This is a genomic window from Cryobacterium sp. TMT2-17-1 (genome assembly GCF_004402765.1).
Lineage (GTDB): Bacteria > Actinomycetota > Actinomycetes > Actinomycetales > Microbacteriaceae > Cryobacterium > Cryobacterium sandaracinum.
Genome location: NZ_SOGC01000029.1, coordinates 1 through 51,412, shown reverse-complemented (window position 1 = coordinate 51,412; position 51,412 = coordinate 1). Strand labels below are relative to the sequence as shown.

General features: G+C 68.3%; 42 protein-coding genes and 2 tRNA genes. 16 read left to right on the top strand and 28 right to left on the bottom strand.

The window, feature by feature from the left end:
- Nucleotides 1–209 precede the first annotated feature (209 nt).
- From E3O47_RS08190 to hpaD, 6 genes are all read left to right on the top strand, one after another.
- Nucleotides 210–1,565 carry an MFS transporter gene (locus E3O47_RS08190; protein WP_104099416.1) on the top strand — a complete coding sequence of 452 codons (1,356 nt, stop codon included), beginning with the start codon at nucleotides 210–212 and terminating at the stop codon, nucleotides 1,563–1,565.
- A 13-nt stretch (nucleotides 1,566–1,578) separates the two neighbouring features.
- The gene (locus E3O47_RS08185) at nucleotides 1,579–3,174 is read left to right on the top strand and encodes a fumarylacetoacetate hydrolase family protein (RefSeq protein ID WP_134420167.1); all 1,596 of its coding nucleotides are present in this window, start codon (nucleotides 1,579–1,581) and stop codon (nucleotides 3,172–3,174) included.
- Nucleotides 3,171–3,941, top strand: coding sequence for a GntR family transcriptional regulator (locus E3O47_RS08180; RefSeq protein ID WP_134420165.1), 771 nt, complete (start codon nucleotides 3,171–3,173; stop codon nucleotides 3,939–3,941). Before E3O47_RS08185 ends, E3O47_RS08180 begins: the two co-directional genes overlap by 4 nt.
- A gap of 113 nt (nucleotides 3,942–4,054) precedes the next feature.
- On the top strand, nucleotides 4,055–5,014 hold the full coding sequence (gene dapA / locus E3O47_RS08175; protein WP_134420163.1) for a 4-hydroxy-tetrahydrodipicolinate synthase: 960 nt from the start codon (nucleotides 4,055–4,057) through the stop codon (nucleotides 5,012–5,014).
- Nucleotides 5,015–5,032: 18 nt separating this feature from the next.
- Nucleotides 5,033–6,568 carry a 5-carboxymethyl-2-hydroxymuconate semialdehyde dehydrogenase gene (gene hpaE / locus E3O47_RS08170; protein WP_134420177.1) on the top strand — a complete coding sequence of 512 codons (1,536 nt, stop codon included), beginning with the start codon at nucleotides 5,033–5,035 and terminating at the stop codon, nucleotides 6,566–6,568.
- Nucleotides 6,569–6,650: 82 nt separating this feature from the next.
- The gene (gene hpaD, locus E3O47_RS08165) at nucleotides 6,651–7,727 is read left to right on the top strand and encodes a 3,4-dihydroxyphenylacetate 2,3-dioxygenase (protein WP_104194199.1); all 1,077 of its coding nucleotides are present in this window, start codon (nucleotides 6,651–6,653) and stop codon (nucleotides 7,725–7,727) included.
- Nucleotides 7,728–7,746: 19 nt separating this feature from the next.
- Here hpaD and E3O47_RS08160 read toward each other — a convergent pair whose 3' ends face one another.
- From E3O47_RS08160 to topA, 16 genes are all read right to left on the bottom strand, one after another.
- Nucleotides 7,747–8,571, bottom strand: a complete 825-nt coding sequence (locus E3O47_RS08160) for an anti-sigma factor (protein ID WP_134420161.1) — start codon at nucleotides 8,569–8,571, stop codon at nucleotides 7,747–7,749.
- Nucleotides 8,558–9,214 (bottom strand): sigma-70 family RNA polymerase sigma factor, encoded by a 657-nt coding sequence (locus E3O47_RS08155; RefSeq protein ID WP_241977361.1) that lies wholly within the window; start codon nucleotides 9,212–9,214, stop codon nucleotides 8,558–8,560. Before E3O47_RS08155 ends, E3O47_RS08160 begins: the two co-directional genes overlap by 14 nt.
- 29 nt (nucleotides 9,215–9,243) lie before the next feature.
- Nucleotides 9,244–9,903 carry a class F sortase gene (locus E3O47_RS08150; protein ID WP_134401247.1) on the bottom strand — a complete coding sequence of 220 codons (660 nt, stop codon included), beginning with the start codon at nucleotides 9,901–9,903 and terminating at the stop codon, nucleotides 9,244–9,246.
- Between the two features lie 27 nt (nucleotides 9,904–9,930).
- A complete protein-coding gene (locus E3O47_RS08145; RefSeq protein WP_104170797.1) occupies nucleotides 9,931–10,770 on the bottom strand; it encodes a DUF4397 domain-containing protein in 840 nt (279 codons plus the stop codon).
- Between the two features lie 155 nt (nucleotides 10,771–10,925).
- A complete protein-coding gene (locus tag E3O47_RS08140; protein ID WP_198418022.1) occupies nucleotides 10,926–12,212 on the bottom strand; it encodes an MFS transporter in 1,287 nt (428 codons plus the stop codon).
- A 549-nt stretch (nucleotides 12,213–12,761) separates the two neighbouring features.
- Nucleotides 12,762–13,508, bottom strand: coding sequence for an alpha/beta fold hydrolase (locus E3O47_RS08135; RefSeq protein WP_233191135.1), 747 nt, complete (start codon nucleotides 13,506–13,508; stop codon nucleotides 12,762–12,764).
- 80 nt (nucleotides 13,509–13,588) lie between these two features.
- On the bottom strand, nucleotides 13,589–14,179 hold the full coding sequence (locus E3O47_RS08130; protein WP_134420159.1) for an isochorismatase family protein: 591 nt from the start codon (nucleotides 14,177–14,179) through the stop codon (nucleotides 13,589–13,591).
- 28 nt (nucleotides 14,180–14,207) lie between these two features.
- Nucleotides 14,208–15,626 carry a D-alanyl-D-alanine carboxypeptidase gene (locus tag E3O47_RS08125; protein ID WP_241986129.1) on the bottom strand — a complete coding sequence of 473 codons (1,419 nt, stop codon included), beginning with the start codon at nucleotides 15,624–15,626 and terminating at the stop codon, nucleotides 14,208–14,210.
- A 29-nt stretch (nucleotides 15,627–15,655) separates the two neighbouring features.
- The gene (locus E3O47_RS08120; protein WP_134420157.1) at nucleotides 15,656–17,986 is read right to left on the bottom strand and encodes an EAL domain-containing protein; all 2,331 of its coding nucleotides are present in this window, start codon (nucleotides 17,984–17,986) and stop codon (nucleotides 15,656–15,658) included.
- Between the two features lie 293 nt (nucleotides 17,987–18,279).
- Nucleotides 18,280–19,278: a Gfo/Idh/MocA family oxidoreductase gene (locus tag E3O47_RS08115; protein ID WP_134420155.1), complete on the bottom strand. Its 999-nt coding sequence runs from the start codon at nucleotides 19,276–19,278 to the stop codon at nucleotides 18,280–18,282.
- 472 nt (nucleotides 19,279–19,750) lie between these two features.
- Nucleotides 19,751–19,826: transfer RNA gene (locus E3O47_RS08110), tRNA-Thr, on the bottom strand.
- Between the two features lie 45 nt (nucleotides 19,827–19,871).
- A complete protein-coding gene (locus tag E3O47_RS08105) occupies nucleotides 19,872–20,510 on the bottom strand; it encodes a TetR family transcriptional regulator (protein WP_134420153.1) in 639 nt (212 codons plus the stop codon).
- Nucleotides 20,511–20,555: 45 nt separating this feature from the next.
- Nucleotides 20,556–22,109, bottom strand: coding sequence for an alpha/beta hydrolase (locus tag E3O47_RS08100; RefSeq protein ID WP_241986128.1), 1,554 nt, complete (start codon nucleotides 22,107–22,109; stop codon nucleotides 20,556–20,558).
- Nucleotides 22,110–22,140: 31 nt separating this feature from the next.
- Nucleotides 22,141–23,304, bottom strand: a complete 1,164-nt coding sequence (locus E3O47_RS08095; RefSeq protein WP_104099403.1) for a DNA polymerase III subunit delta' — start codon at nucleotides 23,302–23,304, stop codon at nucleotides 22,141–22,143.
- Nucleotides 23,305–23,623: 319 nt separating this feature from the next.
- Nucleotides 23,624–24,280: a dTMP kinase gene (gene tmk, locus E3O47_RS08090; protein ID WP_241986127.1), complete on the bottom strand. Its 657-nt coding sequence runs from the start codon at nucleotides 24,278–24,280 to the stop codon at nucleotides 23,624–23,626.
- Nucleotides 24,277–27,300 carry a type I DNA topoisomerase gene (gene topA, locus E3O47_RS08085; RefSeq protein ID WP_104099402.1) on the bottom strand — a complete coding sequence of 1,008 codons (3,024 nt, stop codon included), beginning with the start codon at nucleotides 27,298–27,300 and terminating at the stop codon, nucleotides 24,277–24,279. The genes tmk and topA overlap by 4 nt, the downstream gene beginning before the upstream one ends.
- 138 nt (nucleotides 27,301–27,438) lie before the next feature.
- Here topA and E3O47_RS08080 point away from each other — a divergent pair, with 138 nt between their 5' ends.
- Nucleotides 27,439–27,678 (top strand): hypothetical protein, encoded by a 240-nt coding sequence (locus E3O47_RS08080; protein WP_104099401.1) that lies wholly within the window; start codon nucleotides 27,439–27,441, stop codon nucleotides 27,676–27,678.
- Nucleotides 27,679–27,712: 34 nt separating this feature from the next.
- On the opposite strand, the gene E3O47_RS08075 is transcribed toward E3O47_RS08080, so the two are convergent.
- From E3O47_RS08075 to E3O47_RS08055, 5 genes are all read right to left on the bottom strand, one after another.
- Nucleotides 27,713–28,099, bottom strand: coding sequence for an Rv3654c family TadE-like protein (locus E3O47_RS08075; RefSeq protein WP_241986126.1), 387 nt, complete (start codon nucleotides 28,097–28,099; stop codon nucleotides 27,713–27,715).
- A gap of 56 nt (nucleotides 28,100–28,155) precedes the next feature.
- Entirely contained in the window at nucleotides 28,156–28,614 is a 459-nt protein-coding gene (locus E3O47_RS08070; protein ID WP_134420151.1) for a TadE family protein, read from the bottom strand.
- Nucleotides 28,595–28,759 (bottom strand): DUF4244 domain-containing protein, encoded by a 165-nt coding sequence (locus E3O47_RS08065; protein WP_233191137.1) that lies wholly within the window; start codon nucleotides 28,757–28,759, stop codon nucleotides 28,595–28,597. Before E3O47_RS08065 ends, E3O47_RS08070 begins: the two co-directional genes overlap by 20 nt.
- 367 nt (nucleotides 28,760–29,126) lie before the next feature.
- The gene (locus E3O47_RS08060; RefSeq protein ID WP_241976783.1) at nucleotides 29,127–30,056 is read right to left on the bottom strand and encodes a hypothetical protein; all 930 of its coding nucleotides are present in this window, start codon (nucleotides 30,054–30,056) and stop codon (nucleotides 29,127–29,129) included.
- 95 nt (nucleotides 30,057–30,151) lie between these two features.
- Nucleotides 30,152–31,375: a TadA family conjugal transfer-associated ATPase gene (locus E3O47_RS08055; RefSeq protein ID WP_134420147.1), complete on the bottom strand. Its 1,224-nt coding sequence runs from the start codon at nucleotides 31,373–31,375 to the stop codon at nucleotides 30,152–30,154.
- 435 nt (nucleotides 31,376–31,810) lie between these two features.
- Between E3O47_RS08055 and acs the strand changes: the two genes are divergently transcribed.
- Nucleotides 31,811–33,766, top strand: coding sequence for an acetate--CoA ligase (gene acs / locus E3O47_RS08050; protein WP_104170784.1), 1,956 nt, complete (start codon nucleotides 31,811–31,813; stop codon nucleotides 33,764–33,766).
- A gap of 87 nt (nucleotides 33,767–33,853) precedes the next feature.
- On the opposite strand, the gene E3O47_RS08045 is transcribed toward acs, so the two are convergent.
- Both E3O47_RS08045 and E3O47_RS08040 read right to left on the bottom strand, forming a co-directional pair.
- Entirely contained in the window at nucleotides 33,854–34,324 is a 471-nt protein-coding gene (locus E3O47_RS08045) for a RidA family protein (protein WP_104170783.1), read from the bottom strand.
- Between the two features lie 3 nt (nucleotides 34,325–34,327).
- A complete protein-coding gene (locus E3O47_RS08040) occupies nucleotides 34,328–34,492 on the bottom strand; it encodes a DUF4177 domain-containing protein (RefSeq protein WP_134342594.1) in 165 nt (54 codons plus the stop codon).
- A gap of 50 nt (nucleotides 34,493–34,542) precedes the next feature.
- Here E3O47_RS08040 and E3O47_RS08035 point away from each other — a divergent pair, with 50 nt between their 5' ends.
- The 6 genes from E3O47_RS08035 (at nucleotide 34,543) to E3O47_RS08010 (ending at nucleotide 41,987) form a co-directional block, all read left to right on the top strand.
- Entirely contained in the window at nucleotides 34,543–37,125 is a 2,583-nt protein-coding gene (locus E3O47_RS08035; RefSeq protein WP_134401254.1) for a transglycosylase domain-containing protein, read from the top strand.
- Nucleotides 37,122–38,105 carry a metallophosphoesterase gene (locus tag E3O47_RS08030; RefSeq protein WP_104099394.1) on the top strand — a complete coding sequence of 328 codons (984 nt, stop codon included), beginning with the start codon at nucleotides 37,122–37,124 and terminating at the stop codon, nucleotides 38,103–38,105. The genes E3O47_RS08035 and E3O47_RS08030 overlap by 4 nt, the downstream gene beginning before the upstream one ends.
- An 80-nt stretch (nucleotides 38,106–38,185) precedes the next feature.
- Nucleotides 38,186–38,259, top strand: a tRNA-Pro gene (locus E3O47_RS08025).
- Nucleotides 38,260–38,378: 119 nt separating this feature from the next.
- The gene (locus E3O47_RS08020) at nucleotides 38,379–39,848 is read left to right on the top strand and encodes an MFS transporter (RefSeq protein WP_134420145.1); all 1,470 of its coding nucleotides are present in this window, start codon (nucleotides 38,379–38,381) and stop codon (nucleotides 39,846–39,848) included.
- 222 nt (nucleotides 39,849–40,070) lie between these two features.
- The gene (locus tag E3O47_RS08015; protein WP_104099392.1) at nucleotides 40,071–40,556 is read left to right on the top strand and encodes a VanZ family protein; all 486 of its coding nucleotides are present in this window, start codon (nucleotides 40,071–40,073) and stop codon (nucleotides 40,554–40,556) included.
- A gap of 537 nt (nucleotides 40,557–41,093) precedes the next feature.
- Nucleotides 41,094–41,987 carry a UTP--glucose-1-phosphate uridylyltransferase gene (locus E3O47_RS08010; RefSeq protein ID WP_134342598.1) on the top strand — a complete coding sequence of 298 codons (894 nt, stop codon included), beginning with the start codon at nucleotides 41,094–41,096 and terminating at the stop codon, nucleotides 41,985–41,987.
- A 10-nt stretch (nucleotides 41,988–41,997) separates the two neighbouring features.
- Here the strand turns inward: E3O47_RS08010 and E3O47_RS08005 are convergent, their stop codons facing one another.
- Nucleotides 41,998–42,810 carry an HAD-IIB family hydrolase gene (locus E3O47_RS08005; RefSeq protein ID WP_134420143.1) on the bottom strand — a complete coding sequence of 271 codons (813 nt, stop codon included), beginning with the start codon at nucleotides 42,808–42,810 and terminating at the stop codon, nucleotides 41,998–42,000.
- Nucleotides 42,811–43,347: 537 nt separating this feature from the next.
- Nucleotides 43,348–45,630: an ATP-binding domain-containing protein gene (locus tag E3O47_RS08000; protein ID WP_241986125.1), complete on the bottom strand. Its 2,283-nt coding sequence runs from the start codon at nucleotides 45,628–45,630 to the stop codon at nucleotides 43,348–43,350.
- 177 nt (nucleotides 45,631–45,807) lie between these two features.
- On the opposite strand from E3O47_RS08000, the gene E3O47_RS07995 reads away from it, so the two are divergent.
- Nucleotides 45,808–46,569 (top strand): hypothetical protein, encoded by a 762-nt coding sequence (locus tag E3O47_RS07995; protein WP_134420139.1) that lies wholly within the window; start codon nucleotides 45,808–45,810, stop codon nucleotides 46,567–46,569.
- 147 nt (nucleotides 46,570–46,716) lie between these two features.
- Here the strand turns inward: E3O47_RS07995 and E3O47_RS07990 are convergent, their stop codons facing one another.
- The gene (locus E3O47_RS07990) at nucleotides 46,717–47,736 is read right to left on the bottom strand and encodes an LCP family protein (RefSeq protein WP_166785353.1); all 1,020 of its coding nucleotides are present in this window, start codon (nucleotides 47,734–47,736) and stop codon (nucleotides 46,717–46,719) included.
- A 23-nt stretch (nucleotides 47,737–47,759) separates the two neighbouring features.
- The gene (locus tag E3O47_RS07985; RefSeq protein ID WP_134420135.1) at nucleotides 47,760–49,073 is read right to left on the bottom strand and encodes a UDP-glucose/GDP-mannose dehydrogenase family protein; all 1,314 of its coding nucleotides are present in this window, start codon (nucleotides 49,071–49,073) and stop codon (nucleotides 47,760–47,762) included.
- Between the two features lie 116 nt (nucleotides 49,074–49,189).
- Here E3O47_RS07985 and E3O47_RS15965 point away from each other — a divergent pair, with 116 nt between their 5' ends.
- Nucleotides 49,190–49,336 carry a hypothetical protein gene (locus E3O47_RS15965; protein WP_158251972.1) on the top strand — a complete coding sequence of 49 codons (147 nt, stop codon included), beginning with the start codon at nucleotides 49,190–49,192 and terminating at the stop codon, nucleotides 49,334–49,336.
- 11 nt (nucleotides 49,337–49,347) lie between these two features.
- Here E3O47_RS15965 and E3O47_RS07980 read toward each other — a convergent pair whose 3' ends face one another.
- Nucleotides 49,348–51,153 carry a DUF4012 domain-containing protein gene (locus E3O47_RS07980; RefSeq protein WP_134420133.1) on the bottom strand — a complete coding sequence of 602 codons (1,806 nt, stop codon included), beginning with the start codon at nucleotides 51,151–51,153 and terminating at the stop codon, nucleotides 49,348–49,350.
- Nucleotides 51,154–51,412: the final 259 nt, after the last annotated feature.

The window sequence follows — 51,412 nt, the reverse complement described above, 5'->3', positions numbered from 1 at the left end:
CGGGCGCCAGCAGCCGGGCGGGCGGGCGCCGACCGGCCGGGCGCCGGCAGCCGGCCCGGCGCACGGCGGCATCCGGACCACGAGACGGCGGCACCATCCAGGCCCCCGGACGACCCCGTTCCTAGCCCTGTAGATAATATACGATCTGTGATACCGTTTCGAGATCGCACGATTCCAGCACCACACAGGGAAATACAAAGGGGTATTCCATGGCATTGACGACCGACCGAGCGAGCGCCGCGAAAGCGACCGCCGCGAAACGACACGAGGAACGCCGGGTCCTCGCCGGCACCATGGTGGGCACCACCATCGAGTGGTACGACTTCTTCATCTACGCGCAGGCCGCCGGCCTTGTGCTGGCCGGGCTGTACTTCGCCCCGCTCGCCAACGACAACGCCGGTCTGGCGCAGCTCGTGGCCTGGGCCTCCCTCGGCATCAGCTTCCTCTTCCGCCCGCTGGGCGCGGTCGTGGCCGGCCACCTCGGTGACCGCCTCGGCCGCAAGGCCATGCTCGTGCTGACGCTCGTCATCATGGGCGCGGCCACGGCACTGATCGGCCTCCTGCCGACCTTCGAGCAGATCGGCGTCTGGGCGCCGATCCTGCTGATCGTGCTGCGCATCCTGCAGGGCTTCTCGGCCGGCGGGGAATGGGGCGGTGCCGCCCTGATGTCGGTTGAGCACGCCCCGGTCAATAAGCGCGGATTCTTCGGCGCGTACCCGCAGATCGGCGTGCCGACCGGGCTCATCCTCGCCACCGGCGTCATGCTCCTGGTGACCAGCACGATGAGCGAGGAGGCCTTCCTCGCCTGGGGCTGGCGCATCCCGTTCCTCGTCTCGGTGCTGCTTATCGTGGTCGGCTTCATCATTCGCCGCTCGGTCGACGAGAGCCCCGTCTTCAAGGAGATGCAGGATCGCAAGAAGGAATCGGCCGCCCCCCTCCGCCAGCTCTTCCGCGGCCACTGGCGCCAGGTCATCCTGACCGCCCTGATCTTCATCGCCAACAACGCCGCCGGCTACCTGTTGATCGCGTTCTTCTCCTCCTACGCCACCAAGCCGGTCGAGGCCGGCGGCCTGGGCATGGAACGCTCCCCCGTGCTGCTGGCCAGCACCATCGCCGCCGCGTTCTGGCTCGCGTCGACGATGATCGGCGGCATCCTCTCCGACAAGATCGGGCGCATCCGCACGTTCCAGTTCGGCTACGCCTGGCTGTTCCTCTGGGCCATCCCGATGTTCCTGCTGATCGACACCGGCGAGATCCTCTGGTTCACGGTGGCGCTCGTCGTGCTGGCCAGCGGGCTCGGCTTCTCGTACGGTCCACAGGCGGCGCTTTACGCGGAGATGTTCCCGGCTCAGGTACGCTACTCGGGCGTGTCCATCGGCTACGCCATGGGTGCCATCCTCGGTGGGGCGTTCGCTCCCCTGATCGCGCAGCTGCTGCTGGACGAGACCGCCTGGTCACCGTCGATCGGCATCTACATCATGGTGCTGGCCACGATCTCCTTCGTCGCGGTCTCCGTGGTGAAGGAAACCCGTGGAGTCCCGCTCGGCATTTCCCAGCACGACTAGAAAGCCGCAAAACATGCCGAACTCGACCTCCGTGGGCGCCGCCGACGTCAGCGCAAGCAACAGCGCAAGCACCAGCGCGACCGGCAGCGCAAGCAACAGCGCGGGTATCAGCGTCACCGCCACCACCGATCTCGCCACACCGGGCAAGATCATTGCGGTGCACCTCAACTACCCGAGCCGGGCCGCCCAGCGCGGCCGCACGCCGGAGCAGCCGTCGTACTTCCTCAAGCCGGCGTCGTCGCGGAGTTCCAGCGGCACGCCGGTGGAACGGCCCGACGGATGCGAGCTGCTGGTGTTCGAGGGCGAGATCGCGCTGGTGATCGGGCGCCGCACCCGCGGCGTCTCGCCCGAGGAGGGCTGGGCGGCGGTCTCGCACGTGACCTGTGCCAACGACTTCGGCGTGTACGACCTGCGCTACGCCGACAAGGGCTCGAACCTGCGCTCGAAGGGCGCCGACGGCTTCACCCCCGTCGGGCCGACACTGCTGCCGGCGGCCGGCCTCGACCCGGCAGCGCTGCGCATCCGCACCTGGGTCAACGGCACGCTCGTACAGGAGGACACGACCGCCGACCTGCTCTTCGGGTTCGGCCGGCTCGTCGCCGACCTCTCGCAGCTGCTCACGCTCGAGCCCGGCGACCTGATCCTCACCGGCACGCCGGCCGGATCGTCGGTCGTCGTGCCCGGCGACATCGTCGAGGTCGAAGTGGATGCCCCAGGAGCCCCGGGCGCACCCCGCACCGGCCGCCTCGTCAGCCCGATTCGGCAGGGCACGGTGCCGTTCGGCGCGTTCGGGGCCGGCCCGCGGGTCGACGATCTGCAGCGCACCGAGGCGTGGGGTTCGGCGGAGGCGGCCGGGCTCGCACCGGCATCCGTCACCGCACCCACAGCGGAGCAGACGCCCCCGCCGTTCGCCCTCACCCCCGAGCTGAAGGCCCGGATCAACAGTGTGGGCACCGCCACCCTCAGCGCCCAGTTGCGCAAGCGCGGGCTCAACTCGGTGTCGATCGACGGCCTCGGCTCGACCCGGCCGGGCGCCCGTCTCGTCGGCCGGGCCCGCACACTCCGGTACATTCCGGCGCGGGAGGACCTGTTCGAGTCGCACGGCGGCGGCTACAACGCCCAGAAGCGCGCCTTCGACTCGCTCGGACAGGGCGACGTGCTCGTGATCGAGGCCCGCGGCGAGCGCGGCACGGGCACGGTCGGCGACATCCTCGCCCTGCGCGCCCAGATGCGCGGCGCGGCCGGCATCGTGACGGATGGCGGTGTGCGCGATCTCGCGGCCGTCACCGCCCTGGAGATCCCGACCTACCACGCCGGACCGCACCCTGCCGTGCTCGGACGCCGGCACGTGCCGTGGGACACGGACCTGACCGTGGCCTGCGGCGGGGCATCCGTGCAGCCCGGCGACGTGATCGTCGGGGACGCCGATGGGCTGATCGTGATCCCGCCGCACCTGGTTGAGGAGGTGGTCGCCGCAGCCATCGTGCAGGAGCGCGAAGAGACCTTCATCGCCGCCATGGTCACGGCCGGGCACGGCGTCGACGGGCTCTACCCGATGAACGCCGAGTGGAAGGCCCGGTATCGGGTCTGGCTGGAGGAACAGGCATGACGGCCTCGGTCTCGACAGGATCGACTGGATCGACAGGCTCGGCGGGCTCGACTGGCGTTGCGACTGGCTCGACCACCGGCGTCTCGACCACCGGCGCGGAGGCGTCGCTGAGCAAGGCGCAGCTCGCCCACCGGTGGATCCGGGCCCGCATCTCCGACGGCAGCTTCAGCCCGGGCTACCGCCTGGTGCTCGGGCAGATCGCCCGGGAGATCGGTGTCAGCACCGTGCCGGTGCGGGAGGCCATCCGCCTGCTGGAGGCAGAGGGTCTGGTCACGTTCGAGCGCAACGTCGGCGCCCAGGTGGCCATGCTCGACGTCACCGAGTACACCCACACGATGCAGACGCTGGCCCTCGTCGAGGGCTACGCCACCGCCCTGTCGGCGCCGCGGCTCGACCCGGAGACGCTGCTGCGCGCCCGGGAGATCAACGCGGAGATGGACGAGTGCCTGCACCACTTCGACCCGGTGCGTTTCACCAGCCTGAACCGCGAGTTCCACTCGGCCCTGTTCGAGGCCTGCAGCAATGCGCATATCCTCGACCTGGTGCAGCGGGGCTGGAGCCGGCTCGGTACCCTGCGCGAATCCACGTTCAGCTTCGTGCCCGGTCGGGCGCACGAGTCCGTCGCCGAGCACACCGCGCTACTCGACCTGATCGAGGACGGCGCCGATCCCCTGCAGATCGAACTGGCCGCGCGCGACCACCGGCTCGGCACCCTGAACGCCTTCCTCGCCCAGCAGCACGCCGCCCCCACCGCCTCCACCCCCTAACAGCCAATCCCGCAACTGTTCCCGTAACGGACGACTGTTGCCCGCACACCGGGAACATTCGTCCGATTCGGCAACAGTTGCGGACGCATCCGTTGCCCTCGAAAGGAAGAACAATGAAGTTCCGCACCGACCCGAGTCAGATCACAGGCTCTATCGCGCCCCTGATGAGCCCGTTCACGGCCGACGGCGCCGTCGACCACGCCGGCCTCACCAACCTCGTGAACTGGCAGCTCGCCTCCGGCACGCACGGGATCTCGCTCGGCGGCTCCACCGGCGAGCCGAGCTCGCAGACCATCATCGAACGTGCCAGCGCGATCCGCACCGTGGCCGCCGCGGTCGGCGACCGGGTGCCGTTCATGCCCGGCACCGGCTCGGCCAAGCTCGACGAGACCCTCGAGCTCACCGCCGCGGCCCGGGACGCCGGCGTCGACGCCGCCCTGATCATCACCCCCTACTACGCCCGCCCCACCCAGGAAGCCCTCTACGTCTGGTACAAGACCGTGGCCGAGGAGTTTCCGGACCTGCCGATCGTCGCCTACAACGTGCCCAGCCGCACCGCCGTGGACATCGCCCCGGAGACCATCGCCCGCCTCTACCGCGATTTCGACAATTTCGTCGGCGTCAAGGAGACCACCAAGGACTTCGAGCACTTCTCCCGGGTGCTGCAGCTCTGCGGCCCCGAACTGCTGGTCTGGAGCGGCATCGAACTGCTCTGCCTGCCTCTGCTGGCCCTCGGCGGCGTGGGATACATCAGCGCCACGAGCAACATCGCCCCGGTCGCGCACGTCGAGATGTACAACGCGTGGATGGCCGGCGACATCGAGACGGCCCGACGCATCCACTACGGCCTGCACCCACTCGTCGACCTGCTTTTCGTCGAGACGAACCCGGCCCCGGGCAAATGGGTGCTCGAGCAGCGCGGCCTGATCGAGAGCGGCTTCGTGCGCCCGCCGCTGATCACCCCGACGGATGCGGGCATCGCCAAAATGCAGGCGCTCCTGGCCGCCGGCGAGCAGTACCTCTCCCCCGTCGACGGCTTCACTGTCGCCGGCTTCACCCCGAAAGCAGCCTGAGCCATGACCGACACCACCATGACCGAGACCGCCGTGACCGACACCACCACCACGAGAACCCGCGCGCAGCACGTGCCCGAGAACCTGCCGTCCCGCATCCAGCACTTCATCGGCGGCCGGTTCGTCGACAGCGTCTCCGGCGCGACCTTCAACGTGCTCGACCCGGTGTCGAACCAGACCTACGCCACCGCCGCAGCCGGCCAGAAGGAAGACGTGGACCTCGCCGTCGCCGCCGCGACCGACGCCTTCGTGGCCGGGCCGTGGCCGAGGATGAAGCCGCGCGAACGCTCCCGCATCCTGAACAAGATCGCCGACGCCGTCGAGGCCCAGGATGCCCGCCTCGCCGAACTCGAGACGTTCGACACCGGCCTGCCGATCACCCAGGCCCTCGGCCAGGCCAAGCGGGCAGCCGAGAACTTCCGCTTCTTCGCCGACCTGATCGTGGCGCAGACCGACGACACCTACCAGGTGCCAGGCAGCCAGATCAACTACGTCTTCCGCAAACCGGTCGGCGTGGCCGGGCTGATCACCCCGTGGAACACCCCGTTCATGCTGGAGAGCTGGAAGCTCGCCCCCGCACTGGCCGCCGGCTGCACGGTCGTGCTCAAGCCGGCCGAGTTCACGCCGCTGTCGGCGAGCCTGTGGGCGGAGATCTTCCGCTCCGCCGGGCTGCCCGACGGGGTCTTCAACCTGGTCAACGGGCTGGGTGAGGAGGCCGGGGACGCGCTGGTCAAGCATCCGGATGTCCCCCTCATCTCGTTCACGGGCGAGACCACCACGGGTCAGACCATCTACCGCAACTGCGCCGCGAACCTCAAGGGCATGTCGATGGAGCTCGGCGGCAAGTCCCCCGCCGTGGTCTTCGCCGACGCCGACCTCGAGGCCGCGCTCGACTCGACCCTGTTCGGGGTGTTCTCGCTCAACGGCGAGCGCTGCACCGCCAGCAGCCGCATCCTGGTGGAACGCCCGATCTACGACGACTTCTGCGCCCGCTATGCGGCCCGGGCACAGAACATCGTCGTCGGCGACCCACACGACCCTGCCACCGAGGTCGGCGCGCTCGTGCACCCCGAGCACTACGCCAAGGTGATGAGCTACGTCGAGATCGGCAAGAGCGAGGGCCGCCTGCTCGCCGGCGGCGGCCGCCCCCAGAACCTGCCAGAGGGCAACTACGTGTCCCCGACCGTGTTCGCGGATGTCGCCCCGACGGCCCGCATCTTCCAGGAGGAGATCTTCGGACCGGTCGTGGCGATCACGCCGTTCGACACCGACGAAGAAGCCCTCGAGCTGGCCAACGGCGTCAAGTATGGCCTGGCCGCATACATCTGGACCAGCAACCTCACCCGGGCGCACACCTTCGCGCAGTCGATCGAGGCGGGCATGGTCTGGCTCAACTCACACAACGTGCGGGACCTGCGCACCCCGTTCGGAGGGGTCAAGGCCTCGGGCCTCGGCCACGAGGGCGGCTACCGCTCGATCGACTTCTACACCGAGCAGCAGGCCGTGCACGTTTCCCTCGGGCCTGTGCACACCGCCCGCTTCGGCGCCCACTGATCTCGGGTCCCCGGTCCCGGGTCCCGACACGCTCGACCACCGACACGCTCGACCACCGCGACATCTCAATGAGGAGGATTCCATGACCACCACCCCCATCCCCACGCCGACCGCGACCCCGCCGGACATCCTGCGCTGCGCCTACATGGACATCGTCGTCACCGACCTGGCCCGCTCGCGCGCGTTCTACGTCGACGTGCTCGGCCTCGTCGTGACCGAGGAGAGCGACACCGAGATCTACCTGCGCAGCTTCGAGGAGTTCATCCACCACAACCTGGTGCTGCGCCAGGGCCCGGTCGCCGCAGTCGCCGCGATGGCCTTCCGGGTGCGCGCCCCCGAAGACGTGGGTCTGGCCGAGGCCTGGTATCAGGAGCTCGGCTGCCGCACCGAACGCCGCATCAACGGGTTCGTGAAGGGTGTCGGTGACTCCGTGCGCGTCGAAGACCCGCTCGGCTTCCCCTACGAGTTCTTCTACTCGGTCGACCACGTCGAACGCCTGGCCTGGCGCTACGACCTGCAGGGTCCCGGCGCCCTCGTGCGCCTGGACCACTTCAACCAGGTCACCCCCGACGTGGGACTCGGCCGCGGCTACCTCGAGGACCTCGGCTTCCGCGTCACCGAGGACATCCAGGACGAAGACGGCGTCACCTACGCGGCCTGGATGCGCCGCAAGGACACCGTGCACGACACCGCCCTGACCGGCGGCGACGGCCCGCGGATGCACCACATCGCCTTCTCCACGCACGAGAAGCACAACATCATCTACATCTGCGACAAGCTCGGCGCCCTGCGGATGTCGGACGTCATCGAGCGCGGCCCCGGCCGCCACGGCGTCTCGAACGCGTTCTACCTCTACCTGCGCGACCCCGACGGCCACCGGGTCGAGATCTACACCCAGGACTACTACACCGGCGACCCCGACAACCCCGTCGTCACCTGGGACGTGCACGACAACCAGCGCCGCGACTGGTGGGGCAACGCGGTCGTGCCGAGCTGGTACACGGATGCCTCACTGGTGCTCGATCTGGACGGCAACCCCCAGCCGGTCATGGCCCGCACCGAGTCCAGCGAGATGGCCGTCACGGTCGGCGCCGACGGGTTCTCGTACACCCGCAAGAACGACGTGGAGCACGGCTTCAAGCTCGGCAATACGCTCTGACACTCACGTGCGGGTGGTGTCAGGCCGTACGCAGTTCCCCGCGCAGGATCGACTCGCCGGAGTGCTGCGGGTCGCCGTCGTCGGGTTCCGCGGAGACGTCGACCAGCGGGTACTGCGACAGGTCGACGCCGTCGGGGATGGCGAAGCGCCCGGACTCACCGTCGAGCAGTCCGATGCTGATCAGCCCGGACGCATCCGCCTTGATCAGCCACACCTCGCGCAAATCGGTGTCGGCGCTCACCCCGGTGACGTCGAGCACGACCTCCCGGTGGCCGTCGGCCGTCTTCGCGACGTAGGCGCTGCCGGCGGCGTCCCAGCCGGGGTACGGGTCCAGCTGGGCCTCGGCGAGTAGCACCGGCGCGGGTTCCTGCTGCTGTGCGGACTGCCACCAGATGCCGCCGCCGAGGCCGCCGAGCAGCCCGGCGATGCCGGCGGCCACGGCCATCGGCATCCAGTTGCGGCGTCGTGGGAGGGGGCGCAGGGCGGAGCCGATGTCGGTGACCGTGGCGGACGGGGTCTCGACAGGCTCGACCACCGGTGCAGGGGTCTCGACAGGCTCGACCGCTGCAGGGGACTGGTCCGCTGCCTCGTAGCCGCTGCGCCCAGGGGTGGCGGCCACGGCGTCGGACAGGCCGAGGGCGGCGTGGATACCGGCCCAGACTCGATCGCCGGGCTCCACGAGTTGCACGCTGCGCGCGGACCGGCCGACGTGGGCGGTGTGCTGCAGGGCGATGAGTTCCAGGGAGCACTCGGGGCATTCCGATAGGTGCTGGCGTTCGGGTTCGGTGAGGTCGAACTCTGTCATTGCGATGAGAGCGAGGTTTTCCCGGTCAATGTGTGTCATCGTTCGCCTCCAATCTGGTGCGCAGTCTCGAAAGACTTCGGCGGATGTGACTCTTAACGGTGCCGAGCGGCAGTCCGAGGTTATCGGCGATTTGGGTGTGCGTGAGATCGTCGTAGAAGGCCAGCTGCATCACCTGCTGCGGAACGGGTCCGAGCCGGCGAAGTTCGTCGCTCATCAGCACACGATCCGCGATGTCGGCGGATTCGTCGGTCTGGCTGAGCGCGGTGTCGACGAGGACAGCCTCCTCGACCCGCCGCCGTCGTGAGCGGGCCTCGTGGGCATCCGCGACGGTGTGCCGAGTGATCCCGACGAGCCAGGCCGGCAGAGGCGACCGCGACGCATCAAATCCGTCCCGCCCGCGCCAGGCGGCGATGAAGACCTTCTGGGTGACGTCTTCGGCTTCGCCGGGATCGCCGAGCGAACGAACGGCGATCGTGTAGACGAGGGATGACCAGCGGGCGTAGGCCTCGGCGAGCGCACGTTCGTCTCCCGCCCGAAACGCGAGAACGAGCTGGGCGTGGTCGTCTTCGTCGGTGAGTGCCGTCACGTCGTATCGGTTTCCCCCGGTTGGTGAGCGCATCGGGAGGTCGTACATGTCAGACTCCGCCGGAGAGCAAGCCTCGACCACCGTGATGACCAGCATAGCCACCCCTCTGCGTCATGGTGCCTGGGTCATGCGATTGGACTCGCCGAGACGATTACGTTGGACAGATAGGTGCGGGCGTCGTAGTCGAATTCGCCGCCGCAGGTCACAAGGGTGAGCCGGTTGGGACCGGACCGGTCGAAGATCGAGTCCCAAGGCACATCCTGTTTGGCCACGGTTTGAACGGATTCCACGGAATAGCGACGCTCCTGACCGTCGTCGGTGGTCACCACGATCTCGGTGCCCGCACGCGCCGAGGCGAGCTGGGCGAACGGTCCGATGTCGTAAATCAGGGAGTCGACGTGGGCGGCGATCACGGTCGCGCCGGTGGTGCTGGCCGGTGACGGTCCAAAGCGATACCAGGCGGCGAGCGAGGGGTCTTTTGGCAGCTCCATCGCCCCGTCGTCGGCCAGACCGACGGACTCGATGGCCATGTCGATTCCGAGGGAGTCGACTCGGATGGTCTGGGGCGGCCGGGCCTGCGGGGTCTGGTTCTGATCCAGCGAGGAACTGACGGTCGGCACGTCGACCTCGGCGACGGGCAGCGGGGCCGACGGCGTCGGAGTCGGCGCTGCGTTCGTCGGGGAAACGTAGGCCGTGGGCGATGATGTGCTCGGGGCGCTGCTGCAGCCCGTGAGCAGGGCAAGAGCCACAGCGAGCACTGTGAAAGTGCCCGCTGTGGCTCTCATTGTGGATCTCCCTTTCTACTGGCGTGACTAGCGGCGAGCCGCGGACAGGCGACGCATACCGACGACGGCGGCGGCGACCAGACCCATCAGCGCGGCGGCGAAGCCACCGACCATGAGCCCCGTGGAGTCGTCCGCCTGGTTGGTGGCGACGAGACCGGCCTCACCGGCGGGGATGCTGTCCGGGTTGGAGTGAAGCCCGTCGATGGTCTGAACGGCCAGGGCCAGGTTCTTGTCGGTCAGGCTGCCCCACGCGTAGACGATCGTGTTCGTGCCCTCTGCGACGTTGACGTCTGCCGGGCCGATCACCGGGTCAGTCGTTCCGGTTGCGGCGACGGCGGCCGAGATGGTGCCGGCCGGCAACGTGAGCACGGATTCCTTCGGGTTCACCAGGGCGGTGATCGCGACGGCTCCGTTGGCGAGAACATCGACCGCGGGGGCTGCTGCCACGTGGCGAACCGTCAGGCGGCCCTCTCCGGCGGCGAGCTGCGAGATGTCGTTGGTGAACAGCGACGCCGTGGGCTTGCCGGCCTCGTCGAGGTGCGCGGCGGCGGTGTAGTTCTTGCCGGCTTCGAGCGGGAGGTCGACCGGGCCGATGGCAGGTGCGCTGGCATCCGCTGCGTCCGACGCGGTGATGGCCACCTTGTAGGTGCCGGGTGCGAGGTCGAGCGGACCGGCGAGGTCGCCCGGCTTGAAGTCGTCCAGGGTCAGCTTGTCGTTCACGTAGACGTCGACGGTGAGGCCGGGAACTCCGTGGAACACGGACAGCTTCGCGACGTCTTCGGCTGCCTGTGCCGGAGCGAGACCGCCGAGGGCGACGAGAGCACCGAGAGCGCTGGCCGTCATTCCGATCTTGAGGGACTTGTGCATCGTTTCCTCCTGCGTAATGGATCTGTGAGTGGGGCACTCTGAAGAGATTCTTGAAACCTCTTTAACCCCTACTTCTCTCGCACGTCCCCAAACGGATGCACATGCATGGAAATCTCTGTAAAACTTTTTTTGCGGGCTGCAGGTCGCGCGCGATTTCATCGGCTCGCCGCGGCGCGATGCAGGGAGATGTCCCGGCGGAAGACCAGCATCACCACCACCAGCGACACGGCCGAGAACGCGGCCCCGCCCGCGAACATCGCCGGGTAGCCGAGCCACGGCTCGAGCAGGGACAGCGCCAACGGCACGAAGAACCCCAGGTAGGTGATGCCGTAGTAGATCGCGGTCAGCCGGGCGAGGTGGTCGGGCGGCGCGATCCGCTGCACCTCCTGCAGCCCCGACACCATCAGCAGGCCGTACGCGGCGCCGAGCAGGGCCGCCGCCGGCAAAATCAGCCAGAGCACGGGTGGGCTCACGGCGACGGATGCGAGCAGCAGCGACCCGACGGTCAGCATCAGCGCGAACATGATTCCTCGGGCATTGTGCCCGGCGGTGATGCGGTGGCTGAAGAGCTGCAGCGACGCCCCCGCGACGAGAGCCACCACGCAGAGCAGGGCCGCGAATGCCACCGGCGCGGACGGGATCTCGGTCGCGGCGAGCGCCGGCAGAATGGCGTAGGCGGTCGTGGCCGTTCCGAACACCCACGGCGCCACCGGCACGATCAGGAGCAGGAACCGCGGGTACGGGGAGCTTGCCGGGTGGACGGCCGGCAGGGCCCCGGCCGCGATGCCCCGCCCCTGGGACTCCGGGGTGCAAAACAGCAGAAGGCCGAAGAGCACGGCGATGACGGTGTGCGCCGCGTACGGCAGCACGCCGGGGAACGGCGCCCACTGGGCCAGCGCTCCGGAGCTCGCCGCGCCGAGTGCGAAACCGAGGGACAGCGCGATGGTCGCCCGTCGTGCCCCCGAGGAACGGTCGGCCCCGAAGTCGAACGGTCTCGCGGAGAGTTCCTTCACCCAGCTGGTGCCCACGGCCATGGCCAGGCCGAGGGCGACGCCGGAGAGGATGCGGCCGGCCAGCAGCATGGGCACATTTCCCGCGGACAGGGCCAGCAGCACGCTCCCCGCGATCGCGACCCAGGGCGCGGGCAGCATCAGCGGTCGGCGGCCGAACCGGTCCGACAGCGGGCCGGCGATCAGTAGCGCCGGGATGATGCCGAGTACGTAGGCCCCGAGCAGCAGGTTCGCCAGCTGGTTGGAGAACCCGTCCGCCTGTCGGTACATCACCAGCAGTGGGGTGAATTCGTTGCCGCCCCAGGCGACGGCGAAGATCGCGGCGGCCGGCGCGAGCCAGTACTTCCTGCCCCGGGCGCCGGTGAACGAGCCGGATCCGGTGGTCGAGCCTGTCGAAACCGAACCCATCGCATCCTGGATGTCGGTTGTCATGACGGTCCCCCGGTCGGCATTCGGCGGCCTCGGCAGCGAGGCCCGCACGCCCCCAGCCTAGGGGAGGCGCCGGGGCTCACTCCCCCCAGCCGGCGGCGAACCAATTCGACGGAGATTTTGCAATATGTGCGGGTTTTCGGAGTGTTGGACGCGGTTATGGGCACAATCTCCGTCGAATTCGTCAGGGTCAGGGCCAGGGCCAGCCGAGCTCGCGCGTGTGGCCAACTCAGGACATCCGTCGCCCGGTGGCCCGGCCGCCCCGGACCAGTGCGGAACCAGCGCGGATGTCCGGGCCGGCCCGGACGGATCTCCTGAGTTAGCCCCAACACCGGCCGGTTGCCCAGCAGCGCCAGCCGGATGCGCAGCATCTCTTGTGCGGTTCGGGCAGCCCCCACGCGCTCCGCCCCACAGCGCGAACGAATTCGACGGAGATTTTGCGATATGTGCGGGTTTCTGAAGGTGTTTAGGGCGATGCGGACAAAATCTCCGTCGAATTCGTTAGGGGCGTGAGAGGCGAGCGAGTGCCCGGACTCAGGGCGCTCAGGGCGCTCAGGCCAGGAACTGCAGTGCGGCGCGCTTGAACTCGCGGGAGGTGAGCGTGTTCACGTGGTCCCGGCCCGCCAGTTCGAGGTAGTCGGCACCGCGCGCGCGGGCAAGTTCGGCGACCCCGGCCGGGATGGAGTCGGCGCCGCCGGCGACGTAGAGCACGGGAATCTCGACCGGCACGTCCAGCGAGGAGCCGGCCACCCCGCCGACGCACGCCACGAGGGCCTCACGGTCGGCGCCGGCGGTGATCGCGGCACCCAGTATTGCCGCGATCGACGGGTCGGCGCCGGCGGTGCCGTCGGTCACGAACCGGCGCACGGCATCCGGATGCCAGGTCTCGAACAGTTCGTCCGGCCCGGCTCCGCCGAGCACCAGTCGGCGCACCCGGGACGGCGCCAGCCGCGCGAGCGCCGCCGCCACGCGCGAGCCCATCGAATAGGCGACCACGTCGACCTGCTCCAGCCCGAGGGCGTCGAGCACGACCACGAGGTCGGCGGCGAGTTGCCGGGGCAGGTAGTCGATGCTGCGGTGCGGCTTGTCGCTGCGGCCGTGACCGCGGAGGTCGAGGGTGATCACGCCGCGCCCGGCGTCCTGCAGGGCTCGCACCCAGCCGGTGCCGACCCAGGTGACCTGCGATGTCGACGCGAACCCGTGCACGAGCAGGATCGGGCGCTCGCCGGGCACGACGTCGTAGGCGATCCGCACGCCGTCGAGGCGCTGCGCGAACAGCGCCCCGCCTGCAGAGCCCACCGGAGTAGAGCCCGCCGGAGCAGAAACCGCCGCGGCCGGTCCCGCCGGGGCCGGACTCGCCCGGCCGGTCACCCCCACGCTCAGACGACCACGTCGGAGGTGACGAGCACGGCACCGGCATAGGCCAGCTCGCCCAGGGCCGCGTCACTCGTGTCCGGGGCGACGCCGGCGACGAGGTCGGTCAGTACCCGCACATGCTGGCCGTGGCCCCGCGCATCCAGGCCGGACGCGCGCACACAGTGGTCGGTGGCGAGGCCGACGATGTCGATGTCGGTCACCCCGTTCGCGATGAGCAGCTCGCCCGTCTTCTCGCCGCCCACCGAGATGCCGTCGAAAATGGAGTAGCCCGGTTGGCCCTGCCCCTTGCGAATGTGGATGGTCGTGTCCGGCAACAGCAGCGAGGGGTGGTACTCGGCGCCAGGGGTGCCCGCCACGCAGTGCACGGGCCAGGAGTCCGTGGAGCCTGGCTCGCCGGCCCGGGCGAAGTGTCCGCCGTTGTCGCTGTCGGGGTCGTGCCAGTCGCGGGAGGCGAAGATCACGTCATAGGCATCCGGATGTTCCGCCAGCAGCGCGCTGACGCCCGCGGCCACCGCAGACCCACCCTCGACGGCGAGGGCCCCGCCCTCGGTGAAATCGTTCTGAACGTCGATGATGAACAGGGCCCTGGTCACGGATTGCTCCTTCTGTCGCCGGTTGAAGTCAGGAGTTCGACAGGTTGTCGCCGCAGCGGAAGAACCCGGCGGTGATGGTGTCGAGCGCCTGCTTCGCATTATCGCTCACATCCCCGAGCGCGTAAACGGCGAAGGTGAGCGGCGTGCCGTCGGCCGCCCGGATAATGCCGGAGAGCGTGTAGCCGGTGTCGATCCAGCCTGTCTTGGCGAAGACGGCGCCGTCGGCGACGGCGTTGTCGCCCGTGAACCGGTCGCTGTAGGACAGCGATCCGGTGGGTCCACCGGCGATCGGTAGGCCGTCGAAGATGACGCCGAGGTCGCCGTCGCGCGCGTTGATCTTGACGAACAGCCGGGTGAGATACGACGGCGGTACGGCGTTGTCGTCGCTGAGGCCTGAGCCGTCCCGGATGATGATGCCGGTCGTGTCGATGCCATAGGCGTCGAGCGCCGCGACGACGGACTCCTGCAGGGCGCCGAAGGTGTTGCCGGCCCCGGACTCCACCGCGACGAGCCGGGCGAGCATCTCGGCGAGGGTGTTGTCCGACACGATCAGCGACTGCCCGATCAGCACGGACACGGGCTGGGACCGGGCGGCGGCGAGCTGCTCGGCCCCGGCCGGCGCGGTGCCGACGCTGACGCTCACGCCGCCGCCGAGCGCGGCGGCGAAGGCCGCGCCGGCGCGCCCGACGGGGTCGGCGCTGCGGGAAGAGCTCTGACGCGAGGGGTCGTCGCGGTCACCGTCGACCTGCAGGGCGGTCACGTCGGGCATGGAACCGGCGTTGCGTTCCAGTTCATCCCAGCTCGGTTCCCAGCCGGGCCCGCCGAAGAACGAGGCGTCCAGCACGAGGGAGGTGATCGGCGGGTTCGCCGGGTTCGCCCGCCAGGCGTCGAGGGTCTGGCGGGCGAGCTCATCGACGTGGGCTGCGCCGGGGTAGACGGATTCCGTGCCGGTGGGCAGGCGCGTGAGGGTGAGGTCTCCCCCGCCGACCAGCACGACAGACCCCGGTGTGCTGCCGGTGACGACGGTGGTCGTGGCCCGGTAGTCCGGTCCGAGCACCTCAAGGGCGGCGGCGCTGGTCAGCACCTTGAGCACGCTCGCCGTGCGTGAGGAGGTATCGCCACCGCGGTCGAAGAGCACCTCGCCGGTGCTGGCGTTGACCACCTGGGCCTGGAAATCAGCCAACCGGGGGTCGGCGGCCAGCGCTGAGACCGAACACGTACGCAGGTTTCTGGCATCGGAGGCGGTGACCGGCACGGGGCGCTCCGAAACGGGTTCCGCGGCCGGCACGTTCACGCTCGCACCGGTGCTCGCGGCGGCGATGGAGGCGGTGGCCACGGCATCCAGGGCCCGGGTCGACGCCCCGATCAGGACGGCACCCGCGCCCAGCAGCACCGCCACGGCGACGAGGACGGCCGCGAGGCGTTTGCGAGGCTTCGATTCTTCCACCCGTGAACCCTACCCGCCGGGCTTGTGAGTCAGCCTGTGCCTCGTGCCCACGGCGTTGCAACGGCGTTACTGCGGCGTTGCGACGGCGCCCGCGTGGCCGCCGGCGCGTGCCGGGCGGCGAGCCAGGCATCCAGTGCCGCGGCCGGAAGCGGGCGGGACATGTGGAAGCCCTGGGCCTCGTCGCAGCCGTACCGGGTCAGCTCGGCGTAGGCGACGGCGTCCTCGACGCCCTCCGCCACCATGCGCACGCCGAGGCTGTGCGCGAGCGCGATGATCGAGGCCACCAGGGCCGCGGCCCTGGCGTCGTCGGCCATCGGGAACACGAAGGACTTGTCGAGTTTGAGCTCGTCGATCGGCAGGTCCCGGAGGTAGGCGAGGGAGCTGTAGCCGGTGCCGAAATCATCCACGGCAATGCGGATGCCGCTCTCTCGCAGACGGATCAGGATGTCCCTGGCCCTGGCCCGGTCTTCCATCAGGAACTCTTCGGTGATCTCCAGCATCAGGTCGGCGGCCGACAACCCCCGCACCTGGATCATGGCGGCGATGCGTGCGGGCAGATCAGACTCGATCAGGGTGCTGGGAGACATGTTGACCGCAACGGTCAGCGGTGTTCCCTGCGCACGCCAGACCGCGGCCTGGTCGAGCGCCTTTCCCAGCACGATCCGGGTCAGGTCGCGCATGAGCCCGACGTCTTCGGCCAGGGTCAGGAACACGTCGGGAGGCAGCAGACCCCGGCTCGGGTGCTGCCAGCGCACCAGCGCCTCCACACCGTGCACGTGCCCGGTGGCCAGCTCGATCTTGGGCTGGTAGTGCAGCACGAGTTCGTCCGTGGCGAGGGCGCCGCGCAGGTCTTCCATCATCCGCAGCCTGGAGTCGCCGTGATCGTCGTCGGAGCAGACGAAGACGTGGTGCCCGCTGCGGGAGGACTTGGCCTTGTACATGGCCATGTCGGCCTTGCGCAGCAGCACCTTGAGGGTGTCACCCTGGTCGGGGAATAGGGCGATGCCGATGCTGACGTTGGACTCGATCGCGATGCCCTCCAGCGTGAACGGCCGGGCCAGGACCGCCCGCAGCCGCACGGCCGCCGCCACGGCCTCGTCGTGGCCGGCGTCCTGGATCAAAAGCGCGAACTCGTCGCCGCCGAGCCGGGCGAGAAGATCGCCCGGTCGTCGCTGATCGAACAGGCGCGATCCGGCCTGCACCAGCAGCAGATCGCCGACGTCGTGGCCGAGACTGTCGTTCACTTCCTTGAACCGGTCGATATCCAGGAGCAGCAGGGCGCTCCGGTGGCCGTCCCCGGGCACGAGGTGAGCGGATGCCTCGGCGTAGAGGGCGCGCCGGTTCGGCAGCCCGGTCAGGTCGTCGGTGCTCGCCTGGCGGTGAAGGTCGGCCATCCGCCCGATCTGCCGGGAGGCGAGCTGGGTGCGCACGGTCCCGAGCACCAGGGTCACGCCTGCGAGGAGCACGGCGCCTGTGGAGATCTTCACCTGCGTGCCGAGGACGAGCACCGCCATCCCGGCGATCGTGGCTGCCCCGGGCACCGCGAGGGTCCACACGCCGCTCAGGGGGCGCCGGGCGGTGACACCGGGCCGAGCCAAGTCCCACGCCCAGACCGCAATGAGGGTGAGGCCGAGCGCCCAGCCCGCATCCAACGGCTCCCCGAAGGTGTACGTTCCGGCGGAAACCTGGAAGGCGTAGACGGCGTCGGTTGCCGCGAAGATCAATAGCCCGAGCACCAGCAGGGCCCACCGTCGGCCCACGTCGAGTCCGCGGGCGGCGGCAATCCCCGTGATGACCGACACGAGCAACAGATCGAGCAGAGGGTAGCTGGCGGACACCAGGGCGGCCGGGGAGGGCGGCCAGACACCCGCGGATGCAATCACCGGGCTGAGCAACACGGCCAGCACGGATGCCGCGCCAAGCGACCCGATGGCTCCGTCCACCAGGACCGACCGGGGTATTTCACCACGCTGACGGTGGACCAGGACAGCCAGTCCGGCCAGAATCAGCGGATAGAAAAGCGTGTAACCGATGTCGGCCGGAGACGGAAACGAGAGGGTCGCCGCGCCCGCGAGCAGGTAATAGGTGCTGCCGAGGGTAAAGGCCGTCATCGCGGCCGACACCAGAATCAGCTGCGTGCGGCCGCGCTCCGCGCAGAGCGCGGCTGCCCAGCAGAGCAGGGCCGGGAGCCCCGCAGTGATTAGCGACAAGGAGCCGGTGAAAACCGGGCCGAAGGAGGCGAACAGGCCGATCGCGTAACCGATCAGCAGCACCCACATCAGCCACAGGATCCAGCGGCCGAGCCGCGCATGGCGAAGGGAGCGGTCATCGATTCGATCCGCGTGCGCGTTGGCGTGCATCGGATCCCCCGCTCCCGTTGCGTACACGCTAGCCGAGCCGTCATGGGCCGATGGACCAACGCCCCCGAGTACGACCACCCCAAAACGGGGGGTGGCGTCATCCGGCGGGCGGAACGAACTCGAGCGGCTCGACGACGGAGCACGCGACCAGCGCGCCGAGGAGCCGCAACGGCCACGTATGGGGGCGGTGAGGCCGGTTCGTGACACCACCACTGGATCCACGCAGCGCCATTCTGCCCCCTCCCGCTCTACTGGTCAGATTATCGACCGGAGCACAGCGCACGGACTCCCGCTTACTCCCCGGGGTACCGCAGGCCGATTTGCGCGCGCACCAGGTCGAGCGTCTCCATGATCGCCACCACTTCCTCGACCGGCAGGATGTCGCTCGAGATCTTGCCGGCCCGGATCAGTTGCTCCGCTTCGGCCGCCTGGTAGTGCATGCCGCGCCCGTTGATCTCGGCGGTGAAGGTCTCGATGACCTCGTTCGCGCTGTTGAGCACCCGGAAGTCCGTGGGCGAGTACCAGACCCGGTCGATGTCGATGCGGCCCAGCGTGCCGAGGATGGTGGCCGTGTTCGGGCCGGTGGTGTTGCTGGCCGACAGGGTCTGGGCGATCTGCCCGCCCGCGTAGCGGAAGGTCGTGGCGATCTGCGCGTCGGCGCCGGTGGCCTTGAAGGTGGCGGTCGCGAGGATCGTCTCGGGGCGTCCGAACAGTTCGGACGCGAAGGTGAGCGGGTAGATGCCGAGGTCGAGGAGCGCCCCGCCGCCCAGGTGCATCGCGTTCAGCCGGTGCGCCGGGTCATCCGGCAGGTCCTGGGTGTGATCGGCGATCAGGGTGCGCACGTCGCCGAGGGTGCCCTCGGCGAGGATCTCGCGGATGCGCACCATGTGCGGCAGGAACCGGGTCCACATTCCCTCGAGCACCAGCAGCCCCAGGGTCGCGGCGAGGTCGACGACCTCGCGGGCCTCGGCGCCGTTCAGGGTGATCGGCTTCTCGATCAGAACATGCTTGCCGGCATTCAGGGCGAGCTTGGCGTTCTCGGCGTGAAACGGATGCGGGGTCGAAATGTAGATGATATCGACATCCGGGTCCGCGGCCAGGGCCTCGTAGCTCGGATGAGCCGTGGGAATGCAGAACTCGGCCGCGAAGGCATCCGCCGACGCCTGCGAGCGGGAACCGACCGCCTGCACCTGAAAACCGTTCCGGACGAGGTCGTCCGTGAATGCGTGGGCGATCCCGCCCGTGGCCAGGATTCCCCAGCGAATAGTGTCGGTGCGGGTTGTGTCGGTCATGGGATCAGCCTAGCGATCGCGGGCGGCCGGCGGCCGGCGGTCGAGCCCGTCACGACCCGGCGACCTGGCCCGGCGGCCCGGCACCGGGCATCCGTGGGGACAGTACGGTGACTCCGGAGATTTTCGCAACACGCCGCTCGGCCGGGCCGTAGAACCGGCGTTTCCCGAAAATCTCCGCGTTTACGTGACGACGGATGCCCCGGTCGGCTCAGTCAGCCTCAGGTTGCGGGCTCAGTAGGGCGGTGTCAGCTCGATGAGCCGCGCCGCGTGCGTGCGCGCCTGCACGAAGTGGCTTTCCGCGAGGTTGCGGTTGGCGACCACGCGGGTGAGGCGACTTCGGTCGATGAGGCGGTCGATTTCGTCCCGGCCACGAGCCCAACGCCCCTGTACGCGATTCGGGTGACTTCGCAGTGCGCACTCGCGTGGCGGGTGTGCGCGGCGCGAGCGAAAGCCACGGCTGCCTGAGTTGAGATGGAGCCGCCTATCAGAATCGAACTGATGACCTTCTCATTACGAGTGAGACGCTCTACCGACTGAGCTAAGGCGGCGTCACGATTATTCCTCTCGGAAAACCTCGGACACAGCTACAAAGTCTAGCTGGTCTTCAGGGTAATCTCGTACAGGTCCGCGAAGGATGCCGCGACGTGCGTGGCCAGGGGGCGGGCCGCGTCGGAGTCGGCCCAGCACCGCCAGGCGTGGCGGAGCGCAGCCACGGCCACCAGGGTGAACAGGAGCGCCCGCTGCTCAAGCTGCGCCGAGCCGGCGCCGAGCTCGGGGTGGTCGACGACGAAGCGCCGGGTGACGATCTCCTGCAGTCGACCCTCGAAGTTGCGCAGGGTGGCCATCCGCATCCCGAACAGGTAGGGATTCTCCTTCATGACCTGACGCCGCAGCTGGTGGATCTCCCGGTCACCCTCGGTGTTCCTGAGGCTGACCGAGAGCAGCGCGGCCAGCTGGGCCAGGATGTCCCCATCGCGGCCGCCGTGCACGAAGGCCTCGATCTGCTCTTCGGACGCGAGGTCGAGTTCGTCGCCGACCAGCGCGGCATCCTTCGAGGGGAAGTAGTTGAAGAAGGTGCGCGGCGACACATCGGCGAGCCGGCTGATGTCCTCGACGGTCACCTTCTCGAGCCCCCGCTCGCAGGAGAGCGTCAACACGGCGCGCTGGATGGCGCGTCGCGTTGCGAGCCGCTTACGTTCGCGTAGGCCCGGTTCCTCGTGGTGCAGCGACATGCCTCAATTCTTACACAGCGCGCAAATCTGCAGCCAGGCGGATGCTCAGCACATCGGGTCTTCGGCCGGCACCGTGCCCTTCAGCAGGTAATCGTCGACGGCCGAGTTCACACAGTCGTTCGATTTGTTGTAGGCGGTGTGCCCTTCGCCGGTGAAGGTGACGAGGTGGCCGCTGGCGAGCTGCTCCGACAGGTTCTCGGCCCACACATAGGGTGTGGCCGGGTCGTTGGTGGTGCCGATGACCAGGATCGGGTCGGCCCCCTCGGCGGCGATCTCGGACCGCTCCCCGTCAAACTGGTAGGGCCAATTGGCGCAGCCGATGTCGCCGAACGCCATGTACTTGCCGATCGTCGGGGCGGCCTGTTCGATCTCGGCGGCCTGCGCGCGCATCGAGGCGGGATCGTCGTTGTAGCTGTAGTCCACGCAGTTGATTGCCAGAAAGGCCTCGGTCGCGTTGTCGCGGTAGGTGCCGTCGGCGGACCGGCCGTTGTAGCCGTCCGCGAACTGGAAGGCCATGTCGGCGTCGCCCTGCAGAACGCTCGCGAACATCTCGCTCAGGTTCGGCCACGCGGTGGCCTGGTAGAGCGGGTAGATGATGGCGGTGAGCAGCGTGTTCGCGCCGAGTCGACGGCCGTCGGTGGCCGTGATCGGGCTGACGTCAACCGAGGCGAGCAGGGCTCCGATGGTAGTCATGGCCTCGTCGACGGTGCCATCGAAGGGGCACTCCTCGCCGGCCAGGCAGTCGGCCAGATAGGAGCGCAGCGCGTTCTCGAACCCGGTGGCCTGCACCCGGGTCACATCGGCGTTGCTGGTGGACGGGTCGAGGGCGCCGTCGAGGGCGAGGCGTCCGACCCGCTCGGGGTAGAGGTCCGCGTAGGTCGCACCGAGGAAGGTGCCGTAGGAGTAGCCGAGGAAGTTGAGCTTCTCGTCACCGAGCGCGGCGCGCAGCAGGTCGAGGTCGCGGGCTGCGCTGAGGCTGTCGACGTGTGCGAGCAGGGCGCCGGTATTCTCCTGGCAGGCGGCCCCGAAGTCGACGGCGGCCGTCGACAGCTCCTGGATCCAGGCGTCGCTCCCCCGCACCGCGGCGGGCAGGCCGTAGAGGTACTCGTCCATCTCAGCCGGTTCGTAACAGCTCACCGCCGAGGAACGGCCCACCCCGCGCGGGTCGAAACCGACGACGTCGAAACCGGCCTGCAGCTTCGCATCCGTGGCGTAGTCGAGGGAATCCTTCACGAAGTCGTAACCGGAGCCGCCGGGGCCTCCGGGATTGACCAGCAGGGAACCCACCCGGGTGCCCGTGGCCGGATGCCGCACCAGCGCCAGGTCGACCGTCTCGCCGCTGCCCGGGTCGGCCCAGTCGAGCGGCGCCGAAGCCGTGGTGCACTGCAGGCCGGAGTCGCAGTCCGCCCACTTCAGCACCTGGTCATAGAACGGTTCGAGGTCGGCGTCGACCTTCTCCCCGGTCGGGACCGAGGTGGTCGGCGCCTGCCCCGGCAGGAACAGCGGCACGCAGCCGCTGAGGCCCATGGCGAGCACCAGTGCCAGGGTGGTGGCCCGGGCACGTGCCGACAGGGTGCGCACGCGAGTTCGTCTGGTCAACGGATTCCCCTTTTCTGGGACGTGTTCTCGGTCACCGGCGGATTGCCGATACGAGCATGGCCTCGAGGGCCAGCGCCGGCGCCACGTTCGATTCGATCCGCTGCCGGGCTTGGGCGATCGCGTCCAGGGTGAACAGCGTGGCGGCGGGCGCACAGACGGTTCCCGCCGCCCGCACTTCCGTGAGGAGTTCCCGGTTGATGACGCTGGTCTCCCGGCCGAGCTGCACCATGATCACGTCGCGGTACAGCGAGGTGAGGTCGACCAGGATGCGGTCGATCCCGTCGCGGAGGCTGCGGGTGGCCCTCCGCTTCTGGTCATCTTCGAGGGCCTTGATCTGGCTGCGCAGGCCGGGCGGGACCGACTGTCCCGGCTCGACGCCCAGGGAGCGCAACACGCCCTCACGCTCGGCGGCGTCGCGCTCGAGCGTGATCGCCTTCGCGTCGTCACCGGCGATGGCGAGCAGCCGGGCCGCCGCATTCACCGCCGCCGACACGCCGCGGATGCCGAGGGCCGCCCGCAGGGTCTCCTCGCGTCGCGCTCGCGCCTCGGGGTTCGTCGCCAGGCGGCGGGCCATGCCGATGTGGCTCTGCGCCTCCCGAGCGGCTCGTTCCGCGGTGGCCCTGTCGACACCGTCCCGGGCCACGAGCAGCTCGGCGACGTCGTCGATGCTCGGCACCCGCAACCGCACCGATCGCACGCGGGACCGGATCGTGGGCAGCAGGTCAGCCTCGCTGGGAGCGCAGAGAATCCACACGGTGCGCTCCGGCGGCTCTTCCAAAGCCTTGAGCAGAACGTTGGAGGTGCGCTCGACCATGCGATCGGCGTCTTCGACCACGACCACCCGGTAACGGCCCACCGACGGTGAGTACTGCGAGCGCTTCACGGCCTCTTTGACCGAGTCCATCTTGATGATGACGCCCTCGGTGGAGAGCACGGTCAGGTCGGGATGCGTCCGGGCGTCGACCAGGCGGCGGGCGCTCTCGTCACCGGCCTCGGTGCCGGGACTGAGCAGCGCGGTCGCGAAGGCGAACGCGAGGTTGGAGCGGCCCGAGCCGGGCGGCCCGGTGATCAGCCAGGCGTGCGTCATGGCCGACCCGGCGCGCGCCTCGGCGTCTCCGTCACTCGGACGTTCGGCCGCCGCGCGGAAGATCGCGATCGCTCTCGCCTGACCCGTCAGGCCATCCCACACAGTCATCGGACCAGAGTACCTTTCGTCGGTGACAGAGGGCTTAGAGCTCGTCCAGCCGGCGCCGTCCGCTGGTTGCGCCCCCGGCAGGGCCCGTCCAGTCGGCGCATTCCGTCCAGCCGGCGCAGCACCGCGCCTGATGCCGAACCAATTCGACGGAGATTTTGCCGAAAACGGCCGGTTTGGGGCCGATAACGGGGTCCAGGGCCAAAATCTCCGTCGAATTCGCACGGCGCACGGCGCACGGCGAGCCCGCGCGTGAAACGGATGCCGCCGCAGCGGCGGGCCGCCGGGCCGCAGCGGCCTCGGACATCCGTTCACACCATCTCTAGAGCAGCGCGGCGACCCGGTCGCGGATGACGGCGGCGATCTCGGCCACCGGACGCCCGGCGTCCACGACCAGAAACCGCTCCGGCTCGGCGTCGGCCAGGGCGAGGAACGCGGCGCGCACCCGGCGGTGAAAGTCGCTCTTCTCCGCCTCGAGCCGGTCGAAGGGCTTGTTCTCAGCGTCGAGGCGGCCGCGCGCCACGGTCTCGTCGAGGTCGAGCAGCACGGTCAGCGCGGGCAACAGTCCCTCCGCCGCCCAGAGCGACAGATCACGCACCGGGGCGGCGTCGAGCACCCGTCCGGCACCCTGGTAGGCGACGGATGAGTCCAGGTAGCGGTCCTGGATCACCACTTCGCCTCGGGCGAGCGCCGGCCGCACCGCGGTCGCGATGTGCTGGGCCCGGTCGGCGGCGTAGAGGAGCGCCTCGGCCCGCGGTGCGATCTCACCGCGGTGGTGCAGCACGATCTCACGGATGGCGCCGCCGACATCCGTTCCGCCGGGCTCGCGGGTGCGCAGCACGGTGCGCCCGCTCTGCCGGAGCCAGTCGGTGAGAAGCTCCGACTGGGTCGTCTTGCCGCACCCGTCACCACCCTCGAGGGTGATGAACAGCCCGGCAGCGGCGGGACCGGTCACGGCTTCCGGAACTTCTCGGGTCACGACAGCGACGACGCCTGGGTCGCGGCCTTCGCGGCCGCGGTGGCCGCCCGGGTCGCCGCAGCCTTGGCCGCCGTCGCGGCCTTCTGAGCCGGGGTGCGCTGAGCGCGCACCGTCGTGGTGGCACCCGACGGAGTCGGCTTTTTGACGGCCGACTTCCGAGCCGGGGCCTTCCTGACCGCCGTCTTCTTCGCCGGGGCCTTCTTGACCGCCGTCTTCTTGGCCGGGGCCTTCTTCGCCGGCGCCTTCTTGACGGCCGGGCCCTTGGCGCGCTTGTCGGCGAGCAGCTGCACGGCGCGGTCGAAGTCGACCTCCTCCACCGTCTCGGCTTTCGGGATGGTGGCGTTGGTGATGCCGTCGGTGACGTAGGCGCCGAACCGGCCGTCCTTGATCTTGATCGCCTTGCCGCTCTCGGGGTCGGGAGCCTCGAACTCCTTGAGCGCGCTCGACGCCCGCCGGGCGCCGTACTTGGGCTGGGCGTACAGGTCGACCGCACCGGCCAGATCGATCTCGAAGATCTGGTCCTCGCTGGTCAGTGACCGGGTGTCCACGCCCTTCTTGAGATACGGGCCGAACTTGCCGTTCTGGGCCGTGATCTCCGCGCCCGTCTCCGGGTCGAGGCCGACCACGCGCGGCAGGGCGAGCAAATGCAGGGCCGTGTCGAGGTCGATCGTGGCGAGGTCCATGGTCTTGAACAACGAGGCCGTGCGCGGTTTCACCGCGGCGACCTTCTTCGCCGGGGGCTTGCGCTTGGGCTTCGCGGCCGCGGCCGTCGTTTTGGTCGTGGAGGCAGCCTCGGCGGCGGCCGAATCGGCAAGCAGGGTCACCTCGCCGGTGACCGGGTCGATGGTCTCGCCGGGTTCGACGACCTCGACCTCGGGCTCCAGCTCGGTGACGTAGGGGCCGAACCGGCCGTCCTTCGCCACGATCCGCTTGCCGTTCTCCGGGTTCTCGCCGATCACGCGGTCGGTGATGACCGGCGCGTCGATGAGTTCGCGGGCTTTCGCCGGGGTCAGCTCGTCGGGGGCCAGGTTCGGCGGGATGTTCACCCGGCGCGGCGGGGCATCCGGTGCCGCGCCCGGGTCGATGACCTCGAGGTAGGGACCGTACTTGCCGATGCGCAGGGTGATGTCGTCGCCGATGGGCATCGAGTTGATCGAGCGCGCGTCGATCTCGCCGAGGTTGTCGATGACCTGGCGCAGGCCGCGGTGCTTGTCGGAACCGAAGTAGAAGCTGGTCAGCCAGTCCACCCGGTCGGCTTTGCCGTCGGCGATGCGGTCGAGGTCGTCTTCCATCTCGGCGGTGAAGTCGTATTCGACCAGGTCGGAGAAGTACTCCTCGAGCAGGCGAACGACGGAGAAGGCGATCCAGTTGGGCACCAGCGACTGGCCGCGGGGGGTGACGTAGCCGCGCTCGGTGATCGTGGAGATGATCGACGCGTACGTCGAGGGGCGGCCGATGCCGAGCTCCTCGAGCTTCTTCACCAGGCTCGCCTCGGTGTAGCGGGCGGCCGGGGTGGTCTCGTGGCCCTTGGCTTCCACGTCGAGCAGGGTCAGCTTCTGGCCCTCTTCGAGCGGCGGCAGCTTGGACTCGGTGGCGTCGGTGGGTGCGTTGCGCTCCTCGTCACGGGATTCCTCATAGGCCAGCATGAAGCCGCGGAACGTGATCACGGTGCCGCTGGCGGCGAATTCCGCGAGCACCCCGGATGTCGCGGGGTGCGTGGACGTGCCGGTCGGCCCGGCCGCGATGGTCACCGACGCGGTCGAGCCGGTCGCATCCGCCATCTGCGAGGCGACGGTGCGCTTCCAGATCAGGTCATAGAGCTTGAAGTCGTTGCCGCGCAGAGTGGATGCGAGCGCCGAAGGGGTGCGGAAAGTGTCGCCGGACGGACGGATCGCCTCGTGCGCCTCCTGAGCGTTCTTGCTCTTGCCCTTGTACAGGCGGGGCTTGTCGGGCACCGTTTCGGGGCCGTAGAGCGCCGCCGCCTGGGTGCGCGCGGCCGTGATCGCCTGCTGCGACAGCGACGGCGAGTCGGTTCGCATATAGGTGATGTACCCGTTTTCGTAGAGCGACTGGGCCACGCTCATGGTCTGGCGGGCGGTGAAGCGCAGCTTGCGGGCCGCCTCCTGCTGCAGGGTCGAGGTGGTGAAGGGCGCGGCCGGGCTACGACGGTAGGGCTTGGCGGTCACCTTCGTCACGGTCAGGGCGACCGATGGTTCCTTGAGGGCGGTGGCCAGGGCGAGGGCGGATGCCTCGTCGAGCGTGACCGCCGTCACCTTGGGTTTCAGCCGGCCGAGGTCGTCGAAGTCGCCGCCGGAGGCGATGCGCTCCCCGCCCAGGCGCACGAGCTTCGACTGGAATGCGGAATCCGCCCGGGACGCGCCGGTAGCAAGCTGGGCGATGAGGTCCCAATAGCCGGCCGACACGAACGCGAGGCGCTCGCGTTCGCGTTCGACGACGAGGCGGGTGGCCGCGGACTGCACGCGGCCGGCGGACAGGCCCGGGCCGACCTTGCGCCAAAGCACGGGGGAAATCTCGTAGCCGTAGATGCGGTCGAGGATGCGCCGGGTCTCCTGCGCGTCGACGAGGGCGGTGTCGAGGTCGCGGGTGTTGTCCTTCGCCTGAAGGATGGCTTCCTTGGTGATTTCGTGGAAGACCATGCGCTTGACCGGCACCTTGGGCTGCAGGACCTGCAGCAGGTGCCAGGCGATGGCCTCGCCTTCGCGGTCCTCATCAGTTGCGAGCAGGAGTTCGTCGGCGTTCTTCATGGCCCGTTTGAGTTCGGCCACGGTCTTCTTCTTCGCGTCGGACACGACGTAGTACGGCTCGAAACCGTTTTCCACGTCGACCGAGAACTTGCCGAGCGGACCCTTTTTCAGTTCGGGTGGCAGGTTCTTGGGCTCGATCAAGTCGCGAATATGGCCGACCGAGGACAAGACCTCGTAGCCGTCGCCCAGATACGCGGCGATCGATTTCATCTTCGTCGGCGATTCGACAATGACCAGCTTCTTAGTGCCTGGCACCAGACTCCTCTTTATAGGTACGGGTCCAAGTGGGCCATGGCACACCATACACACTTCAATATGGTGCCTGCCTAATCGACCACGCCGCGCGAGACCATTGGGGGTTGCCAGGCCTGCGCTGGCGGAGACAATTGGAGCATGGCGAATTCAGCGACGGGCACGTACACCGCGAAGCTCACGGACGGCCCCCTCCAAGGCAAGACAGTCACCACCCAGTTCCTGGAATCCGGCGATCCGCGGCCGCGACTCGAGATCCCTGCCGACGGCAACAAGCGCTACCTCTATCTACGCGGCTCCGGCCTCGAATTCGACTCCAGCACATTCCCGGCTCGACCCACCGCCGTGGACTACCGCTACATCGAGGCCCTCTTCGACTGAGCCGCCCGTGGCTTTCGCGCCCGCTGAGACGAAGTCAGCCGGCGGGGCCGCCGGGCGAATCGGGCGGCCCGGCCCGTGCCTGCGCGCCCAGCTCGAACCCGAGGTAGCCGCGCACCGCGGTCACCGATGCGATCAATCCCTCCACCGTGCAGACGGTGACGGATGCCCCATTCAGCCTCGCGGCTTCGGCCGCCGCCGCGCAGGGAATCCCGGCCACGGCGCCCGAGGCGGTGTCGGCGGCGGCGAGCGCCGCGGCATCCGCTGCCCCCTGCACCGCCTGACCGACCACCAGCGCGGCGAACAGCGGCAGCAGCACCGCCGTCAGGAGCATGACCGCGCCCAGCACCCCGACAGCTAGCACCGTGCCCGAGCCGCGCTCGGGTGCTGACCAGTGCAGCCGCCGCAGAGCCCGGCGAGTCACGGTCCGCCGCCGCAGAGCCCGGGAAGTCAGCGTCCGGGACCTCCCCCGGCGGGGCCTCACCGGCCACCGCCGAGCGCGCAGGACCCGGCCCGGAGCGTGAGGCCGAAGGCCGCGAAAGCGCTGAACGAGCTCGGTGCGCGCAGGTTTACGCAGACGAACTCACCCCGGCGCTCCGGGGTCATCGAGGCCCCCTGCACCGCCCGCTGCACCAGCCCAGAGGCCCGGTCGACGCTGTCGCCGCGGGAGAGGGACCGGGCGGCATCGGCCGCGGCATCCGTGAGGCGCACCTGCTGGCCGATCACTTGCAGGGCGCCCAGGCAGCAGGCGAGCACGAGCAGTACAGCCGGAACGACCGTCGCGAACTCGACGGTGACGCTGCCGCGGTCGCGGGGGCGGTCCCTGGGGCCGGGGCGGCGCCGCGCGCGGCTTCGGGCGCTCGGGGCGTCGTCGGAGTGCCCGTCGGAGTGCACGTCGGAGTGCCCGTCGGGCCGGCGGCTACCCCACGGAAAGCGCATTGCGCACCAGATCGGTCAGGATGCCGCGCACCTCGTCGCCGCGCAGGATGACGATCAACAGGCCGGCGAATCCGACCGCCGCCATCGTTGCGACGGCGTATTCGGCGGTGGCTGCACCCGTCTCGGCGCGCAGGCCGCGCGGCAGCCGGAACCGGTCGGGGCGCGGAAGCCGGGGTGCCGGTGCCGCCTTGCGCAGAGAATCGTGGCCGAGGCCGGGGCCGGTGGTCGCTGCGTCGATCGTGCCGGTGGCGCGCTCGGCGATCAGGTTCCTGGTCAGGTTGGTGACCTCGTCGGTGGCCGGTTCAACGGTCGGTTGCAGGGCCTGACCCCTGGTCGGTTTGGCGGCCTGATCGGTGGTCGGTGTCAGGGCATAATCGGTGGTCGGTTCGATGGGGGGCATTCGTTCGTCTCCTTCTCGCGTCGGGCGACGCGGTGTGTGGGCGGCACGAGTGGTCTCAGACTGGCGCGGGCGAGGGCGGAACACCGACAGCCGCTCGCTTCGGTGCAGAACTTCAGAAAACGAGCACTGTGGACGAGAGGACGGTCATCAACAGCGGCAGAACTCCGACCAGCATGAATGCGGGCAGCACGCACACCCCGAGCGGGATCATGAGCGTGACCGCGAGGGTGGCGGCCCGGTGCTGGCCGTCGCTGCGGGCCTGCCGACGCAGCTGGTCGGCCTCGCTTCGCAACAGCTCCGCGGCGGGAACGCCGGCGCGCACCGACAGAGCGAGCACCCGGTCGATGCTGGCCGCCGAGGCCGCGCGGTGCAGGGCGAACCGCTCTGCCGCCGCGTCGACCAGGGTCCGGGCGCGGTCGACGGAGCCGCCGCCGGTCATGGCGATGGCGGTGAGGTCCAGTTCGAGCCCGGGGGTCGGGTCCCGTGCCCGGGCGGAGTGCACGAGCCGCCGGTTCCAGCGGTCCGCCGCCAGCATGAGGGCGCCGCCGCCGGCGAGGCAGGCCCAGCCGGGTGCGGTGAGGAACAGCGTCTGCAGCGTGTTGAAGCCCAGAAGGCTGCCGAACAGCACACCGACGACCGGCAAGAACGCGACCATCCGTGCCGTGGCGCTCGGGCCGGCGAGCGCCACGGCGAGGTCGGCGTGCAACTGGCCGAGGTCCCGGAAGGATGACGCCAGTTGCCGCAGGCAGGAGGCCAGCGGCGCTCCGGCCTGGGTGGCCACCTGCCAGGCCGCGGCGAGGCCCAGCCAGGCGGCGCCGATCTGGCCGCCGAGTGCGCGGGCCTCGGCGGCCACGGCGTCGGCGATGTTGTCGCCGCGGCGCCCGGCGTCGGCCGCCGCCCGGATGATCTGTGCCCCCGAAGAGGGCGGTGTCGGCGACAGAGACTTTTCGCCGACGGGGTGCGAAGCGACGGGTTCGAGGTAGGCCCACGCGGATGCCGGGGAGACGCCGGCGGCGAGGAGAACCGCGATGCGTTGGGTCACCTGCGCCACCTCCTCGATGGCCGGGCTGGGCGGACCGTGCCGCCGTTTCACGCCGAGCCACGTGCCGACTCTCCTGCCGAGTCTCGTGCCGACTCTCATTCCGACTCTCCAGTCTCGGCGGGCGCGGCGGCCCGCCGCCCGTGTGTGCGGACCGGTCTGGGCGGGCCGGACTCCCCCGGGGCCCAGCGGTTCCCCGGGGCCGCGGCGATCACCAGCAGGCGATCCCGGGCGTCCAGCGCGAACCGGCCGAGCGGAGCGAGCCGACGGCGGCCCTCGCGGCGCTCGAGGTGCAGCACCAGCCCGATCGCGCTCACCGCCTGCCGCGCCACCGCTTCCGGACTCAGTCCGGCGAGAGCGCCGAGGGCCTCGAGTCGGGCCGGAACGTCGTGCAGGGAGTTCGCGTGCAGGGTACCGGCGCCGCCGTCGTGGCCGGTGTTGAGCGCGGCCAGCAGCTCCCGGATCTCGGCACCGCGGCATTCGCCGAGCACCAGCCGGTCGGGGCGCATCCGTAACGCCTCGCGCAGGAGACTCTCCAGGCCGATCCGGCCGGCACCCTCGAGGTTCGGCTGCCGTGCCTCGAGCGCCACGACATGCGGGTGGTCTATGCGCAGTTCGGCGACGTCCTCGATGGCCACGATGCGTTCCCCAGGCGGTGCCTCGCCCAGCAGCGCCGCGAGCAGGGTGGTCTTGCCGCTGCCGGCGGCTCCCGTGATGAGCAGGTTCTCGCGCCGGTGCACGGCCACGCGCAGCCGGTCGGCGACGGCGACGGATGCCTCCCCCACCCCGAACAGTCCCCCGGCGGCGAGCGTGGCGAGGCTCAGCCGCTCGGCGCGAGGCAGCCGGATGGACAGCAGCGTGCCCGTGCTCGACGCCGGCGGCAGCACCGCATGCACCCGGATGCCGTCGGACAGCCGCACATCGACGCAGGGGCTGGCCTCGTCGATGTGGCGCCCGCCGAGGGCGATCAGGCGCACCGCCAATTCCCGCACAGCCGGTTCCGGGCAGCTCCACTGCGGGGCGTGCAGCAGTCCGTGGCCGGCATCCACCCACAGCCCGGCGGCGCCGTTGACGAACAGATCGGTGACCTCGCCGTCGGCGGCGAATTCGGCGAGCGGGCCGAGCACGAACACGTCGAGGGGCCGGATCGCCGGCAGCACACCGGGGCTGAGCACACCGGTGCCGAGCACACCGGGGCTGAGCGCACCGGGGCTGAGCGCACCGGGCGGCCGGGCATCCGTGCGGCGGTCGGGAGCACCGTTGGGAGGGCGGGCAGGCACGGACCTGCCATACGACGGGACGGCGACGAACGGCTCGGGCATGCCCCGACGTTAGATCGGCGGTGGGAGCGCATCCGGCCCCTGCGCCGGATCGAGGAGAACCCGGGCCGACCGCCGGCTGGGGAGGACCGGGACGCGCCACCGCGAAAAACCCCAGGTTAAAAAGGGGGGCGGCACCTATTGGGGGGAACAGGTGCCGCCTCGGCAGTGCGCTGATTGGGGGGAACCAGACACACCGCAGGTCAAAACTTTCGTTCAGACAAAGACAAATGTACAAGGGGAATTACAGATGCGCAAGTCCCCCGTGTCCTCATAAATGAGGACACAGAACCCGGGTGCCTGATGAGACCACAATTGGGGGTGGGAACTCGCCGCAATTCCGCGCAACCTGGGCGACACATGTCGCCGTGTAGGGTTCAGGAGGGGCTGGTTAACGCGCCCGATACACGCAGCGCATCGCAAAGGAGCGACATACGTATGAGCGTCAAGATCGATAACCTTCTCCATGAATCCCGCAGATTCCCGCCGACACCGGAATTTGCCGCACAATCCATCGCGAAGCCGCAGATCTATCAGGACGCCGCGGACGACCGATTGAAATTCTGGGCTGATCAAGCCCGCGAGCTTCTGCACTGGCATAAGCCGTTCACAAAAACCCTGGACTGGACCAATCCACCGTTCGCCAAATGGTTCGAAGACGGCGAATTGAACGTGGCCTGGAACTGCCTCGACCGGCACGTGCTGGCCGGCAACGGCGACCGGGTCGCGCTGCACTTCGAGGGTGAGCCGGGAGACTCCCGCGACATCACATATGCCGAGCTCACTGCCGAAGTGAAGCGTGCTGCGAATGTGCTGACAAAACTCGGCGTGAATGCCGGGGACCGCGTCGCGATCTACCTGCCGATGATTCCGGAGGCCGTCATCTCGATGCTCGCCGTGGCCCGCATCGGCGCCGTGCACTCGGTCATCTTCGGCGGTTTCAGCGCCGAAAGCCTCCGTTCGCGCATCGATGACGCCAGCGCCGTGCTCGTGATCACCGCCGACGGCGGTTACCGCAAGGGCAAGGCGTCCGCTCTCAAGCCAGCCGTCGACGCGGCTCTGGAGGGCGGCGAGACCACCGTGCGCAACGTGCTCGTGGTCAAGCGCACCGACGGCTTCGTGGAGTGGTTCGACCGCGACCTGTGGTGGCACGACGAGCTCGCCTCGGTCGCGGGAGAGCATGAGGCGCTGGGCTTCCCGGCCGAGAACCCGCTGTTCATCCTCTACACGTCCGGCACCACCGGCAAGCCCAAGGGCATCCTGCACACCACCGGTGGCTACCTCACGCAGGTGGCGTTCACCCACAAGAACGTGTTCGACCTGCACCCCGAGACGGATGTCTACTGGTGCACCGCCGACGTCGGCTGGATCACCGGCCACAGCTACGTGGTCTACGGCCCGCTCGCCAACGGCGCCACCCAGGTGCTCTTCGAGGGCACCCCGGACACCCCGCACCCCGGCCGGTGGTGGGAAATCGTTGAGAAGTACAAGGTGAGCATCCTGTACACGGCGCCCACGGCCATCCGTACCTTCATGAAGCTGGGTCGCCAGATCCCGCAGGGCTTCGACCTGACCAGCCTGCGCCTGCTCGGTTCGGTGGGCGAGCCCATCAACCCGGAGGCGTGGATGTGGTATCGCGAGGTCATCGGCGGCAATGTCGCGCCGGTGGTCGACACCTGGTGGCAGACCGAGACCGGCGCGATCATGATTTCCGCCCTGCCCGGCGTGACGACGACCAAGCCCGGCTCGGCGCAGAGCCCGATCCCCGGTGTCGTGATCGATGTGCTCGACGACGAGGGAAACCACGTGGGCCGAGACAACGGTGGCCTGCTCGTGGTGACCGAACCGTGGCCGTCGATGCTGCGCGGCATCTGGGGTGACCCGGAGCGCTTCAAGGAGACGTACTGGGAGAAGTTTGGATCGGAGAACCCGCGCTACTTTGCCGGTGATGGCGCCCGCCTCGACCGTGACGGTGAGATCTGGCTGCTCGGCCGGGTCGACGACGTGATGAACGTGTCGGGGCACCGTCTGTCCACGGCCGAGATCGAGTCGTCGCTGGTGGCGCACCCGATGACCGCCGAGGCGGCCGTGGTCGGCGCGCATGACGACACGACCGGCCAGGCGGTGGTGGCGTTCGTCATCATCAAGTACAGCCACCTGGAGGAGTCCTCGCACGCGGACATCCAGGCCGTGCTGCGGGCGCACGTGTCCCAGCAAATCGGTGCCATCGCGAGGCCCCGCCAGATCTTCATCGTGAGCGAGCTGCCGAAGACGCGCTCGGGCAAGATCATCCGGCGTCTGCTGCAGGATGTCGCGGAGGGCCGCGAGGTCGGCGACACCACCACCCTCGCTGACACCTCGGTGATGACGGCGATCATGTCCACCCTGAAGTAACCAGCGTCTAACCAATTCGTTCGGGCACGCACCCGAGTAGACACACGAAAGCGGGCAGGCCCAGTGGGCCTGCCCGCTTTCTGGGGCTCAGGCGAAGGAGACGATGAGCTCCAGCTCGACCGGGGAATCCAGCGGCAGCACAGCGACGCCGACGGCCGAGCGGGCATGCACGCCCCGGTCGCCGAAGATCTCGCCGAGCACCTGGGAGGCACCGTTGACGACACCGGGCTGGCCGGTGAACGACGGGTCGGATGCGACGAAGCCGGTGACCTTGACGACCTGCGTCACTCGGTCCAGCGATCCGATCGCGGCCTGGATGGCGGCAAGCCCGTTGAGCGCGCACTGCCGAGCGTAGTCCTGGGCGTCGGCGGCCGGCACGAGTCCGTGGCCGTCGCCGACCTTGCCGGTGGCCGGCAGCGCCCCCGAGATCATCGGCAGCTGACCGCTGGTGAACACCAGCGAGCCGGAGACCACGGCCGGCACATAGGTGGCCACGGGCGGCACGACGCTCGGCAGCTCGATGCCGAGCTCGGCCAGTCGGGCAGCGATCTGCGCCACGCCTCAGGCTCCTTCGGTGGCGACGGGGCGCTTGAGGTAGGCGACAAGCCCACCCTCGGGTCCGGGAACGACCTGCACGAGCTCCCAGCCCTCCGAGCCCCAGTTGTTCAAAATGGCAGCTGTGTTGTGAATCATCAGCGGCGTCGTAAGGTACTCCCAGGCAGGCATAAGGCTCCGATTCAGGCGGTTATTCAGATTTGTCACTTAGTCTCAATAGTATGTCTGCCAAAAATCGTACGGTCAGTGGAGCGCTCGGCGGGTTCCTCGGTTTCGTCGGGATGAGCGCCGTGGCCGGCGTCCTCGTCGCCGCCGCTGTCACCCCCGCTCTGGCCCTCTCCGGCATGACAGCCACGAACACGATCAACATGTTCGAGAGCCTCCCCGACTACCTCGCGATCGACCAGCTGGCGCAGAAGAGCAACATCTACGCGACCAACGCCGACGGCAGCCCCCTGCTTTTGGCCTCGTTCTACGATCAGAACCGGGTGGAAGTCGAGTGGGACGCGATCAGCCCGTTCGTGAAGGATGCCGTGATCGCGGGCGAGGACCCCCGCTTCTATGAGCATGGCGGCATCGACCTCGAGGGCACCGTCAAGGGCGTCGTGAGCACCGTGGCCACCGGCACCGCACGCGGCGGCTCCTCGATCACCCAGCAGTACGTGAAAAACGTGCAGGTGCAGAAGTGCGAGGCTCTGGCCGACGAAAAGAAGCGCATGAGCTGCTACGACACGGCCACGGAGACCACCCCCGACCGCAAGCTCAAGGAGATGCGCCTCGCCATCGGCGTGGAGAAGCAGTACGCGAAAGACGACATCCTTCGCCAGTACCTGAACATCGCCGGTTTCGGCGGCACGGTCTACGGCATTGAATCGGCCGCCAACTATTACTACAACACCACCGCCGCGGGCCTGTCACTGGCGCAGGCGGCGAGCCTGGTGGCGATCGTGAACAACCCGGTCAAGTTCCAGCTCGACAACCCGGAGAGCGAAACCAACGGCGTCGCCAACGGGTATGCCGCCAACAAGGAACGCCGCGACTACATCCTGGGCGAGATGCTCAAGTACCAGAAGATCACCCAGGAAGACCACGACGCCGCCCTGGCCACCGTGATCGAGCCCACCATCACGGAACCCAGCACCGGGTGTGCGACAGCCGGCGGCAGCGCCTACTTCTGCGACCTGGTCGTCAACACCCTGCGGAACGACCCCTCCTTCGGTGAAGACGAAGTCACCCGCATGGCCAACTTCCGTCGTGGCGGCTACGAGATCTACACCACGCTCGACCTCGACCTGCAGAACGCCGCCGAGACCACCATGAAGAAGCACGTGCCGAAGCAGTACGGGGACTGGGACGTGGGCGGTGTGATCACCAGCGTCGAGGTGGGCACCGGCCGAGTGTTGGCCATGACCCAGAACAAGGATTACAGCCAGGACCCGGCCGTGACCGAGAACAATAATGACTACACGGGCATCAACTACAACACCAACTCCAACGAGGGCGGCTCGCTCGGGTTCCAGCCCGGCTCGACCTACAAGGTCTTCACCCTCGCCGAGTGGCTGACCCAGGGGCACACGCTCAACGAGCGCGTCGACTCCCGCCGCAAGAGCGACTGGGGCGTGTTCAAGAACAGCTGTGAGGGCAACCAGAGCTATGTCTTCAACCCCAAGAACGACGCGAACGAGCCCGGCACCAACTACAGCGCGCTGCAGTCGACGATCGACTCCATCAACACCGGCTTCATCGGCATGGCGAAGAAGCTGGACCAGTGCGGCATCGCCACGATGGCCAACTCCTTCGGAGTGGGCCGCGCCGACCTGAAGCCTCTCGAACAAGGTCCCTCGGCCGTGCTCGGCACGAACGAGGTCGCGCCGCTCAGCATGGCCATCGCCTTCGCCGGCATCGCCAACAACGGCGTCAGCTGCAGCCCGATCGTGATCGACCGGATCGTCGGCGGCGACGGCGTCGACATGACCCCGCCGCAGACCAAGTGCACCCAGGCGGTCACCCCTGAGGTCGACGCCGGCATGACGTATGCCATGCAAAAGGTGATGACCGAAGGCTCGGGACGCGCGTCGAATTCCGCGACCTCCCCGAAGGTGCCGATGATCGGCAAGACCGGAACCACCGACGGCAACAAGGACACCTGGATGAGCGGCGCGAGCACCAAGGTCGCCACGGTGATCGGCGTCGTCAGCGTCACCGGCGACATCAACCAGCGTCTCGTCCGCGACTGGGAGGGCGGCACGGCTGCCACCGCCCGTCACCGCATGTGGCCGGAGGTGATGAGCGTCGCGAACGCGAAGTACGGCGGAGACGCCTTCGCCGAGGCATCCAACAAGGTGCTGCAGGCCGTTCAGATTCCGGTCCCCGACCTGCGCGGCAAGTCGATGAGCGAAGCCGCCTCCACCCTGACCTCGGCCGGCTTCGACGTGGTCGACGGCGGTGTGACCGACTCCGAGATGCCCGCCGGCACCGTGGCCCGCACCGACCCGGCCGGCGGCAGCAGCGCCAGCCGCGGCTCGACCGTGACCGTCTACTCCAGCAATGGCGCGCTCAAGATCGTGCCCGATGTCGTGGGCAAGACCGAGGCCGAAGCTACCTCCACCCTGGCGGGCTTCGGCATCGTCAAGCAGGAGCAGGACGTCACCGACCCGAAGCAGGTCGGCACGGTGCTCTCCATGACACCGACCGCCGGCTCCGGCGCCGCGGCGGGCAGCTCCGTCACGATCGTGGTCGGCAAGCTTGCCGCCGGCGCGAAGCCCGACGCGAAACCCGACGCGAACGGCGGGGGCAACGGATGACCCGCGCCAACTCCGCAGGCACCTCCCTGGCCGTCAGCGCCGGGGTGGTAGCCGCGGCCGGAGTCGTCGCGTTCGCCTGGGGCTCTCTCGTGGAGCGCCGCATGTTCACCCTCCGCGAGGTTCTCGTTCCGGTGCTCGCGCCGGGATCCGCCCCGATCAAGGTGCTGCACCTCTCCGACCTGCACATGGCACCGTGGCAGCGGGATAAACAGGACTGGGTGCGCGGCTTGGCCGACCTCGCGCCGGACCTGATCGTGAACACGGGCGACAACCTCGGTCACGCCGACGGCATTTCCGGGATCGAGTATGCCCTCGAACCGTTCCGCGGCATTCCGGGCATCTTCGTCAACGGGTCGAACGACTACTACGGGCCGCAGTTGAAGAACCCGATGCGGTACTTCCGTGCCCCGTCGACGCTTCGCTCGGCGTTTCACGAGAAGCTCGACATCGCCCACCTGCACCGGGTGTTCGGCGACCTCGGCTGGATCGACCTCGACAACGCAGCGGCCGCGCTCGACATCAACGGCACCCACCTGGAGCTGTTCGGGGTGGATGACCCGCACATCGGGCTCGACCGCCTCGACCTGATCACCCGGGCGATCGACGACCTGCGCGCGAACGACCCGTTGTCGGAGGAGCACTGGCCCGACCCCGAGGAGGCGACCCCGCCGCGGTCGACGCTCACGGTGGGCGTCGCCCACGCGCCCTACCAGCGGGTGCTCAACTCGTTCGTCAACCATGGTGCCCAGCTGATCCTGGCCGGGCACACGCACGGCGGGCAGGTGTGCGTTCCCCGGTACGGCGCCCTCGTCACCAACTGCGACATCCCACGCAAGCAGGTCAAGGGCCTCAGCCTCTGGGACTCCGGACTGCACACCTCGTACCTGAACGTGTCCGCGGGGCTCGGCACGTCGATCTACGCGCCGGTGCGGTTCGCCTGCGCGCCGGAGGCGACCCTGCTCACGCTGACGGCGGCGTAGCGGGGTTATCGGCAGGCTCGGCACCGGATGGTCGTGGTAGGGCATCCGGGGGGTTATACTTGTCAAGGCTTACGGGCCATCGGGGTATGGCGCAGCTTGGTAGCGCGCGTCGTTCGGGACGACGAGGTCGCAGGTTCAAATCCTGTTACCCCGACAGATATGCAAAACCCTCACTCTTCGGAGTGGGGGTTTTTGTAGTTGGTGTTTGGTAGTTGGTGTTTGGTGTTTGGTGCGGCCGGGCCGGCGCGGCCAGAAGCGCGAGAGGATCATGTCATGACCGATTCCAGCCCGGGTCTCCCCGCACCTGTCGCTATCCCACGGCATGCCTGGCAGGCCCTGATCGTGCTGCTGGCCGGCATGTTCATGGCGCTGCTCGACACCACGATCGTGAATGTGGCGCTTCCGACCATCCGTACCAGCCTGGATGCCTCGGAGGCCACCCTCTCCTGGATCATCTCCGGCTACGCGCTCGCCTTCGGGATCGCGCTGATCCCGGCCGGGCGGCTCGGCGACCGCATCGGCCACAAGTGGGTCTTCTTCACCGGTCTGCTGCTGTTCACCCTGGCCAGCCTCGCCTGCGGGCTCGCGCAGAACGATCTGCAGCTGATCATCGCCCGGGTCGTGCAGGGGCTTGCCGGCGGCATGTTCGTGCCGGCCGTGACCGCTGTGATCCAGCTTCTGTTCCCGCCCATCACCCGCGGCAAGGCGTTCGCGATCATGGGCACGGTGATCGGCGTATCCACGGCGCTCGGCCCGATCATCGGCGGCCTGATCATCGAGGCCTTCGGCGACGAGAACGGATGGCGCCTGGTCTTCTGGGTCAACCTGCCGATCGGCATCGTCGCCCTCGTCGCGGCGGCGATCCTGTTGCCGGCCGGCTCCGAACGTGCCCCGGGCACCCCGAGCGGCGGCATCGACTGGTTGGGCCTGCTGCTGATCTCCGGCGGGCTCGTGGCGCTGCTCGTTCCCCTGATCGAGGGCGAGGACCAGGGCTGGCCGCTCTGGACCTACCTGACCCTGGCGGCGGGGGCGCTGTTGATTGTGGCATTCGGCTTCTGGGAGGTGGCGTACACCCGTTGGGGCAAGAGCCCGCTGGTGCCGCCGCGGCTGTTCCGGCACCCGGCGTTCACCGGCGGCATCGTGCTCGCGCTGGTCTACTTCGCCGCGTTCACCAGCATCTTCTTCACCATTTCGATCCTTTGGCAGGCCGGCCTCGGGCACACCGCCCTCGAGTCGGGGCTGGTATCGATCCCGTTCGCGATCGGAACCATCATCGGCGCCTCGCAGAGCAACCGGCTGGCGCAGCGGCTCGGCCGCACCGTGCTGATCATCGGCGTGTCCCTGGTCACCATCGGCCTGGTCTGGGTCTGGCTCGCCCTGCTCCTGATCGGCCCGGCGATCACCAACTGGGAGCTGCTGCCGCCGCTGCTGATCGCGGGTCTCGGCAGCGGATTCTTCATCGCGCCGAACGCCCAGTTCATCGTGGCGACCGTGGACCGCTCCGAGGCCGGTGCGGCCAGCGGCGTGGTCGGCGTGATGCAGCGGGTCGGCAGCGCCGTGGGCATCGCCGTGATCGGCAGCGTCTTCTTCGGCACGCTGGTCGTGGCCGGCCCCGGTGCGGAGGCCGTCGCCGCGGGCTTCACCGACAGCGCCACCGCGGCGATGGGCGTGAGCGCGGCGTTCAGCGTGCTGGCACTGCTGCTCGTCTTCGTGCTGCCGAAGCGGGTGTCGGCCGGGCGGTAGGGGCGGGGTTCCCGTCGTGAGGGTGCCCGTTCCGGTCGAGAGCGCCCGCTTTACCGGTCACTCTCGACCGGAATAGAAGTGGTCGGCGGTGGGCATCCTTCGGCTCAGAGCGTATTTGCGAGCCCCCGCGCACGGATGCGTCTACGGTAAATAGATCGACAGTGTTGCGGTCAGGTCCCGGCGCCGTCGGTTCGCCGATCGTGACGTACCGGGAGGCGAGACATGACCGACGCGAGTCGCACTCCCCCGCCGAGACCGCCGGGCCCTGCCGCGGCGGGCGGAGCCGCGCCCACCCGGCTGCGCCGGTGGGCGCCCTGGCTCATGCTCGTCTATCTGGTCGCGCTGGCCTTCATCGCGTTCTGGCCGGTGCCGGTCGACCGGGCGGCATACGATTCACTCCTGGCCCTTATCGATTGGCTGCAGGAACACGGCGCGCCCGGCTGGGTGCGCTACGGCCTGGTCGAGTTCATCGCCAACATCGCCCTGTTCGTGCCGGTCGGCCTGTTCGTCGTGCTCGTGGCCGGCGCACGACGGTGGTGGCTGGCCGTGCTTGTCGGGTTCGCGGCGAGCTGCACCATCGAGCTCGGGCAGCTGATCTTCCTGCCGGACCGGTTCGCCACCCTCGCCGATGTGGTCGCGAACACGGTCGGGACTGCGGTCGGCACGGTGCTCGGGTTGGTTCTGTTGCGCGGCGGCCGCGGGCGCTGACGGGGACTGCAGGTCGGGTGCGGGTGTGCGCCGGGGTGCCCGTCGGCACGTGCACTTGCCTTTTCTGTGGCTAACTCAGGAGATCCGGGATGGGCCTCGGTATTCGTTGCGTAATTCCGGGGGCGCAAGCCGCAGCCGGCTCGGTTTTCCTGAGTTAGCCCCCTACGTGCGTGCATAACTCCTGCAGATTCTGACGGATGTGCCCGACCCGGCTTGGCGTGACCCTCCGGCCGCGAATTGCAGAAGTTACGCCAGCTGAGCCACCGGCCACCGGGCTCACAGGTGGCTAACTCAGGAGATCTGGGCTGGATGTCCGGCACAGCCCCCGGAAACCCGGCGCAACGGATGACTGTGGCCGGGTTTCTCCTGAATTAGCCGCAGCTGCCAGCCCGACTCAGGGGTACGGCAAGGCAGCCCAGAGCAGGCGGCAGGTGACCTCACGGGCAGTGGCCGGTGGCCGAGACAGATCACGGCGCCAGACCGAAAGATCCGCGGTGGGAGATGCGGCGGCAACACTGCGCCCTTAGTCTGAGTCTCATGAGCTCCGAGATTACCAAGGCCGTCATTCCCGCGGCAGGACTGGGAACACGCTTCCTTCCGGCCACCAAGGCCATGCCGAAGGAAATGCTTCCCGTCGTCGACAAGCCCGCGATCCAGTACGTGGTCGAGGAGGCAGCCGCGGCCGGCCTGACCGACCTGCTGATGGTGACAGGGCGGCATAAGAACGCGTTGGAGAACCACTTCGACCGCATGACCGAGTTGGAGTCGCTGCTCGAGAAGAAGGGCGACCACGACCGCCTGGCGAAGGTGCGGCTCCCCACCCGGCTGGCCGACATCCACTACTTGCGCCAGGGCGACCCGCTCGGACTCGGGCATGCGGTGCTGCGCGCGAAGATGCACGTCGGCGACAAGCCGTTCGCGGTGCTGCTGGGTGATGACCTGATCGACATCCGTGACCCGTTGCTGGCCCGGATGCTGGTGGAGCAGGGCGCGCGCAACGCCAGCATCGTGGCGCTGATGGAGGTCGATCCGTCGCAGATCCACCTCTACGGCTGTGCCGTGATCGAGCCCACCGACGACCCCGACGTGGTGCGCGTGACCGGGCTCGTGGAGAAGCCCAGCGCCGCGGATGCCCCGTCGAACCTGGCCATCATCGGCCGCTATGTGCTGCGCCCGGAGGTGTTCGACGTGCTCGAGCACACCCTGCCGGGCAAGGGCAACGAGATTCAGCTCACGGATGCGCTGCAGGAGCTTGCGACGACCCCGGATGCGACGGGTGGCGTGTTCGGAGTGATCTTCCGCGGCCGCCGCTATGACACCGGCGACCGCCTGGACTACATCAAGGCGATCGTGCGGCTCGCCGCAGACCGCGAGGACCTCGGGCCGGACCTGCGGCCGTGGTTGCAAGATTTCGTCGCGGGGTTCGACTGAGCAGAATTCGTCAGGCGGAGGCAGTGGCAGCGGCAGCGGCTGCTGCTGCTGCTGCGGCGGCGGCGGCGAGCTGAGGAATCAGCGTTTCGAGGAACGCGGCCGTGTCTTCCCAACCCCCCACGGCGACGCATTCGACGCCGAGAACCTTGACCGGGTAGTCATTGCCGTTTTCGTCGAGGCGGTCGCCGACGAACAGCATGTCGTCGAGGGGAACGCCGGTGAGGGCGGCGAGCTTGAGCATGCCGTAGGCCTTGTCGATGCCGCGACGGGTGATGTCCACCGAGGTGGAGCCGCCGGAGCGCACCTCGAGGTCGGGCAGTAGCGCCTGCACGGCTTCGCGCAGGGTGTTCTTCTTCTCACCCGTTGGGTCCCACGCGACTTTGGCGGCCACCGGGGCGGCCTGGCCGAGGGCGGAGAAGGTGATCTGCGAACCGCGGTCCTCGAGGATCGGACCCCACGTGTCGCTCTCCCAGTAGCCGAGTGAACGCGCGGAGATCTCGACGGCGGCGAGGGCATCCGTCTTCTCGGCGTCGGTCAGGTATTCGGCGTAGATCTGGGTCCAGGAACCCTCGACGTGGCGGTAGTACTGGGTGCCGCAGGTGGGCATCAGATGCAGGCGCGAAAGGATGTCGTCACTCACGGCCTCGAGGTTGTCGATCAGCTGCATGTGGAACTGGGCGATCTGCCCGCCGGAGATCACGCACACCTCGACGACGCCGAGCAGGCTGACCAAGAGTTCCGCCATGCGCGGGTCGAGCGGCGATTTGGAGGCGGCAAGCGTGTCATCGAGATCGAAGGCAACCAGGCGGGGAAGTGTCGTCATGTGAAGTGTGGATCCTTTTCAGTTACTCGGGGCCGTAGTCGTGGCCCGGAGCTTGACGTCACCCATGCGCGACGCCCTAGAAAGTGTACAGCGGGCCCTGCTTGTCGAGCCGGGGCAGGGTGCGGGGCTGGTTTCGGGGCGGGCGCGGGGCAGGTTTCGGGGCGGGTGCGGGGCGGGGTTTCGGGGCGGGTTTCGGGGCGGGTTTCGGGGCGGGTGCGGGCAGGGTGCGGGGCTGCGTGTGGGGAGACGGGTGCCGCGGCGGCGGGAGCCGTCGGGGCTCGCGCGGGAGCGTCCGTCGTGACGTTAACTCGGAGAATTTCGGGACACGCCCTATGTGCCCGGGTGGGGTGACCCCGTCCGAAAAGACCGGGTCACCCCAGCCACGGGGAAAGGCGTGTCGCGAAAAAGTCCGCAGATAACGCAGGGGCACGGATGCCGCGTCGCGGGTTCAGAGAATGGCTCGCCGGGTTTCGACAAGCGAAACCACCGACAAGCACCACCACCGACAAGCACCACCATCGAGCCGCGAAACCACCGCTACAGCCCCGCGGGCAACTCCCCCGTCGCCACGAGATACAACCGTTGCGTCGGACGCGTCATGGCCACGTACAGCGCCCCGGCCCCACGCGAAGACGCCGCCACGATCCCCGCCGGGTCCACCACGATCACGGCGTCGAACTCCAGCCCCTTCGAATCCTGCGGGGTGAGCACCGCCACATCCTTGAGCAGCCCCGCAGCCCCGACACCGACACTGACGCCCAAGGAACCGAACGCAGCAGCCAGCGAAGCAACAACTCCAGCCAGAAAGTGCTCCAGCACGATCACTGCAACCGTGCCACCCAACCCCAGCGAGCGTTCCCGTCTAACGGCCGAAACAACATCCGAAACCGTCTCAATCGGCCACTCGCTCGCCCGCACCGACCTGGCTGGGGTGATCGGCAGATCGTGCGCGAGCGCCATCGACTCGGCAGCCGAAGCGATCTGGCTCGGCGTGCGGTAGTTCACGGTGAGCTCCTCGAGCCGCCACCGCGAGGCTTCGAGCGAGGAGCCGAGCAGGGGCTCGAGGGCGTCGCGCCAGTTCGACGCGGCCGCGGCCGACGCCGCCTGGGCGATGTCGCCCACGATTGTGAACGACCGCAGCGGGCCGCGCCGCAGCACCAGCCGCCACTGCATCGGCGACAGCTCCTGTGCTTCGTCGACGACCACGTGACCGTAAGTCCAGGTGCGGTCGAGCGCGGCGCGCTCGGCCGTGGTGGCCCGGTCGCCAAGCTCGGCGAAGTTGTCGGCGAGCGCCTTGGCGTTCACGAGCCCCTTCACCTCCATGTTCGAGATCGCCAGCTCGGCGTTCTCCACGTCGCGCTTGCGCTGCTCCTTCTGCTCGCGCCGCTGGGCTGCGTCGACCACGTTGTACTCGCCCAGGTGCTCGGCCGCCTCGTCGAGCAGCGGCACGTCCGAGATGGTGAACTCGGCATCGCGCGGCCGGTGCAGCAGCGCGCGCTGCGCGGGCGTCCAGGTGGGGGTGAGCTGCGCCAGCCATTGCGGGCGGGCGTAGAGGTCTTGCACGAGCTTCTCGGGGGTGAGCGGCAGCCAGGCCGTGTTCAGCGCCACCCGCACGTCGTCGGCCAGGCGCAGGTCTTCGCGCAGCATGGGCAGATCGGTGTCATCCATCGACCGGCCCTGGTCCTTCAACTGCGCGAGCCACTCCCGGGAGAGCGCGGCGAGCGCGTTCTTCACGAACGTGACCCGGGCCTCGTTGTGCGGCTTGCCGCCCGCCCGCGCCCGGTGAATCGCGGTCTCGATCAGTTGCGGCTTGAGCGTGAGCCGGTCACCGTTCACGACCAGCACCTGCGCCGACGCCGGCACCCGCTGCCGCGAGCGCACGGCACGCTGGACGAGCCGGGCCATCGAGGTCTGGCCCTTGATCGCGGCGACGGCCGGGGCATCCTCTCGGGTGGCCTCGATGCCCGGGTAGAGCTGGCCCACGGATGCGAGCACCACCCCGGTCTCCCCCAGCGACGGCAGCACCGCCTCGATGTAGTGCAGGAAGGACTCCGACGGCCCCACGATGAGCACACCCGAGTTCTTCAGCCGATCGCGATGCGTATATAAGAGGTATGCCGCGCGGTGCAGGGCCACGGCCGTCTTGCCGGTGCCCGGGCCGCCCTGCACGACGAGCACGCCCTTCAGGTCTGAACGGATGATGCGGTCCTGCTCCGCCTGGATCGTCGAGACGATATCGCTCATGTGCCCGGTGCGCTGGGCGGTGAGTGCGGCCAGCAGTGCGCCCTCCCCCTGGTGCTGGGTTGCCGAATCGCCCTCGAGCAGCGTGGCGTCGAGGATCTCGTCCTCGATGCGCACGATGTCCCGCCCCTTCGAGAGCAGATGCCGGCGGGCGCGGGCCCCGAGCGGCGTCGCCGCGGTGGCCTGGTAGAAAGCGCTGGCCTGCGGCACTCGCCAGTCGAGCAGGATAGGCTGCAGGTTTTCGTCGCGCAGCCCCAGCCGGCCGATGTAGCGGTAGACGGAGGCATCCGTCGAGTCGGAAGAAGAGGAAGAGTCGGAAGCAGAATCAGAGTCAGAGTTGTCGGCGGCCACTTCGAGCCGGCCGAACGCCAACCGGTCGTCGACCTCGCGCAGCTGCACGATCCGGTCCTCATAGAGCCGCGCGAACGTGTCACGCTCGGAGCGCGACTGGTGGTTGCCGCCCACGTCGAGCCGCCGCACGGCCACGAGCTGCTGCTCGGCCTCTCGCTGCAGCGCGTCGAGGCGCGCATACAGGTTCGCGACATACTGCTGTTCCCGCTGAAGCTCCTGGTCGACCACGCGCACACCCCTTGAAATCGGAGCCTCAAGTTTACTCGGCTCGAGCAGGGCCGCCAGACAGGCTCTCGCGGCGCGAATAGGAGCCTTAAAAGCCCTGATCATGCACTAGCCGAAACCTCCCTCCGGTGCTATCCCTGCACCAACGGGTTTGAGTGTCTCCGACGGGAAGGCAGTCCCATGGTTCAGATGCGGGTTGAGATAAGGGCAATCGGGGCGGTCGTTCTCAGTGCAGCGGTCGTTCTCAGTCTGGGGAGCTGCGTCATCGTCGCGGAGAGGGCGCCGGCGTGGAAGATCACAATCAGCCAGGCTTTGAAGAAACTCGAGCCAGTCGGGAACGAATTCGGCAGGATGAAACAGCCGGCACCACTAGACGATCTGGCAGGCGGCCTCAAAGCTGCGCCGGCTCAGGGGCTCACCCCGGCCGAGGCCGACATGATCGCGCGTGCCGACGCGATCGTGCTGTTCTGGAAGGAGGTCACGCGGGTGTCCGCCTTTGCCGGTACGGTGGCGGAATCCATCCCCGAGGACGCGATCAGGTTGGTAAGCCTGCGCCTTGCTCCCGACTCACACCCTGATTTCGTGAGGCACGTGAACGGAGCGGCCGACAAAGCGCTCAAAGGACTCACCTGCAACATGGCGCACGAACTCCTGGACCTCGCCGGACAGGACGCCGTCGCTGACCGCCCCCTGACCTATGACCCGGCTGTCGGGTTCACAAACGAATCCGTACTCCCATATTTCGATGCGAACCTGGCCGCACTGGGCTACGACCTGAATGCTGTCGATGAGACCTTCGACGCCTACGGTTTCTCTATCGACGCCATCGGCAGAGCCTCAGAATGGACAGACGCGATCACGGGAGTGATCAAGTCCCCTGATCAGACGACCCAGCGCGCCTATGTCTACTACATTCGGCTCTGCCTCATGCCCGCGCGCTGATACGCAGGGCCGGCGTCCGCATTGTGGTGAGTGCCCCGCGCACAGTGCCCACACCCCGTGAAATTCGGCACAAATCCACAGGTGTCGAGAACGCCACCGGTCAGAATCCCAGCAAGCTGACCACGACCCCGCCAGGCTCATGGCCCCTTACTCCATCGTCTGAACCTCCGGCTGGTACGAGTCGAGGGTGTCCGTCTGAAACCCCTGCTGCACTTCCTTTAACTTGTCTTGGTCAATGACGACGATCGACTGGCCGTCGGGCGAGGTACCGGTGCCTGTCGTCGGCAGGGTGAAGAACGTGACGTCGCTCACGCGCACGTCGCGCAGCTCAACGGCCAGGCCGGCCACGTAGGCCGAGTTCAGCCCGTCGTCAACGGCGAGGTAGGGAGCAATCGCCCCGACCAGATCGCTGATCCTGGCGGGGTTGGTGAGGGTTTCCGCCGTCAGCGACTTGCCCAGCAAGGCCTTGATGAAGGCCTGCTGGTTGCGGGCCCGCTGAAAGTCGCCGTCCGCGAAGGCGTACCGTTCCCGCACGAAGGCCAGCGCCTCCGTGCCGTTCAAGCGTTGGGTTCCCTCGGCGAAGTAGCGCCCCGGCAGCGAGGACGAGTCGAAGCCGACCGGATTGTCGATGTCGACGCCGCCCAGGGCATCCGTGATGCCTTTGAACCCGGTGAAGTCGACGATGGCCACATGGTCGATGCGCGCACCCAGCAGACCCTCGATGGTCTGCACGGCCAGGGGAACCCCGCCGTAGGACATGGCGGCGTTGATCTTGGCCTCGCCCTCACCCGGAATGTCGACCCAGCTGTCACGCATGATCGACATGACATAGATGTTCTCGCGGTTCGCCGGCACGTGCACCACCATGATGGTGTCCGAGCGCTGGCCGGTGAGGTCGGTGATGGACCCGTCGTTCGCTCCCCGGGTGTCAGAGCCCAGCAGAAGGATGTTCTGCCCGGTTGCCCCGTCACCGGTTGCCGCATCACCGGTTGGCGCCGGCGGCCGTGACGCCTCGTCGGGGAACACGTCGGGGATCTTCACGGTCTGGCTATCGAAGGTGTTGCTAAGAGTCCAGGCGTAGACGCCCGCAACCCCGCCAACCAGCAGAACGACGGCGGCGATGGCGATGAGCGCGATCCGCCACCCTCGGCGTTTCGGCTTTGTCACCGAAGCATGAGAAAGGTCGGCCATCAGGGCCGACCGAGCCCCAGGTAGGTCCAGCCCGCAGCACGCCAAGCAGCAGCGTCAAGAGTATTTCGACCGTCAATTATTATGGGCACACGAACCAGAGTAGCCGCCCAGACCGGGTCGATCTGCTTGAACTCCGCCCACTCGGTCACCAGCACGACCGCGTCGGCGGCGCGCAGGGTCTCCTCGATGCTGGTCGAATAGGTGAGTTGCGGATGCCGCAGGCGCGAGTTCTCGATTCCCTGCGGGTCGGTCGCCATCACGTCGGCGCCGAGACCCCGCAGCTGCACGGCCACGTCGAGGGCCGGCGAGTCCCGCACGTCGTCGGAGTACGGCTTGAAGCTGAGCCCGAGCACGGCCACCTTGGCTGTGTAGACGGGCTTGTCCAGGGCCTGCAGGGTCATCGCGACGACCCGCTGGCGCTGCCGCATGTTGATCGCGTCGACCTCCTTCAGGAAGGAGACTGACTCGCCCCGGCCGAGTTCCTCGGCGCGGGCGGTGAAGGCACGGATGTCCTTCGGCAGGCAACCGCCGCCGAACCCGACGCCGGCGTTGAGAAAGCGGCGCCCGATGCGGTTGTCGAACCCGATGGCGTCGGCCAGCTCGGTGATGTTCGCCCCGGAGACGTCGGCGATCTCACTCATGGCGTTGATGAAACTGATTTTGGTGGCCAGGAACGCGTTCGCGGCGACCTTGACGAGCTCGGCCGTGGCGTAGTCGGTCACGATCAGCGGCGTCTCAGCGGCCATCGCCGACGCGTAGACCTCGCTTAGCAGCGCTGTGGCGTGCTCGCCGGCCGCGCCGACCGGCACCCCGTAGACGAGACGGTCGGGACTGATGGTGTCTTTCACGGCGAAGCCCTCGCGCAGAAACTCGGGGTTCCAGGCCAGGGTGGCCCCGTTGCCGGATGCCTCGATCACGCCGGCCAGGCGGGCGGCGGTGCCGACCGGCACCGTGCTCTTGCCCACGACCAGGTCACCGGCGGCAAGGTGTGGCAGCAGCGACTGCACAGCCGCATCGACGTAGCTGAGGTCGGCGGCATGGCTGCCGGCCTTCTGCGGGGTGCCGACGCCGATGAAGTGCACTTGCGCGCCGGCGGCGTCGGCAATGTCGGTGCTGAAGCGTAGCCGACCCGACGCCATGGCCGAGGACAGAATCTCGGGCAGGCCCGGCTCGAAGAACGGCGGCCTGCCCGCGGCCAGCTGGTCGATCTTTCGAGCATCGATATCGATGCCCACCACGTCGTGGCCCAGCTCTGCCATCGCCGAAGCGTGCACGGCCCCCAGGTAGCCACAACCGATCACGGACAGTTTCATATCTCAATCACCACGACTGAAGCCTAGCCTCGGGCACCAGGCGAGGCAGCCTAACCCCCTCCTTTGGGGGCCCAGAGCAATGATTCGGGTGTCACCGCAGCGGTACAGTAAAAATTATGACGAAAATCCGGCCCGAGCAGATGGGCCACAAGGCATTATTGCGACGAGGTCGCAGCACCAAGGGACTGCAGTACGCCTTTCTGGCCGTCGCTGCGGTTTCCGCCGGAGTCATCGGCTACGCCGCCTTCGCCATCGGCCTGTAGCCCGTCACCCACTACTCCGCCGCGACAGTGGCGCAGTCGAGGGGCAGGTCCGAGATTGTCGTGGGGTTCACCATCGGAGTGACCTGAGCCTCGAGCGCCTTCTTGCCGGTTCCGAGCGCCACAACGTCGATTGCCATCTTCGAGGTGGCGCCGGGCTCCATGCTCACGATCAGCTTCGCCACCGGGTAGTCGGTGTCGTGGAACGACTCCAGCTGCACCGCAGCCCCGTCAACCGTCGCTCCCAGGATCTGCGAACCGGGCGGGGCGTAGACCATGACGATCATGCGCTGCACACCCGGCTCGAGCTTCTCCCGAACGAACGTGCCGAGAATCGACGGGCTAATGGATGTCGCCGCATCGCCCGGAATCTCGTTGGTGAGGTCGATGCCGACGCGATAGGACGCCTTCCCATCAGCCCGGCACGCAGCCTGGCCGAGGTTGACGGACTGCTTCAGGTAGTAGTTCATCTTCGAGCCAACGTTTTCTTGAAAGTAGACCCCGACCCGATCTGTCTTTTCGGTGCTCTTCGGCAGGGAGCCATCCACCCCGAGAGTCTCGAAAATGGCTTGCTCTTCTGCCTTGGGACTCCACATCAGCACCCGGTGCTCGCTCGCGGCCTGGGTTAGGGCCGAGAGAACCACCTGGGGATCCAGTTCTCCGCCGAGGAGCTGATCGAATGTTCTTGTGACGATCTCCGCATACACGGTATCTTGGGCCGCATTGTCCGCCCCGATATCATCGGTGTTGTAGCGCATATAGACACCATTCAGGAGCAAGGGCACAAGAGTGTCGCTCGTAAGGACATCGCCTGTAGACAAAGGGATCGGAGGGGTCCCACGCAGAAGATATCCCAGCGCCACAGGGTCGATGGATATCACACCATCAACTTCTGGTCCGAACTGCCGTTTCCACATCTCCTGCGCCGTCTCGGCCGCGCTCTGGAAACTTGGCCGCACTGTGAGGTTCGACATTGCCCGGCCGTATTCCGAGCCGTATAGCGTTTCGACACCTTCCGGCAGAGGAACCACGGATTCCTGGTAGTAAGCAAAGTTCCCGAATCCCGCAGGCACGGCGTCACCCAGCGTGATGCGACCCTTGTCCATCGTCAGCAGGGCGAACGAGAGCGAGGTGCCTCCGAGTGCCCGTGCTTCAGCGTTGTTCTGGAACACGATGACGTAGTTGCGTGGAGCACTCCCACCAAGGGCATCCGGAACAGCGTCCACTACCTGACTAGCCGACACCAGCGTCGGCGTAATGCTCCCCAGGAAGCCCCGGAATTCGTTCACGGCTGCGCTGACCCGCCCGACGGTCATGCTAATGTTTAGGTCGCTGACCTGCTTGTCCGCTGCCGAGAACACCACGCTGGCCTGGTTGAGAGCTTCTCCCGCTGCAACGATCGGCTCAAGATCGAACGCGCCGTCGGTAGGCTTCAACGCCGCAGGATTCAGCGTCGCTGCGGTCGCAGCCAAGGGGACGGCCGCACCGCTGACCACGTCATCGGCGACATCAGCCAGGTTTCGCACAGCTGCGAGATTAGCCCCCACAAACGGAACGAACTCCGCGGCACGCCACACCGGGTCGCCGGTCAGATCGCGGGCGCTGGCGGTGTGCCCTGCCATGCTCTTCACCGATGCCGAGACCGCGGCCGAGTCTCCTTCAAGCAGCTGCGCCTTGATCGTGGAGGCCAGCGGCAGCGCTGCTTCCAATTCGGACTTCGCCTGCAGCCCCCGAACCCCCACCCAGGCGCCTGCAACCATGACAACACCGAGGGCCACAGCCGCCCAGAACCACCAACGATGGTAGAAGCGGCGCTTCACGGATCTCCGGGCACCCGAACGGTTGCTTATTTCACTCACTCGGCCATTGAAGCAGTTCGATGCAGTGCCAACGAACCACAGGGCCTCGCGTGCCGCCGGCCCCGGGCTCAACCCGCTGAAAATTGGGTCCGACAGTGCCTTAGGTTTTGCTGGCGAGTAGCGCTTGATGGTAGCGCCAGTCCATGCAGGTGGTAGCGCGGTTCTGGCGAGGTGGTAGCGGCCCGGGCTGCGTGCCCGGGCCGCTGAACGTCACTCCCAG

What these genes read in the sequence shown, in the direction of transcription:
- E3O47_RS08160 (WP_134420161.1), bottom strand. Translation starts at nt 8,571, where the DNA reads ATGACACACATTGACCGGGAAAACCTCGCTCTCATCGCAATGACAGAG.
- E3O47_RS08070 (WP_134420151.1), bottom strand. Translation starts at nt 28,614, where the DNA reads ATGCGCTTTCCGTGGGGTAGCCGCCGGCCCGACGGGCACTCCGACGTG.
- E3O47_RS08115 (WP_134420155.1), bottom strand. Translation starts at nt 19,278, where the DNA reads ATGACCGACACAACCCGCACCGACACTATTCGCTGGGGAATCCTGGCC.
- hpaE (WP_134420177.1), top strand. Translation starts at nt 5,033, where the DNA reads ATGACCGAGACCGCCGTGACCGACACCACCACCACGAGAACCCGCGCG.
- E3O47_RS08185 (WP_134420167.1), top strand. Translation starts at nt 1,579, where the DNA reads ATGCCGAACTCGACCTCCGTGGGCGCCGCCGACGTCAGCGCAAGCAAC.
- E3O47_RS07985 (WP_134420135.1), bottom strand. Translation starts at nt 49,073, where the DNA reads ATGAAACTGTCCGTGATCGGTTGTGGCTACCTGGGGGCCGTGCACGCT.
- E3O47_RS08180 (WP_134420165.1), top strand. Translation starts at nt 3,171, where the DNA reads ATGACGGCCTCGGTCTCGACAGGATCGACTGGATCGACAGGCTCGGCG.
- E3O47_RS08040 (WP_134342594.1), bottom strand. Translation starts at nt 34,492, where the DNA reads ATGCCTGCCTGGGAGTACCTTACGACGCCGCTGATGATTCACAACACA.
- acs (WP_104170784.1), top strand. Translation starts at nt 31,811, where the DNA reads ATGAGCGTCAAGATCGATAACCTTCTCCATGAATCCCGCAGATTCCCG.
- E3O47_RS08010 (WP_134342598.1), top strand. Translation starts at nt 41,094, where the DNA reads ATGAGCTCCGAGATTACCAAGGCCGTCATTCCCGCGGCAGGACTGGGA.
- E3O47_RS08020 (WP_134420145.1), top strand. Translation starts at nt 38,379, where the DNA reads ATGACCGATTCCAGCCCGGGTCTCCCCGCACCTGTCGCTATCCCACGG.
- E3O47_RS08120 (WP_134420157.1), bottom strand. Translation starts at nt 17,986, where the DNA reads ATGCACGCCAACGCGCACGCGGATCGAATCGATGACCGCTCCCTTCGC.
- E3O47_RS08105 (WP_134420153.1), bottom strand. Translation starts at nt 20,510, where the DNA reads ATGTCGCTGCACCACGAGGAACCGGGCCTACGCGAACGTAAGCGGCTC.
- E3O47_RS08190 (WP_104099416.1), top strand. Translation starts at nt 210, where the DNA reads ATGGCATTGACGACCGACCGAGCGAGCGCCGCGAAAGCGACCGCCGCG.
- E3O47_RS08140 (WP_198418022.1), bottom strand. Translation starts at nt 12,212, where the DNA reads ATGACAACCGACATCCAGGATGCGATGGGTTCGGTTTCGACAGGCTCG.
- E3O47_RS08005 (WP_134420143.1), bottom strand. Translation starts at nt 42,810, where the DNA reads ATGACGACACTTCCCCGCCTGGTTGCCTTCGATCTCGATGACACGCTT.
- E3O47_RS08095 (WP_104099403.1), bottom strand. Translation starts at nt 23,304, where the DNA reads ATGACTGTGTGGGATGGCCTGACGGGTCAGGCGAGAGCGATCGCGATC.
- hpaD (WP_104194199.1), top strand. Translation starts at nt 6,651, where the DNA reads ATGACCACCACCCCCATCCCCACGCCGACCGCGACCCCGCCGGACATC.
- E3O47_RS08155 (WP_241977361.1), bottom strand. Translation starts at nt 9,214, where the DNA reads ATGCTGGTCATCACGGTGGTCGAGGCTTGCTCTCCGGCGGAGTCTGAC.
- E3O47_RS08030 (WP_104099394.1), top strand. Translation starts at nt 37,122, where the DNA reads ATGACCCGCGCCAACTCCGCAGGCACCTCCCTGGCCGTCAGCGCCGGG.
- E3O47_RS08145 (WP_104170797.1), bottom strand. Translation starts at nt 10,770, where the DNA reads ATGCACAAGTCCCTCAAGATCGGAATGACGGCCAGCGCTCTCGGTGCT.
- E3O47_RS08150 (WP_134401247.1), bottom strand. Translation starts at nt 9,903, where the DNA reads ATGAGAGCCACAGCGGGCACTTTCACAGTGCTCGCTGTGGCTCTTGCC.
- E3O47_RS08055 (WP_134420147.1), bottom strand. Translation starts at nt 31,375, where the DNA reads ATGCCCGAGCCGTTCGTCGCCGTCCCGTCGTATGGCAGGTCCGTGCCT.
- E3O47_RS15965 (WP_158251972.1), top strand. Translation starts at nt 49,190, where the DNA reads ATGACGAAAATCCGGCCCGAGCAGATGGGCCACAAGGCATTATTGCGA.
- E3O47_RS08080 (WP_104099401.1), top strand. Translation starts at nt 27,439, where the DNA reads ATGGCGAATTCAGCGACGGGCACGTACACCGCGAAGCTCACGGACGGC.
- E3O47_RS08015 (WP_104099392.1), top strand. Translation starts at nt 40,071, where the DNA reads ATGACCGACGCGAGTCGCACTCCCCCGCCGAGACCGCCGGGCCCTGCC.
- E3O47_RS08035 (WP_134401254.1), top strand. Translation starts at nt 34,543, where the DNA reads ATGTCTGCCAAAAATCGTACGGTCAGTGGAGCGCTCGGCGGGTTCCTC.
- E3O47_RS07995 (WP_134420139.1), top strand. Translation starts at nt 45,808, where the DNA reads ATGGTTCAGATGCGGGTTGAGATAAGGGCAATCGGGGCGGTCGTTCTC.
- dapA (WP_134420163.1), top strand. Translation starts at nt 4,055, where the DNA reads ATGAAGTTCCGCACCGACCCGAGTCAGATCACAGGCTCTATCGCGCCC.